Origin of the sequence: Sabulicella rubraurantiaca, from assembly GCF_017355885.1 — a bacterium.
In the GTDB taxonomy this organism is placed as follows: Bacteria; Pseudomonadota; Alphaproteobacteria; order Acetobacterales; family Acetobacteraceae; genus Roseococcus; species Roseococcus rubraurantiacus.
On the sequence record NZ_JAFEUU010000022.1, the window covers coordinates 1 to 55,978 of the forward strand.

Annotated in this window: 51 protein-coding genes and 6 pseudogenes; 24 read left to right on the plus strand and 33 right to left on the minus strand. The window is 64.9% G+C overall.

The features are described from left to right. On the plus strand, positions 1-284 hold a 284-nt coding region (locus JTJ31_RS22020; protein ID WP_207540906.1), incomplete at its 5' end, for a transposase. Positions 285-361: 77 nt separating this feature from the next. Here JTJ31_RS22020 and JTJ31_RS22025 read toward each other — a convergent pair. Next, complete coding sequence (locus tag JTJ31_RS22025) at positions 362-883, minus strand: hypothetical protein (protein WP_207540907.1); 522 nt, start codon at positions 881-883, stop codon at positions 362-364. Positions 884-1,210: 327 nt separating this feature from the next. After that, positions 1,211-1,684, minus strand: coding sequence for a hypothetical protein (locus tag JTJ31_RS22030; RefSeq protein ID WP_207540908.1), 474 nt, complete (start codon positions 1,682-1,684; stop codon positions 1,211-1,213). Between the two features lie 998 nt (positions 1,685-2,682). On the opposite strand from JTJ31_RS22030, the gene JTJ31_RS22035 reads away from it, so the two are divergent. Continuing rightward, positions 2,683-3,645 (plus strand): dienelactone hydrolase family protein, encoded by a 963-nt coding sequence (locus tag JTJ31_RS22035; RefSeq protein ID WP_207540909.1) that lies wholly within the window; start codon positions 2,683-2,685, stop codon positions 3,643-3,645. A 143-nt stretch (positions 3,646-3,788) separates the two neighbouring features. Here the strand turns inward: JTJ31_RS22035 and JTJ31_RS22040 are convergent, their stop codons facing one another. The 8 genes and pseudogenes from JTJ31_RS22040 to JTJ31_RS25440 form a co-directional block, all read right to left on the minus strand. Beyond that, positions 3,789-4,052 (minus strand): transposase, encoded by a 264-nt coding sequence (locus tag JTJ31_RS22040; protein WP_207540910.1) that lies wholly within the window; start codon positions 4,050-4,052, stop codon positions 3,789-3,791. 145 nt (positions 4,053-4,197) lie between these two features. Then, a pseudogene (locus JTJ31_RS25435) lies at positions 4,198-4,365 on the minus strand (transposase); the annotation flags it as partial. Positions 4,366-5,239: 874 nt separating this feature from the next. Next, complete coding sequence (locus JTJ31_RS22050; protein WP_207540911.1) at positions 5,240-6,442, minus strand: ABC transporter substrate-binding protein; 1,203 nt, start codon at positions 6,440-6,442, stop codon at positions 5,240-5,242. 17 nt (positions 6,443-6,459) lie between these two features. Further along, entirely contained in the window at positions 6,460-7,398 is a 939-nt protein-coding gene (locus JTJ31_RS22055) for a branched-chain amino acid ABC transporter permease (protein WP_207540912.1), read from the minus strand. Positions 7,399-7,507: 109 nt separating this feature from the next. Beyond that, complete coding sequence (locus JTJ31_RS22060) at positions 7,508-8,380, minus strand: branched-chain amino acid ABC transporter permease (RefSeq protein ID WP_207540913.1); 873 nt, start codon at positions 8,378-8,380, stop codon at positions 7,508-7,510. 4 nt (positions 8,381-8,384) lie between these two features. Next, positions 8,385-9,089 carry an ABC transporter ATP-binding protein gene (locus tag JTJ31_RS22065; RefSeq protein ID WP_207540914.1) on the minus strand — a complete coding sequence of 235 codons (705 nt, stop codon included), beginning with the start codon at positions 9,087-9,089 and terminating at the stop codon, positions 8,385-8,387. Then, the gene (locus JTJ31_RS22070; RefSeq protein WP_207540915.1) at positions 9,079-9,867 is read right to left on the minus strand and encodes an ABC transporter ATP-binding protein; all 789 of its coding nucleotides are present in this window, start codon (positions 9,865-9,867) and stop codon (positions 9,079-9,081) included. The genes JTJ31_RS22065 and JTJ31_RS22070 overlap by 11 nt, the downstream gene beginning before the upstream one ends. Before the next feature lie 379 nt (positions 9,868-10,246). After that, positions 10,247-10,885: pseudogene (locus JTJ31_RS25440) on the minus strand (IS5-like element ISMex42 family transposase). A 144-nt stretch (positions 10,886-11,029) separates the two neighbouring features. On the opposite strand from JTJ31_RS25440, the gene JTJ31_RS22075 reads away from it, so the two are divergent. The 4 genes from JTJ31_RS22075 (at position 11,030) to JTJ31_RS22090 (ending at position 15,581) form a co-directional block, all read left to right on the plus strand. Beyond that, entirely contained in the window at positions 11,030-12,262 is a 1,233-nt protein-coding gene (locus JTJ31_RS22075) for an MFS transporter (RefSeq protein WP_207540916.1), read from the plus strand. Positions 12,263-12,309: 47 nt separating this feature from the next. Next, positions 12,310-13,212, plus strand: coding sequence for a GNAT family N-acetyltransferase (locus JTJ31_RS22080; protein ID WP_207540917.1), 903 nt, complete (start codon positions 12,310-12,312; stop codon positions 13,210-13,212). A 161-nt stretch (positions 13,213-13,373) separates the two neighbouring features. Continuing rightward, complete coding sequence (locus tag JTJ31_RS25445) at positions 13,374-13,691, plus strand: transposase (protein ID WP_408015435.1); 318 nt, start codon at positions 13,374-13,376, stop codon at positions 13,689-13,691. A gap of 660 nt (positions 13,692-14,351) precedes the next feature. Beyond that, positions 14,352-15,581 (plus strand): NAD(P)/FAD-dependent oxidoreductase, encoded by a 1,230-nt coding sequence (locus JTJ31_RS22090; protein WP_207540918.1) that lies wholly within the window; start codon positions 14,352-14,354, stop codon positions 15,579-15,581. Between the two features lie 437 nt (positions 15,582-16,018). Here the strand turns inward: JTJ31_RS22090 and JTJ31_RS22095 are convergent, their stop codons facing one another. Next, positions 16,019-16,336, minus strand: a complete 318-nt coding sequence (locus tag JTJ31_RS22095; protein ID WP_207540919.1) for a hypothetical protein — start codon at positions 16,334-16,336, stop codon at positions 16,019-16,021. Between the two features lie 449 nt (positions 16,337-16,785). On the opposite strand from JTJ31_RS22095, the gene JTJ31_RS22100 reads away from it, so the two are divergent. Beyond that, positions 16,786-17,469: a hypothetical protein gene (locus JTJ31_RS22100; RefSeq protein ID WP_207540920.1), complete on the plus strand. Its 684-nt coding sequence runs from the start codon at positions 16,786-16,788 to the stop codon at positions 17,467-17,469. Positions 17,470-17,726: 257 nt separating this feature from the next. Beyond that, complete coding sequence (locus JTJ31_RS22105) at positions 17,727-17,975, plus strand: hypothetical protein (RefSeq protein WP_207540921.1); 249 nt, start codon at positions 17,727-17,729, stop codon at positions 17,973-17,975. Between the two features lie 190 nt (positions 17,976-18,165). On the opposite strand, the gene JTJ31_RS22110 is transcribed toward JTJ31_RS22105, so the two are convergent. Further along, entirely contained in the window at positions 18,166-18,552 is a 387-nt protein-coding gene (locus JTJ31_RS22110) for a response regulator (RefSeq protein WP_207540922.1), read from the minus strand. Between the two features lie 579 nt (positions 18,553-19,131). On the opposite strand from JTJ31_RS22110, the gene JTJ31_RS22115 reads away from it, so the two are divergent. Beyond that, positions 19,132-19,347 (plus strand): hypothetical protein, encoded by a 216-nt coding sequence (locus tag JTJ31_RS22115; protein WP_207540923.1) that lies wholly within the window; start codon positions 19,132-19,134, stop codon positions 19,345-19,347. A 541-nt stretch (positions 19,348-19,888) separates the two neighbouring features. Here the strand turns inward: JTJ31_RS22115 and JTJ31_RS22120 are convergent. From JTJ31_RS22120 to JTJ31_RS22135, 4 genes and pseudogenes are all read right to left on the minus strand, one after another. Then, positions 19,889-20,404 (minus strand): glycoside hydrolase family protein, encoded by a 516-nt coding sequence (locus JTJ31_RS22120; RefSeq protein ID WP_207540924.1) that lies wholly within the window; start codon positions 20,402-20,404, stop codon positions 19,889-19,891. Between the two features lie 186 nt (positions 20,405-20,590). Then, a pseudogene (locus tag JTJ31_RS22125) lies at positions 20,591-21,423 on the minus strand (IS5 family transposase). 66 nt (positions 21,424-21,489) lie between these two features. Beyond that, positions 21,490-21,645, minus strand: coding sequence for a hypothetical protein (locus JTJ31_RS22130; RefSeq protein ID WP_207540925.1), 156 nt, complete (start codon positions 21,643-21,645; stop codon positions 21,490-21,492). Between the two features lie 641 nt (positions 21,646-22,286). Continuing rightward, the gene (locus JTJ31_RS22135; protein WP_207540926.1) at positions 22,287-22,568 is read right to left on the minus strand and encodes a hypothetical protein; all 282 of its coding nucleotides are present in this window, start codon (positions 22,566-22,568) and stop codon (positions 22,287-22,289) included. Between the two features lie 750 nt (positions 22,569-23,318). Here JTJ31_RS22135 and JTJ31_RS22140 point away from each other — a divergent pair. After that, positions 23,319-23,918 (plus strand): TetR/AcrR family transcriptional regulator, encoded by a 600-nt coding sequence (locus JTJ31_RS22140; RefSeq protein ID WP_207540927.1) that lies wholly within the window; start codon positions 23,319-23,321, stop codon positions 23,916-23,918. A gap of 113 nt (positions 23,919-24,031) precedes the next feature. After that, on the plus strand, positions 24,032-24,673 hold the full coding sequence (locus tag JTJ31_RS22145) for a glutathione S-transferase family protein (protein ID WP_328805798.1): 642 nt from the start codon (positions 24,032-24,034) through the stop codon (positions 24,671-24,673). Between the two features lie 248 nt (positions 24,674-24,921). Here JTJ31_RS22145 and JTJ31_RS22150 read toward each other — a convergent pair whose 3' ends face one another. The 4 genes from JTJ31_RS22150 to JTJ31_RS22165 all read right to left on the minus strand — a co-directional run bounded on the left by JTJ31_RS22150 (position 24,922) and on the right by JTJ31_RS22165 (position 34,294). Continuing rightward, the gene (locus JTJ31_RS22150) at positions 24,922-26,952 is read right to left on the minus strand and encodes a response regulator (protein ID WP_207540928.1); all 2,031 of its coding nucleotides are present in this window, start codon (positions 26,950-26,952) and stop codon (positions 24,922-24,924) included. Next, the gene (locus tag JTJ31_RS22155) at positions 26,949-28,436 is read right to left on the minus strand and encodes an ATPase domain-containing protein (protein ID WP_207540929.1); all 1,488 of its coding nucleotides are present in this window, start codon (positions 28,434-28,436) and stop codon (positions 26,949-26,951) included. Before JTJ31_RS22155 ends, JTJ31_RS22150 begins: the two co-directional genes overlap by 4 nt. 432 nt (positions 28,437-28,868) lie before the next feature. Continuing rightward, positions 28,869-31,127 carry a hybrid sensor histidine kinase/response regulator gene (locus JTJ31_RS22160; protein ID WP_207540930.1) on the minus strand — a complete coding sequence of 753 codons (2,259 nt, stop codon included), beginning with the start codon at positions 31,125-31,127 and terminating at the stop codon, positions 28,869-28,871. 1,457 nt (positions 31,128-32,584) lie between these two features. After that, entirely contained in the window at positions 32,585-34,294 is a 1,710-nt protein-coding gene (locus JTJ31_RS22165; protein WP_207540931.1) for an AI-2E family transporter, read from the minus strand. Positions 34,295-34,516: 222 nt separating this feature from the next. Here JTJ31_RS22165 and JTJ31_RS22170 point away from each other — a divergent pair, with 222 nt between their 5' ends. Both JTJ31_RS22170 and JTJ31_RS22175 read left to right on the plus strand, forming a co-directional pair. Next, positions 34,517-37,405, plus strand: a complete 2,889-nt coding sequence (locus JTJ31_RS22170) for a response regulator (protein WP_207540932.1) — start codon at positions 34,517-34,519, stop codon at positions 37,403-37,405. Continuing rightward, positions 37,402-37,782: a response regulator gene (locus JTJ31_RS22175; protein ID WP_207540933.1), complete on the plus strand. Its 381-nt coding sequence runs from the start codon at positions 37,402-37,404 to the stop codon at positions 37,780-37,782. Before JTJ31_RS22170 ends, JTJ31_RS22175 begins: the two co-directional genes overlap by 4 nt. Before the next feature lie 257 nt (positions 37,783-38,039). Here JTJ31_RS22175 and JTJ31_RS22180 read toward each other — a convergent pair whose 3' ends face one another. Then, positions 38,040-38,798 (minus strand): SH3 domain-containing protein, encoded by a 759-nt coding sequence (locus JTJ31_RS22180; protein ID WP_207540934.1) that lies wholly within the window; start codon positions 38,796-38,798, stop codon positions 38,040-38,042. A gap of 431 nt (positions 38,799-39,229) precedes the next feature. Between JTJ31_RS22180 and JTJ31_RS22185 the strand changes: the two genes are divergently transcribed. Together JTJ31_RS22185 and JTJ31_RS22190 are read left to right on the plus strand one after the other, a co-directional pair. Then, positions 39,230-39,484 (plus strand): hypothetical protein, encoded by a 255-nt coding sequence (locus JTJ31_RS22185; RefSeq protein WP_207538871.1) that lies wholly within the window; start codon positions 39,230-39,232, stop codon positions 39,482-39,484. A gap of 412 nt (positions 39,485-39,896) precedes the next feature. After that, entirely contained in the window at positions 39,897-40,475 is a 579-nt protein-coding gene (locus JTJ31_RS22190) for a DUF2272 domain-containing protein (RefSeq protein WP_207540935.1), read from the plus strand. A 261-nt stretch (positions 40,476-40,736) separates the two neighbouring features. On the opposite strand, the gene JTJ31_RS22195 is transcribed toward JTJ31_RS22190, so the two are convergent. From JTJ31_RS22195 to JTJ31_RS24820, 3 genes are all read right to left on the minus strand, one after another. Continuing rightward, positions 40,737-41,237 carry an SET domain-containing protein gene (locus JTJ31_RS22195; RefSeq protein WP_328805799.1) on the minus strand — a complete coding sequence of 167 codons (501 nt, stop codon included), beginning with the start codon at positions 41,235-41,237 and terminating at the stop codon, positions 40,737-40,739. 242 nt (positions 41,238-41,479) lie between these two features. Further along, entirely contained in the window at positions 41,480-41,737 is a 258-nt protein-coding gene (tnpA, locus tag JTJ31_RS24815) for an IS200/IS605 family transposase (protein WP_236020537.1), read from the minus strand. A 9-nt stretch (positions 41,738-41,746) separates the two neighbouring features. Then, positions 41,747-42,181 (minus strand): hypothetical protein, encoded by a 435-nt coding sequence (locus JTJ31_RS24820; protein WP_236020538.1) that lies wholly within the window; start codon positions 42,179-42,181, stop codon positions 41,747-41,749. Between JTJ31_RS24820 and JTJ31_RS25450 the strand changes: the two genes are divergently transcribed. Continuing rightward, positions 42,093-42,356, plus strand: coding sequence for a hypothetical protein (locus JTJ31_RS25450; RefSeq protein ID WP_408015436.1), 264 nt, complete (start codon positions 42,093-42,095; stop codon positions 42,354-42,356). The two genes, JTJ31_RS24820 and JTJ31_RS25450, sit on opposite strands and share 89 nt — an antisense overlap. A 58-nt stretch (positions 42,357-42,414) precedes the next feature. Here JTJ31_RS25450 and JTJ31_RS22210 read toward each other — a convergent pair whose 3' ends face one another. The 5 genes from JTJ31_RS22210 to JTJ31_RS22230 all read right to left on the minus strand — a co-directional run bounded on the left by JTJ31_RS22210 (position 42,415) and on the right by JTJ31_RS22230 (position 44,947). After that, positions 42,415-42,642, minus strand: coding sequence for an HWE histidine kinase domain-containing protein (locus JTJ31_RS22210; RefSeq protein WP_207540938.1), 228 nt, complete (start codon positions 42,640-42,642; stop codon positions 42,415-42,417). Positions 42,643-42,830: 188 nt separating this feature from the next. Then, positions 42,831-43,694 (minus strand): oxygenase MpaB family protein, encoded by an 864-nt coding sequence (locus JTJ31_RS22215; RefSeq protein WP_207540939.1) that lies wholly within the window; start codon positions 43,692-43,694, stop codon positions 42,831-42,833. A gap of 218 nt (positions 43,695-43,912) precedes the next feature. Further along, complete coding sequence (locus tag JTJ31_RS22220) at positions 43,913-44,230, minus strand: hypothetical protein (protein WP_207540940.1); 318 nt, start codon at positions 44,228-44,230, stop codon at positions 43,913-43,915. Positions 44,231-44,426: 196 nt separating this feature from the next. Then, complete coding sequence (locus JTJ31_RS25455) at positions 44,427-44,717, minus strand: type II toxin-antitoxin system RelE/ParE family toxin (RefSeq protein WP_207540941.1); 291 nt, start codon at positions 44,715-44,717, stop codon at positions 44,427-44,429. Beyond that, on the minus strand, positions 44,714-44,947 hold the full coding sequence (locus JTJ31_RS22230; RefSeq protein ID WP_207540942.1) for a CopG family ribbon-helix-helix protein: 234 nt from the start codon (positions 44,945-44,947) through the stop codon (positions 44,714-44,716). Before JTJ31_RS22230 ends, JTJ31_RS25455 begins: the two co-directional genes overlap by 4 nt. A 239-nt stretch (positions 44,948-45,186) precedes the next feature. On the opposite strand from JTJ31_RS22230, the pseudogene JTJ31_RS22235 reads away from it, so the two are divergent. Together JTJ31_RS22235 and JTJ31_RS22240 are read left to right on the plus strand one after the other, a co-directional pair. Beyond that, a pseudogene (locus JTJ31_RS22235) lies at positions 45,187-45,978 on the plus strand (IS5 family transposase). Positions 45,979-46,100: 122 nt separating this feature from the next. After that, a complete protein-coding gene (locus JTJ31_RS22240; protein ID WP_207540943.1) occupies positions 46,101-46,511 on the plus strand; it encodes a hypothetical protein in 411 nt (136 codons plus the stop codon). A gap of 433 nt (positions 46,512-46,944) precedes the next feature. Here JTJ31_RS22240 and JTJ31_RS24830 read toward each other — a convergent pair whose 3' ends face one another. Both JTJ31_RS24830 and JTJ31_RS24835 read right to left on the minus strand, forming a co-directional pair. After that, complete coding sequence (locus tag JTJ31_RS24830; protein WP_236020547.1) at positions 46,945-47,343, minus strand: bleomycin resistance protein; 399 nt, start codon at positions 47,341-47,343, stop codon at positions 46,945-46,947. Beyond that, a pseudogene (locus tag JTJ31_RS24835) lies at positions 47,338-48,044 on the minus strand (IS5 family transposase); the annotation flags it as partial. The pseudogene JTJ31_RS24835 and the gene JTJ31_RS24830, both read right to left, overlap by 6 nt. Positions 48,045-48,184: 140 nt before the next feature. Between JTJ31_RS24835 and JTJ31_RS22250 the strand changes: the two are divergent. The 6 genes and pseudogenes from JTJ31_RS22250 to JTJ31_RS22275 all read left to right on the plus strand — a co-directional run bounded on the left by JTJ31_RS22250 (position 48,185) and on the right by JTJ31_RS22275 (position 52,331). Further along, positions 48,185-48,718, plus strand: a complete 534-nt coding sequence (locus tag JTJ31_RS22250; RefSeq protein WP_207540944.1) for a shikimate kinase — start codon at positions 48,185-48,187, stop codon at positions 48,716-48,718. A 69-nt stretch (positions 48,719-48,787) separates the two neighbouring features. Then, positions 48,788-49,323: pseudogene (locus JTJ31_RS22255) on the plus strand (IS5 family transposase). Positions 49,324-49,511: 188 nt separating this feature from the next. Continuing rightward, positions 49,512-50,615, plus strand: a complete 1,104-nt coding sequence (ald, locus tag JTJ31_RS22260; RefSeq protein WP_207540945.1) for an alanine dehydrogenase — start codon at positions 49,512-49,514, stop codon at positions 50,613-50,615. Positions 50,616-50,915: 300 nt separating this feature from the next. Continuing rightward, positions 50,916-51,332, plus strand: coding sequence for an SRPBCC family protein (locus tag JTJ31_RS22265; protein WP_207540946.1), 417 nt, complete (start codon positions 50,916-50,918; stop codon positions 51,330-51,332). Between the two features lie 67 nt (positions 51,333-51,399). Continuing rightward, positions 51,400-51,873, plus strand: coding sequence for a VOC family protein (locus JTJ31_RS22270; RefSeq protein ID WP_207540947.1), 474 nt, complete (start codon positions 51,400-51,402; stop codon positions 51,871-51,873). Positions 51,874-52,154: 281 nt separating this feature from the next. Next, positions 52,155-52,331: a hypothetical protein gene (locus JTJ31_RS22275; protein ID WP_207540948.1), complete on the plus strand. Its 177-nt coding sequence runs from the start codon at positions 52,155-52,157 to the stop codon at positions 52,329-52,331. A 211-nt stretch (positions 52,332-52,542) separates the two neighbouring features. Here JTJ31_RS22275 and JTJ31_RS22280 read toward each other — a convergent pair whose 3' ends face one another. After that, positions 52,543-55,242, minus strand: coding sequence for a PAS domain-containing protein (locus JTJ31_RS22280; RefSeq protein WP_207540949.1), 2,700 nt, complete (start codon positions 55,240-55,242; stop codon positions 52,543-52,545). Positions 55,243-55,749: 507 nt separating this feature from the next. Next, the coding region (locus JTJ31_RS22285) for a transposase (protein ID WP_207540950.1) at positions 55,750-55,978 on the minus strand (229 nt) is incomplete at its 5' end.

The following is a 55,978-nucleotide window of genomic DNA, read 5'->3' on the forward strand; positions in this document are numbered from 1 at the left end:
CTGGCAGGCACGCCGTGCTGCTGCTCGATCAGGCGGGCTGGCATCTGTCGGATCGGGTCCGGGTGCCGGCCAACATCAGCCTGCTGCCGCTGCCGCCGAAGTGCCCCGAGCTGAACGTCATGGAGAAAGTCTGGCAGTTCATGCGCGACAACTGGCTGTCCAACCGTATCTTCGCCGCCCACGACGACATCGTCGATCACTGCTGCCACGCCTGGAACAGGCTCATCGCCGAGCCCTGGCGCATCATGTCCATCGGCCTTCGAGACTGGGCCCATGGGTTCTGATCAACAGGACTTGGTATTACACGTCCTCGCACCGCCCTGGACGCAAAGAGCGAAGAAATACTGTCTGCCAAGGGCAATCAGCCTTTCATGGTCTTCAGATGCTCCACGGCTCTCCTCACGATCTCGAGGGAAGCCTTGGGGCGTTCGAGACCCAGTGGCTGTGTGCTGGCGCTGCTAGAAGCTCCTTCAAGATCGTCGATCTGGCTCAGAACCACGAAGGCGCTATGCACGATGACGTGGATGTTGGAGACGACCGCAGCGTCTCGGACCACGGCGAAATTGTAGGTCGCCAACGTCTCAACCGCCATTCTGGTGGCTGCAAGACCCGCGTTGGAACGGGCTTGGCCCTGGTGGCGTCCAGCGAGCCGTTCCACGGCGAGGTCCAACCCAGCCAGAATCCTGTCAGCCAGTTCAGATGCGTTACGGACGACCTCTTCGCGTTCTTTGCGCAGGCTTTTTTCCCCGCGCCTGCCTTGGCTGCTTGCAATCCACACTGCAGCCAAGATGGCGGCTGCAGATATAACTGCCTGGAACCAAGCGGCCCACGTCGTGCCCTGCACGTCGCTCAACCACGCTTGAACTTCCGGAAACTCCACCATGACTGATCGCTCCATGGCCTGTGCCGCGCCGATGGTCTGTGCGCTGCGAGAAGGCTGCAGGACCCGGGCGGATGTTGGCCCAGCCCTACATGAGAGCGCGGGCAGTAGGCAGGTGGGAGGCTAATGGCAGATCATCGTTCCCGCTCAATCGGATGCCGGGATAAAGTCCGGCAGCACAGCCTTCACCAGATCGCGGAACGTCGCAGCGACATCGTCGTCGCTGGGCACGCTCGAGAAAACTTACTGGAACTCGCCAGCTTCGGAGCTTGCAGCGTCAGGCCTCGGTGAAGCTAGCGCTGCTAGCGGCGGCTCTTCGCTTCCGCTCAATCAGAGGCCGGAGGAAAAATCAGGCAGCACAGCTCTCACGAAACCGCGGAGTGTTGCTGCGATATCCTCGTCGCTTGGCGAACTCGAAAAGAGGCGTTGGTAATCGCCCCCGTCATGCACTGCCTTGATCGAGCCATTGGCGAGTACGATGCAGCGAAGCGTCGCCAGCTTCCGCATGTTGAGCCCACGGTTTTGATGAAGGTAGAAAACAGCGCTGGTTCCAACCGCATCCTCATTGGTCCAGCGGCCAGTCTCGACGGTGCAGGCGCATCCTTTGGCCGGCGGTGTGAGCAGATATCCGGCTTCCGTCAGTTCTCGCCGGAGTTCGTGCACGGAGGAAGGAAGGGTCTCGAAGTTAAGACTCAAGATCCAAAGCGCGCTGGCTTTTATACGATGCGAGTTCGGTTCATCATCATCTTCCCAAATAGGGATGCTATTCTCGGCTGGCCCGAAATCTACAGTGACGTCACGCATCGTCTTCGTCCCTCCGTCGGACTTGGTCCTATGGAACGTCCCGAGCTGTTGTTTCGATGCGTGACGACAGCCGCGCCTTCTTGATCCTTCGCGAGATCCATGCCGGCCCGGCTGCGGCCGCTCTTGGCTCCTCGTCCATCGGTACCCATCCGGTTCATGCCAGTGGTCTTACCCGTCGTCGGTACGGCTCGAAGGGACGAGCTTGTGCTGCGCGGTCAGTCAGTGACCTATCCCGAGAACAACTACGCGGAGCGGCAGCGCTTGGCACGCGAGGCCGGGGAGCGCTTGGGGCTGCCACCGCCGTGGCTGACGAAGTCGAAGCGGCCTGATGGTCCCCGAAGATGATGAAGCCCCGCCTAGTCCTCGTTGGGATCTCACGAAGCCAAACGAGGTGAGTGGGAGGCTTCGCATCAGAAGTACCGATGCCTGCGAGCGTTGGGACGCCACCGCCACAACGGCCCGCGAAATTCGAAGCGGCGAGTGTAACGGGAGACGACTTCGGGGCGGACCCGGCGATACCACGAGCGGAACCAGCCATGGTGGACGATCAGCATTGAGGCGAGCGCATCTGACTTGAAGTGAAGGCACCACGCCTTCTTGGTCGATGGCTCGTACGATTAGGCCAGGTGAAGGTCGAGTTGGCAGTTATGCGTGCTGTCGGATCAGGCGCATGTCGGACGGGCTCGGCCCGCCCGACTGGTGTCTTGATCTCAGCCCGTCGGCCGACGTCGTTCATCAGAGCCGGACTCGATCACTCTTGCCAGAGGCCGACCCCATCGAGGCCGGCCCAGGCGCCCTTGATGACCCGAAGCGGCGTGCCTTCGCGTATCCGGCATCTGGCGAGGTCTTCAAGCGGCGAGTGGCCAAGGGTCACAGCTAGGGCGCGGCGACAACCTGTGCCGCCAGGCGAAGGACTAGGGCGTGTGGACAAAGCAGAGTGCTTTTTTCTTGACCTGATCGCCCCGGCCTGCCCGAGACTGGTCAGGGGAAGCGGAGCGATGCGGCGGTTCCTGGCGGTTCTCGGATTGGCCTGTCTGCCCTGGATGGCCGAGGCGCAAGTCGTCCCGCGCGTGGAGCTTCACCCCTTCGAAACCCGCACTCCGACCGACCAGCAGTTCCTCACCGGGGCGGCCGACACCTCGCGCGTGACCATCGCCGGTGAACTCCGCCTGCCCGTCGCAGGGACCGACCGCCTCCCTGCCGTGGTGCTCCTGCACGGTTCGGGCGGCATCAGCTCACATCTTCAAGCCTGGGTGCATGAGCTGAACGGCATGGGCATCGCGACCTTTGTCGTGGATAGCTTCGCGGGTCGGGAAATCACCAGCACGGTGGCCGACCAGGACCGCCTCAGCCGGTTGGCGATGGTCGTGGACGCCTACCGCGCCCTTGATCTCCTCGCGGCCCATCCGCGGATCGACCCGGCGCGGGTCGCGGTCATGGGCTTCTCCCGTGGCGGCGGGGCCGCGCACTGGGCCGCGATGGACCGCTTCCGGGAGATGCACGCCGCGCAGTCACGGGCGCGCTACGCCCTGCACATCGCCTTCTACCCAACGTGCAACCGGGACTTCCGGGACGCTCTTGCCACTGGCGCCCCGGTCCGGATCATCCACGGCACGGCGGACGACTTCATCCCGATCACCGAATGCCGCGACCTGATCGGCAGGCTGCGCGCGGCGGGGCGAGACGCTTCAATCCTGGAGATCCCCGAGGCGCACCACGTTTTCGATGCGCCGGCAGGGAACCTCAGCCGAGCACCGCAGGCGCAGACCACGCGCGGATGTCCGAACATTCGTGAGACCCCGGAGGGGAACCTCGTGAACAGCGCGACCGGGCGTCCCTTCACCTATGCTTCTGATCCCTGCGTGGAGCGCGGTACGACATTCGGGCGCGATGCCGCGGGGCTGGAAACCGCGCGTAGGACTGTGCGTGACATGCTGGTGGCAGCCGGTTTCGCGCGCTAGGCGCCCAAACACCTGATGCATAGGCGGCTACAGCCGAGCAGGGCAAAGCCGAGAAAGCTGCTTGCGGTGTGGTCGTAGCGGGTAGCGACCCGGCGGCAGTTTTTGAGGCGGTTGAACAAGCACTCGATGCGAGCGCGCAGGGCCTAGAGGCGTTTGCAGACCGAGTGCTGGACCTTGCTGCGGCGGCGTTTGGCCGGGATTTCCGGCCGCGTGCCCCGGTCGCGGGCATCCTGCCGCAGGCTGTCGCTATCGTAGCCCCGGTTGCCGAGCAGCACGCCAGGATCCCTGTCCCGCTCGGCCATGAGGGCGCCGTAGGCGGTCAGGTCGTGGGCCTCGCCGGGCGTCAGAACGACCGCAATGGGCAGGCCACGGCACTGGCGCGCAGGTGGAGCTTGGTCGAGAACCAACCACGTGAGCGGCCCAGGGTCTTTCTCTGCGTCCCCCCCTTGCTCCAGCGGAGCAGTGGTGTGCCCGGACGATGGTACTGTCGATCATCTGCAGCAGATCGGTCTCGTCGCCGCTGTCTGCGAGCGCCTGCAAGAGCACGTCCCACACACCGGAGATGGCCCAGCGGCGGAATTGCCGATGGACCGAATTCCAGTTGCCGAGTTCCTTTGGCAGGTCTCGCCATCGCGCGCTGGTTCGGGCAATCCAAAAGATGCCGTCCAGCGCGCGACGATGATCCTTCGGTGGACAGCCGCCCTGTGCCGACCACTCCAGGGGACCAGCTTCGAGTCACGCCAGCCCGTGCCGGGGAACCCCGCTTCGCCGATTTGTCCACGCGGCCCAGATCAACCGAATCCATGGAAGACGAAAATGCTCCAGAGTCTGGCGAGAAAGGGCACTGTCAGTGGCACGAGATCAAGGTCTGAGCCCGCGGCCTACCCGACTTGGTGCCAGCCGAAGCTGATTGCGACAAAGTCATTCGCATCCTGCGGCACCATCGGGATCATGGACGGCAAGAGCGGGCCCGCGCGATCTCGACTGCCCGCTTCGCAAGGGATGGAGGGATGGGGCGCCCTGCTCGGATTGATGCAGGATTGCCCGCTACTGATGCATCGCGTGATCGATCATGCGGCCCAGCAACATTCTCAGCGCGAGGTGATTTCGCGCTCCGTTGAGAAACCGATCCATCAGACGAATTACGCTGCCAGCCGCCAAAGGGCGCTCCGCGTGGCCTGCGACGGCGTCCGCTTGGGCGACCGCGTGGCGAGCATGGCCTGGAACACCTCCCGCCGCCTCGAGGATCCGGTCATCCACACGCCGCCGAGGCCGCCGCAATCGCCGTGCCGCACCCGCGGCGGGGAGCGCCCCCGCTCGTCGTGCCGAGATCCAATACTGCCCCGGCCAAGGAGGCGCTCCTCAGTTTCCTGGAGGGAACGGTCGCCAAAATGGTGGCTTCCCGACGACGTGGCGTTTGTGCGCGAATTGCCCCACACGGCGACGGGTAAGGTGGACAAGAAGGCGCTCCGCCTGCTCGTGCACGACCGGCCATCGGCAACAGCGGCGAAAACCTCGGGCCGGCCGGAAAGCTGCCCCCGGCCCGCCAGGGTGGCTCTGCCAAGCCCCTTGCTGGCCGGGCGCGGGCGCCACCCTAGACGTCGGACCCCTCGATCGCCTGCCCGAAGCGGACCCAGGATCGCCCGTCCCATCGCTGGAGGTGCATCCGGCGGATGACCTTGTAGTTGGAGGGCTGGCTCTGCACCTGTACCCCGGGCAGCAGAGTTGGCAATTCCATGGGCGCGATGTTGGTGGCTTGGCGCAGGACGTTCTCGCGCGAGAAATCTCCGCCGCACTGGCGGAGCACGTGGATCATGGTGGAGCCCACCCCGTACGCGTACAAGTAGTTGTTGTCCGTGAGATCGGCTTCGGGCAGGTATTGCCGCATGAAGCCGCGCCACTCCTTCATGCCGGCGTCGTCGGCCCAGGCGGGATCGGTTTGATCCTTCAAGTATGCGGACGTCATCAGGCCCGCGGCACGCCCCGGCCCGGCGGGCTGGATCACCGCGCCGGCCGAGATGGACACGTTGGTCATGAACATCATCGGACGCCAGCCAATGTCATGCACGCGGCGGATCGCCTGGGTGGCGAAGCGCGGAAGGATGCCGCACACAAGCACGTCGGCCCCTGTGGACTGAAGCTGCACGATCTGGCTGTCGATGGTCGGGTCCGTGGCCTCGTGTGACGCTGCGCGGACCACGGCATCGAAGCGCGCGCCGACCACGTCGCGGACGCCCGCGAGGTAGTCCCGTCCGAAGTCATCGTTCTGGTAGAGCACAGCGATCCGCGCGTCGGGCTTCTGCGCCAGCGCATGCTTCGTGTAGATCTGCGCCTCCGTCCGGAGGCTCGGCTGCCAGCCGATGGTGAAGGGGTACTCGCTCGGGTTGGCCCACTTGTCGGCGCCGCTGGCGAGGAACAGGTGCGGCACGCGGCGCTGGTTCATGTAACGGTGGACAGCGCTGTTGGTAGGCGTGCCGAGTTGGTTGAAGGTGAAGGCCACGCGGTCCTGCTCGACGAGGCGGCGCGTTTGCTCCAGCGTGCGCGGAGGTTGGTACGCGTCATCGTACACGATGAAGCTCACCCGCCGCCCTTCGACACCGCCATGGTCGTTGAGGCGCTTGAACAACGCCTCTAGGCCGCGCGAGATCACCGAATAGGCAGAGGCTGGCCCCGAGAGCGCGTTGGTGCTTCCAATTCGGATCTCGTTCGCGGTGACACCCGGCGCCTGCTGTGCGGGGGCGATCCGCGGGACTGCCAGTGTGCCGGCGGCAAGCAGGAAGCGACGGCTTGTGGTCATGGCGTTTCTCCTCGGTTCTAGGTGGTCCGGTCCTCCGCGCTCCAGCCGATCCGCTGCGCGGCGCGGCGGATCAGCCCCGCGATCCCATCGGGCATGCCGACCAGGAAGACGATCAGGATGACACCGTAGACGACCCCTGGCGTGGCGCGGCTAATGCTCTCGGCGATGCTGGGCACGAAGAGCACGAACAGGCCACCGAACACCGGGCCGAGGACGGACGCCACGCCGCCCACAACCATGCCGACGAAAAGCGTGATAGACAGCGGGAGGCCGAAGCTGTCGGGCGCCACGTACTCGATCGTCACAGCCGAGAGCGCGCCGGCGACGCCCGTGATCATGGCCGAGACAGCAAAAGCGCGCGTTTTAAGCGCGGCTATGTCCATGCCAGAGGCCTCCGCGGCGACCGGATGGTCGCGGATGGCCATGAGGGCCAGGCCGATGCGGCTGCAGACCAGGTTGGAGGTGAGCCAGAAGCAACATCCGGCCACGAGCACGGCCAAAAGATACATGTGCTGATCCGGGTCGAGCGGAAGCCAGGGCGGCGGCTCGGGCTTGGAAAGGAACAGCCCCTGTACGCCGCCGGTCCACGCCTCCAGCGAGCGGTGCTTGAGCAACTGCGGCACCGCAACCGCTAGGGAAAACGTGACGAGTGCCAAGTAGAGTCCGCCGAGTCGCAGCGCCGGTAGCCCGACTCCGTAGCCGACGATGCCACAGAGGGCGGCGGATGGGGGGAGGGTCGCCCAGAAGCTCCAGCCTGCATGCGACATCAGCGCCGCGGTGACGTAAGCGCCGATCGCGAAAAAGGCTCCGTGACCCAAGGAAATTTGGCCGCTGTAGCCAGTGACGATGTTCAGACCCAGAACCGCCAGCGCCATGATCACCGCGACGGTCAGTTGGAAGAGGTGGAAACCCTCAAGCAGCCAGAGCGGCGCCAGGATGGCGGCGAGGCTGGCCACCGGTGGCAGATAACGCCGCAGCCTTATCGCCGCTCCGCGCGCGGGCTGTGACGCATCCGCAGGGTTGGGCCGGATGGGGGGCTTGCCGCACACGCCCTCCATCGCGCCCTCACACTCTTGCGTGGACGATGCGGCCGAACAGCCCGGAGGGCCGCAGGACCAATACGCCGATTATGATCGCGAGCGCTACCGTCAGCTTCAGCTCGGTGCCGACAAGGTAGGGCCCGGCGAGGTTCTCCAGGACGCCGACGAGAAATCCGCCAGCAACCGCGCCGGCCGGATTGTCGATGCCGCCGAGGAGCGCGCCGGCAAAGGCGTAGAGGAGCACGCCGAGCATCATGTTTGGGTCGAGGAACACGATGGGCGCCACCATCATCCCCGCCACCGCGCCGATCATGGCCGCCAGTCCCCAGCCGAGCGCCAGCATCCGCCCCACCCGGATGCCCACCATCTTCGCCGAGGCGGGGTTGTAGGCCGCCCCACGCATCGCCAGCCCGAGCGAGGTTTGGGTGAAAAACAGGTAGACCAGCAGCAGCACGGCCAGCGTGACGCCGACGCTGCCCAGCTGATGCGCGGAGATCAGCCCTCCCAGCGCCGGCCCATGGCCTTCGAAGGGCGACGGGAACACCTTCGTGGTGTACCCGAACACCCAGCCCGTCAGGTTCCCAATGATGAGGAGCATGCCGATGTAGACCCCCACCTGGGTCAGGACCGGCGCGTGCTGCACTGGGCGCATGATCAGCCGCTCCACCAGCGTACCCATCACGAAGGAAACCGCGAGTGTCGCAGCGAAGGCCACCCAGTACGGAAGCCCTGCCTGGATCAGCGTGAGCGCAACGAATGTGGAAAGCGTCGCCATCTCGCCTTGAGCGAAGTTCACGTGGTGCGTCGCTCGGTAGATCATCACGATGGCCAGCGCGACGGAGGCGTAGATGCCGCCCGTCGCGACGCCGGCGGCAAGCTGGAGAAGGAAGGCGTCCACGTTCTCAGTACCCCAGGTAGGAGCGGCGGATGGCTTCGTCCTGCCGAATCTCGACGGCGGGCCCCGCCAGGACGATGCGCCCGGTTTCCAGCAGGTAGGCGCGTTCTGCGAGGTCCAAAGCGAGGGTAGCGTTCTGCTCCACCAGCAGGATGCCCACCCCGCTCTCCTCGCGCACCCTGCGCAGGATGCCGAAGATGTCCCGGACGATCAGCGGTGCCAGCCCGAAGGAAGGCTCGTCCAGCAGCAGGAGCCGCGGCCGCATCATCAGCGCGCGCGCGATGGCGAGCATCTGCTGCTCCCCGCCCGAGAGCGTGCCTGCCTGCTGCCGCCAGCGCTCCTTCAGGAGCGGGAACCATCCGCACATCCGCTCGAAGTCTTGCCGGACCTTTGGGTCACGCCGGGTGTGGGCGCCGAGGCGCAAGTTTTCCTCGACCGTAAGTTCCATGAAGGTGCCACGTCCCTCCGGCACGTGGGCGACGCCGCGGCGCGCAATGCTCTCGGTCGCTTCCTTGGACACGCGCTCGCCACCGAAGACGATTTCGCCTTCGGCGCGAACCATTCCACAGATGGCGCGCAGTGTCGTGGTCTTGCCGGCACCGTTTGCACCGAGCAGCGTGGCAACGTCGCCTTCCCCGACCTCGAAGTCGAGGCCGTGCAGAACGGCAGCGGTGCCGTAGCCGGCCTTGAGGCCCTTCACCTCAAGCAGCATGGACCGCCTCCGCGCACTGCCCGTCACCGAGGTAGGCGCGGAGGACCTCGGGCGAAGCGCGGACCTCGTCCGGCGGGCCATCTGCGATCTTCCGGCCGAAGTTGAGCGCGACCACCTTGTCGGAGACCCGCATCACCAGGCCCATATGATGTTCGACCAGCAGGATGGTGACGTCGAAGCCAGCGCGGACCTGCTCGAGCAGCTCAGCCAGCTCGTCCACTTCAGCATGGTTGAGGCCCCCGGCCGGCTCGTCCAGCAGCAGGAGTTTGGGCCGGCAGGCTAATGCCCGCGCCATCTCGACGCGCTTCTGGACACCGAAGGGAAGGTCAGCGACCCGCATGTCCGCCAGCGGGGCGAGCGAGAGCAAGCTGAGCAGTTCGCCGGTGCGCTCGGCAGCGGCGGCGCCCTCGGCGCGGGCGGACGGCAAGCTCAGGGCATTGGCCAAGAAGCCCGACCGCCCGCCGGAATGCGCCCCGGCGATGACGTTGCCGCGCACTGTCATCGAGCGAAACAGCGCTAAATTCTGGAAGGTGCGACCGATGCCCAACGTGGCCATCCGGTGCCGTGGCATCCTCGTTATCGTCTGGCCGGCGAAGCGCACCTCACCGCCACTTGGGCGGTAGATGCCGCTGACAACGTTGAAAAGCGTCGTCTTGCCAGCGCCGTTTGGGCCGATCAGCCCGCAGATCTGCCCGGCTTCGACGTCGAAAGAGACGCCCGCCACGGCGGTGACGCCGCCGAAGCGCATGACAACGTTTCGGGCCTCCAGAAGCGGCATTCTTCGGCACAGCTCCTAGCAAAGCCGGAGCGACCCCAAGCCCAGACGCCTCGTGTCCGCGCTCGAGGACCGCCGCACCTCAATTGTCCGCCAATAGCAGCCCGGAACGGCAACCCGCTGCAAGCGTGATTTTCGCGCCGGCAGTAAGACCCACTGCGGCATTTTCCCCGCAGGGCGTCGATTCAAGGCTGCAAAGCGAGAGGTCTTCTGAACACCAAGGAGCATCGGCGCCGACCCGACGAAGCGCGACCCCTCGGGCAGGCCCTCGACGCTGGCGGGGGCGACCATCTCCGCGCGGATAGTTCCGACGGAGGCTTCTCGGGGAAGGAATTTCCGTCGGCCTAGCATCCCGGAGAACTATGGTCCTTTAATGCCCAAGCTATTCGAGCGCGGCGGCGAGGCAGAGGACGCCGAGGAAGGGAGTCGGGATCCAGTACTATCGCGCGCCACCCATTCAGCTTGGCCCAGAGGTCTTCGAGGAGGCGACGAGTGGCGTAGGACCACTCAGAGCAAGCGACGGGCGCTTCATTGCGATTGGCCGGTAAGCGGGCCGGGCGCCGAGATGCCAGATGTGCTCGCGAAAGGCATGACTCAAGTAACCGCGATCCGCCACAACCCAGTGCGGAAAATGGGTAAGCGTGCGAGCAGTGACTTGCCGTGCAATAGTTCGCGAGTTCATGCGCCTGACCGGCATTAGTGCAAAAGCCACGGCGGGACCTGCGCGTCAGCGGTCATGCACGCCTTCGTGCGAAGCCGCCCCGCGAGCGGCCAAGCGCCTCGGCGCCGCGTGGATGACGCCCGACGCTTCGGCTCTCTTTTGCCGCGGCCGCCCCCACACGCCCAGCCGCGGCCACCGGATGAGGGTCGGCGCCGCCATCCACCACGGCCCCAGCTCGGCGGGGATAGCGTGCCGCCTCGCCTCGTTCTTTTGTCACCAAAGGATCGCCGCCATCGTGCGTCGTAGATGGCGCGGCGCCACCTTGGCCCGGGGGCGGCACGTCTCCGCCAGCGGCTCCAGCGCTGCTCATTGTTCGCCCGTCAACGCCGATGCCGCTCCCTAGAAAGGCGGCACGCCCGCCACCGCCCATCGTTCAGGTAGGGTTAAACTTCTGCGCCCCAGCATTCGGCGCACCCGGCACGGAGATTGCCCGTGGCTGCAAGCATGTCCGGCACGTCCGACGGCAGCCGCGACCATTGGATTGCCCTCGTCCTGATCATCAGCATCCGGGTGGCACTGACGATCCAAGTGCAGTGCGTGGGTGCGCTGGGCCCGCTGCTGCTGGCCGATCCTGGCCTTGGCCTCGGCTACGCTGGGCTCGGTGCGCTGATCGGTGCCTACATGCTGCCCGGCACTCTGGTCGCCTTGCCCTCGGGCTGGCTCATGGCTCGTCTCGGCGAGCGGCGCATGGTGTTCGCCGGCCTTGTGTTCCTCACCGTGGGCGGCCTCGCGCTCGCCGCGGCTCCGGGCTTTGGGACCGCCCTGACCACTCGCCTCGTCTCCGGTGCGGGCGCGGCACTGCTGAACGTGGTGCTCTCGGCGATGGTCATGGCCCGTTTTACAGGGCCAACATTGGCGCCTGCGATGGGCGTCTTCCTCGCGGCCAATCCGCTTGGCATCGGGATCGCGCTCGTGACATTGCCGATCCTTGCCGCCGTGGCGGGATCGTGGCGTGTGGCGGTGCTGGCCTCCGCCGCCGCGTGCGCTCTCGCGCTAGCCATCACGCCATTCATCCTGGCGAAGGATCGGCCAGCGCCCGCGTCACACGTCGAGACGCAGCCGGCGGGCGGGGCGCTCGGTGAGGCCTCGCTGCGGCCCGGTGAGTGGGGCCCCGTGCTGGCCTCCGGGATCGCCTGGGCCGCCTTGAACGTGGGCTATGTCATCTTGCTGAGTTTCGCCCCGGCACTGCTGGCCGGACGCGGCGCCTCCCCCGAGGCAGCCGGTGCGCTGGCAAGTCTCGCGGGGTGGGCAAGCATTCCCCTCGCGCCGCTTGGCGGCGCGCTCGCGGCGTGGACGGGACGGCCGCTGCTGGCTGTCGTCGGCTGTTTGGGCATCACGGTGATGGCCGTTCTTGCCTTGGCGGCAGGCGTGGGCCCGCAATCGGCAGCGCTTGTCGCCGCGGGCCTTGCGGTGAGCGTTGCTGCGACCGTGATCATGACCCTGCCCGCCAGGGCTCTTGCATCCGAGAGCCGAAGCTTCGGCATGGGGATCTACTGGACGATCTTCTACGTCGGAATGGCGGGACTGCCGCCGGCGGCAGGCTGGGTTGCTGACACCGCGCGCGGCGCGGCTGCGGCGCTCGGGACGGCCGCGGCCTTCTTTGGCGCTGCAATCCTGGCGGTTGCGGCCTACGGTGTTCTGATGGCGCGACGAAATTCTCGCGCAGGCGCGGGTTAGCCAGCAGGCGCTGTTTGTGACCGGGCTGTCCAGAGAAGAGGTGGCGCATGTCCATCACCTACCGTCCCGCAACCAACGAGGACCTCGAGCCGGCCACGCGGATCGTGCAGGATGCCTACAACGACCTGCGCGTGCGCCATGGCCTGCCGCCCAGCATCGCCCTGGGCCCGCCGCTGTTTCAGGCCTTCTCCCTGGCCGAGCCCTCGTCCAGCCTGTGGGTGGCCGAGGCAGAGGGCGCGCTCCAGGGTTTTGCTTTCTCCTGGATGCGGCAGAGCTTCTGGTTTCTCGCACAGCTCTTCGTTCGGCCCGGCACCCAGTCGCAGGGCATTGGGCAAGCCATGCTGTCCCGGACGCTGCGGCATGCCGAGGAGAACGGCGCCGAGAACCGGGCGCTGATCACCATGGCCTACAACACGGCATCGACGGCGCTTTACATCCGGAACGGCTTGTATCCGCGCGAGCCGCTGCTGCGGATGATTGCAGCTGCGCCACTTGTGGCGGCGCGGATCGGTCCATCCAAGATGGAGGTGGCGCCCATTGAGCCTTGGCCGCAGTCACGTGACTGGCTGAGCCGCATTGACGAGGAGGTGCTGGGTTTCAGGCGTGAATCACATCACGCCTTCTTGCTCGGCGGCTTCACGGCTCGCGCGCTGAGTGTTGCGCAGGCTGGCAGGCCCCTGGGCTATGCCTATGTTTCGCCGACCGGCCATATCGGACCGCTTGCGGTATTGCCCGAGGCCGACCCGTCGGACGCCCTCAGGGCGGTGGTGCGCGACACGCTCGAGCTTCAGCCGAAGCAGGTTTCGATGGTTGTGCCAGGCCGGGCCCAGCGAACGCTCGACACAGCGTTCGAACTTGGCTTTCGGATCGACGAACCCTTCGTGCTGCTCTCTGCCCGACCGTTCGGGGCATGGACCCACTACCAGCCCAGCAACCCGGGCATCATGTGACCGCACCGCTCTTGCTTGCGCCTCTGGCCGACGCAAGCGGCGGTCCGCTTAGGCGCACAAGGACCGTAAGACTGGCATTTCTGCTCAAGAACATTAAGGCCTGTTAGTCCCTAAATCTCGCTGCGGTCGGCGCGTTGGGCTTGCTTTTGCGTAGGCGAGCCATGCTGACCGATGACCGTTGGGCGGTGTTGGAGCCGCTGATCGAAGCCTGCCGGCTGCACGCCAAGGTTCCGCCGCTCCACCTGCGGCGGACCATTTTAGCGATCCTCTGGCGGTATGAGAACGGGGCGAAGTGGCGCGCCATCCCGCAGAACTCGGGCCTTGGTGGATGGCCGCCCATCCTTTCACCCGCTTGTCGCGCCTGGTGTGTGAGGGCAGTTGCTCGCCTTGGCACAGGAGCGCGGTTTGGTGCTTGGCATGGCCTTTCTCGACGGCACCGCGATCAGCGCGCATCAGAAGGCTGCGGGTGTGTCGGATAAATAGGCCCACCGGCGCCTCCGACCCACGCGGCAGCACCGAGGCACTCGGTCGCTCCCGCGGTGGCTTCGGCACGAAGGCGCGCGTGATCGCCGACGGCTCTGGCAGAGCAGTGGCCTTCGCGCTCACACCCGTTCAGGCGCACGAGTTACCGCAGGCCGTGCCGTTGCTGACGCGGGTGCCCGAGGTGCCGCTCTGGATCGTGGAGGATCGCGGCTACAGCAGTCGCGCTTTCCGCGAGCACGTCTGGGCCTTGGGGCGCGGCCCGCTGTGCGGGCCAAGCGCAACGGGGCGTCTATCTCGTGTTCCGACTGGGCCTATGCCAGCCGCCCCTTCGCGGAGAACCTATGGGCCCGGCTGAAAGCTGAAAAGAGTGAAGGGCCGTGGCCACCCGATACGAGAAGACCGCACGATCCTTCTTCGGCCTCCTCTGCCTCGTCGCCGCGCTCGGCTGGCTCAAGCGTTAACGGGGGCTCAGCTGCGGATGACTTGGCGTCAGTTCCCCTCCCACTTCGTATCGATCTTACACAGTAAGCCATCGGCGAGAGGGAGCGGCTTCATGCGTGCGGCGGATTCTGTTGTCGTTCGCATGCGGCGGGAGCAAGATAGTGCCCGGGCGTACCCACGCCTCGTGGGCGCCCCGCGAGCGCGAGAGGTGCGCTATGGCCGACCAACCAGACGTCGTAATCATTGGCGCTGGGATTGCCGGCGGGGCTCTTGCCACTGTGCTTGCTCGCAACGGCTTGGACGTGCTCGTGCTGGAGAAGACACAGGTTCACCGTGACCGCATCCGCGGCGAATGGCTAGCTCCTTGGGGCGTCGCCGAGGCCAGCGGGCTCGGCTTGCTTGACGTTCTGGAAGGCGCCGGCGCGCACTATACCACCCGGACAGCTCCTTACCGGGAAGGCTTGGACCCAGAGGCGGCACGGACCCGTTCCATCAATCTTGCCGCCTTGTTGCCGGACGTCAGCGGTGCGCTGAACGTGGGCCACCCGCGCCTGTGCGAAGAGCTCGACACTGCCGCCTGCAAGGCCGGGGCGACGCTGATGCGCGGAGCGTCTAGCATGTCGATTGAGCTTGGCGAGTGCCCACGGCTCGGCTTCAACCACGATGGGCGACGGCACGAAATATCGCCGCGGCTGATCATTGGCGCCGACGGACGAGGCTCGGAGGTGGCCCGCCAGAGCGGCCTGCATGCGGAGGCCGATCCGGTCCACCACATCATCGCGGGGCTGCTGGTTGAGGGCGCCGGGGCGTGGCCACAGGATGAGCAGACCTTGGGTGCCCATGGCAAAGCCACGCTCTCCGTCTTCCCTCAAGGCGGCGGCCGAGTGCGGCTCTACATCAACTACGCCATCGCCGAACGCAGGCGCTACGCTGGTGCTGAGGCGGCTCGCAACTTCTTGGCCGCTTACCGCGTGCCATCGCTGCCCTTCGGCGAGGCTCTGGCGGCAGCACGCCCGATCGGGCCGTGCCATGGTTACCCAAATGCCGACAGTTGGATTGATGAACCGGTCACGCGCGGCGTGGTGCTGATTGGGGATGCTGCCGGTCACAACGACCCCACCATCGGTCAAGGGCTCAGCATCACACTGCGCGATGTTCGTCTCGTCTCCGAGATCATTCTCAGTGGCGACAGGTCCGATAGAGCCTTCGCACCCTATGTCGAGGAGCGCCGTGAGCGAATGCGACGCCTTCGCTTCATCGGCCGGCTCGTTTCTACACTCCATGCCGAATTCTCGGAGGAGGCGCGCCAACGGCGTTCCCGCGCCTGGGACCGTACTGGAGCGGACCCAGCGACCGGGCTGCCCTTGATGTCGATGCTGAAGGGACCTGACGCCCTTCCAGCGCACGCCTTTGAGCAGGAAGCATGGAACCGCCTGCTCGCCTGAGGCTGACGCGGCCGGAAATGGTCAGCGTTGCGGGGAGTGCCTTCGCGACCCCAAACTTCCCAGTCCCCCTGCCTTAGTCGGGGCTGAGAGCAACGGCCAATGAATAGTGCTGCCCGGAGGGGGGGCCAGTCCACCCGAGGCAGCCGTGCGCTCCACCGAGCGCAAACAGACCCTGGTTCCACTCCTAGCGCCAACCCACTCGCGAGGCGGTCCCGGGGTACGTGCGCAGCGGCACCAACCCCATCGAGGCAGAGAGTGAAGTTCGCGATTCCTGCGGGGACGCTCGCATTCATTCACCAACTACCTCCCCGAGCGATGCTTCCTGGCAGCAGGACGCCTGGACGTGATGCTCAGCCGTGCGAGCGTCTAGTCCTCCGAAGCACGTTATCTTCGCTTGGCAACGCGGCTTTCTCAGCCGCCTGCAGATGCACGACGGATCAAGCGATCGGGCCTGCGAAGGCGGCGAAGTTGAAGTCCTGGATCGTGCCGATGCTGCCAGCCGTCACCGGCAGGTTGCTGCCGGCGCTGACGGCATCGACCGAGAAGGAGCCACCGGCACCTGTGACGCAGGGACCGACCACATTGGAGCAGAAGTCGATGGCCACGGCATCGGCGAGACGGACATTGGCGCCGCTGCCATCGACACCCTGGAAGATGCCCCCGAAGTCGATCGAGCCCGTCAGGGGCGCCGCGCTCACCGCGACAGGCGCCGCCAGAAGGGCAAAGCCCAGAACCGCTTGCTTCAGAATCTGCACAGTATTGTTTGTCCTCTTTGTGCGGGGCCAGGATGGCCTGCCAAAACACCCGACGTTACGGGTCAGCACACAAAGCAAGAGCCATGCCAGCAATTAATTTTTTCGCGATTTCAAAGCCTTAAGCCGTATAGCTGCCCCTCCTCTTATGAGTGCGCATAGTTACCGATGCAGGCGTCGGTTTCACATCAACAGAAAATATTTCCCGTTTTCTGAGCGAAACAAGCAAGCATACATCGAGCTTCGTCGGCTTTCTTTACAGTTTGCCGAACTCCTGTGATGGAAACCTCTGAGGAATCATGCCTTCGCATGCACTTAGCCACATGGCCCGGAAATTGCTTGTTATTTTCCGACGGGTCATCGCTCGTTGCGACACTTAGAGGGACACGTTTCCTGTTCCAACAAGGTTCGGAAGCATCAAAAGCATTACGGTCCTAGGAGGACCCACCAACATGAAGAAGCTTGCACTACTTGCGACGACCGCCGCGTTTGTTGGCCTGAGTGCCTTCGCCCAAGCGGCGCCGACGACGATTATTGCCTTCTCTCAGGATGCGACGGCCAACACCATTACCGCCTCCGCCAGCGGTGGCACTTCGACCACTGTGACCGGGACGAATGTCGCGGTGACGGTGTCGGCCTATGAGGACAGCACCCCGACCCCGTTCAGCGCGTTCCTGAACCTGAATGCGATCAGCACGGGTGCTGCGACACTTGCCGCTGGCGATGTCTTCCAGCCCTTCGCCGGCACCTTCAGCATCACCTCGGGCTTGGGCGGCGGCGGCACCAACTACCTGTCCGGCAGTTTCTCCGACATCGCCCTGGCCGGTTCGCGCATCGCAGGGCCGGCCGGAGGTTTCCAAGCTGGCCTGATCGCAAGCCAGCCCCCGGGCTCGGTCAACTTTACCTCTGACCGGGTCCCAGCCTCCAAGCTTCAGGATCCGTCCGCGATCGGCTTCACCTTCACGGCCCTTTCTGAGGCGCTTGGCATCTGCGGCTCGACGATCTGCGGCTTCACGGCGAGCGTCAGCGGCAATGCAAGCGCCTCGCAGGTGGCCGTGCCGGCTCCCGCGGGCCTTGCTTTCATGGGTATCGGCCTGCTTGGCCTCGCCGCGGTCCGCCGCAAGGTCGCGGCCTAAGCACACTTTGCTTCCTCAAACGGTGTGACTAGGTACGGCCCCGGCTCTTCCGAGCCGGGGCTGCTTCTGCTCCACAGGAACTTCTACCTCGGATGCGGTACCAAGAGTGCGGACACCGGGGCGCGCAGATCACGGTGCATGGCGACCCTCGCTCGGCCGGTGGGTGGAGCGGGATGGGCTGCTGCCGGTGATGCTGGAGGAGTAAGCTGCGCTTCGGCTATTGCGGGCGAAGTAGCAGCTCGGCTCTGAGGTGAGACATGCGCGACACCGTTCTGACCCCGCCCAATCCCCCATTCGGAGAGATGGCGGAGTTCACAGACGACACAGGGAACCACGTCTATTTCTCGCCGTTGCGCGGAGCGGGCGAAGCCCCCTCGCTGAACATTGACGCCCATGCGCTTGAGGATGGGACTCTAAGGGATAGCGTCCGCGTCTCCCTCACGATGGATCAGGCCCGCGCCCTGCGCGATTACCTCAACCGCCTGGACCTTTCCGGCCCAAATTAGCCCCCGCCCGAAGGCGGGGGCTCTAGGCTCAGGCGGCCTGACTGCGCCTCCCGATTGCAAACGCAGCCATAAAACTCAACCAACCAGCCAAAGCACCTTGAGCGAACGGCAGTGTGGCACAGCGAGGCCGTTACGAAACTTCAAATTGTGCTTTGCGTCATTCCTGCAGAAAAACTTCCTGACAGGCGCCTCAGGCGGCAATCCGCGACCCAAGCTGGTCTTGCAGGGCCTGGATGATATCGGCGGGCTCGCTCGGCTTCTCGCACAAGAGGGCGTCGCGAAAGGCGGGGGCGAGGGCGCTGCGGTCGTAGCCGGTGCAGAAGACAAGCGGTATGCCGCGACGCCTGAGGGTATCGGCCACGGGGTAGACGCTTTCCGTCCCCAGCTTCACGTCGAGCACGGCCGCGTCGATGCGCTCACAGCGCGTAATGAGTTGCTGCGCGGCGTGCAGCGTGGCGACAGGGCCCAGAACCTCGGCCCCGACCATCTCCAACTCTTCCGCCAAGTCGCGTGCCTTGAGGTACTCATCCTCGACGATGAGGATGCTTCGCCGCGTAAGCTTTCCAACATTGCACACAGTAATGCTCCCGGACCTTTCGTGATTATCAAGCGGGGCCCATAGTGATGCCCGCGGGCCGCGTGTGACTATCAAGCGGGATGCATGCTTGTGCACGTAAATTTTTGTTAGCTAAACCCTCCCATGCTGCGAGCGGTTAACGTTTTACTCAGGGCCACCTGACGAGACCTTCTGCCGCTTCGCGCTCCATCTCCGCCACGCGTGCTCGCAAGTGTGGCGGCAGGCGCACGGCAGCGGCGCCGTTAGTATCGGAAGGGCATCGCACTTCCCACCGGCCACGGCGCAGCCACGCAAGGCCAAAGGTCACTACGGCTGGCCCCAAGCGCACGTCCACCAGCACCAGGGGCGTTCCGCGGCCCTCCGGTCCTTACCGCACGCTCGCTACCGCCAGACCATCCTCGCCCCTCGCGCATGCGCGCATAGATGGGCGTGATTCTCGGGCGGGCCTCCTTTACGCCGTATCGTCCCGGCGCTGCGCTGCGCGCAGTTGGTCAGTCTCAGTCTGGGTGCGCAGAAAATGCGCTGCCGCAAGCGGGTCCGCCGCATGTCGGTTTCCCTGCCCCGATGTTAGGGAGGGGCATGCCAGACGACCTCGAGCTGATTGAACAGGTGGGGCCCGAAGGCGGCCCGCGGTACCGCTACTGGGGAGCCGAGATCTCCTGCAACAAGGTCAGCGCCGTGGGCCGGCTGCATATGGAGGGGCACCCCCTCGACGGGATCCGCTTCGGGGCGCCAACCACCATCACTTACTTGGTCAATCTCTGGTCACAGAGCAGCGGCTGCCGCACTGGCTGAAGGCGGTACCTAAGAAAGGGGGCTAAGGATTGGCTTCCTTCTTTCGTTCCATGACGACAGGCACCAACACTGAGGATCCTGGCAGCCGGATGCTGCCAGCGATTACGCCCTCATGCTGCCGACTTCCCTTCAGCACAATTCCCAGACCCGCAGCGGCCCTACCCAACAAACTTGGCTTGCCGTCAGCGTGGCGATGCGAGGAAGCCCGAGCAGTCAGGACATCCCCCTCAATTTCGTAGCGACCAGTCCAGGTGAAGCTGCCGTCGCCGCCATACAAGCGGCCACCATCCAATAAAAAAACCAATCGGCAAGTTAGTTGGGCTGAAGTCAGTCTCGAAAGACACGCCAAAATAGAGAGCCCAAACATCCTCGATATTACCGTACATAATGTATTCCTGGGCATAGAAAATTGAATTCGATTACTTCAGCGTATTAGAATAAGAGTAGCGCCGCGTAAACTGCGGATCATTAAAGTATTCATCGCTACGCTATTTTTATCTTCAAAGATTGGGCAACCTTACACGGCGTCGCACCGTGAACGTTACGGCAGCAGCGGCCAGTCATCCACATGATGGGTCTCGGCCCAAGCGCGGCGCTTCGCCTCGACCGGGTCCATGCCCAGCGCATAAGCCGCCTCGGCCCAGCGGCGCCGGCGCAGCCCGAGCTGGGGATGATCTTTCGAGTTTCGATAGGCCCGCATCTGGTGCGCGGCCTCGCGCCAGCGCTCCTCGCGCAGCAGCTGCAGGAGCGTCTTACCCCAGGCCGACATCCGGCCGAGGTTGTTATTCATCTGGATCCCGGCCGCCCACCAGCGCGGCGGCAGCCCGTCGGGGAAATCCAGCGCCAGGTCGGCCGCCGCGACGGAGAGGTCGCGCGCGGCCATCCTCTCGGCCTCAGCCTGGGTCACGGGCGGGGTGCTGGCGGTGACTGGCTTGCCCAGCAGGTCGCGTGTCGAGCCGATGCCGATCGTCCAGACACCGTGCGTCTTCAGGTCGAGGTAGGACTTGGAGCGGAATTCCTCGAAGGCCTCGGAGAGCGCTAGCTCTTCGGGCGGCACGCCGGCCTTGATCCGGGTCGCTCGCGGATCCGCGCCGAGTTGGGGCAGAGGAAGAGGCTTCGTGGCTTGGCGCGATCTCCGCCTATGCCAGGCGCCAGCCCTCGGCGGGCCCTTCCTCGAAGGTGCGGGTCGTCGGCAGAGGCTCCGATTGTAAGCTCGATCGGCCGCCATGTCGTCGAGCATGCGCTAGGGTGCGTGGACAAACCTCATCCAGAGGCGGATTGAGGACAGGGCGGCGAAGCCGACGAAGCTGTCGCTGGTCTGATCGTAGCGGGTGGCGACGCGGCGGCTGTTCTTCAGGCGGTTGATGAAGCACTCGATACGGCTGCGCAGCGCGTAGAGCGGGCGGCTGACGCTGTGCTGGACGTGGCGGTTCCGCTTGGTTGGGATCTCTGGCACGGCGACCACGGTCGCGCAGATCTTGCCGGATCAGGTCGCTGTCATAGCCTTTGTCGCCGAGCATGATGGCTGGGTCGCTGTCGCGCGCCGCCATCAGCGCATCGTAGTTCGAGCAGTCGGCTTCCTGCCCGGCGGTCACATGCAAGGCGATGGGCAATCCATACGCGTTGCCGCGGATGTGGAGCTTGCTCGTGAAGCCACCTCGCAGGGCACCCATCGCGGCTTGCCGCGATGGGACCCGTAGCGGCCAAGACCCTGTCGATGAGTCCCCCCCTTCCGCCGGCGGCGCAGTGATGCGCCCGGATGCTGGTGCTGTCGATCATCTGCAGGAGGTCGGCCTGCCCGCCGCCATCGGCCAAGGCCTCGAGCATCACGTCCCAGAGGCCCGAGGCAGTCCAGCGCCGAAACTGGCGGAACACCGAGTTCCAGTGGCCCAGCTCGGATGGCAGGTCACGCCACGGCGCGCCGGTGCGCGCGATCCAAAAGATGGCGTCGAGCACTCGCCAGTGGCTGCGCGCTGGCCGGCCGCCCAACGGACTGGCTGACACCACGAAAGGTTCGAAGAAGGACCATTCCTCATCCGTCAGCAGCCCACGGATCAACGCCGATCTCCATGCCAAAGATCAGCGTGGAATCACGTCCGCGGTCAGCTGGGAATCCCCCAGCCGCCAGTTTGTCCACGCGACCTAGAGGGCGCCGCAGCGCTGCAACTCGGCGACGGTGGCGGTCTGCAGCGCCGCTGGGAATTCGGTGAACCAGGGGTACGGCATGTCAGAAACGGCCGTCGTGCAGCCGGCCAGCAGCATCGTCGCGCTCAGCAGCGTGTGCATCAACCTCGGCATGGCGTCTTGTCTCCTCGGCTCAAGCCGCCCGATCGGCGGCCTCTCGGATCAAGGCGTCGTCGGCGGCATCGCGGCGCAGCCAAGCCAGGAAGCCGACGATCGCGATGGCGACCACGCCGGCGTCGGCCAGCTAGAGTGTCGCCGGCGAGGTCAGCATCGGGGTCATGGGGCCGGCCTCTCGAGCTTCTCGACCTTGGCGCCGAACTTCCCGATCTCACGGCGATCATCCCCGCGAGGGTCGCATCGGTCGGCGCCAGCTTCGCCAGGGCATCGGGTACGCGCGCCCGCACGGCCGCGACCCCTGCAACGATGATGGCGGGCCTCGCCGCCTCGACGCGGGGTCGGCCGCCAAGTTCGCGGCGATCTCGCCGGCGACACGCCCGACTGCATTGGTGACACGCTCGCCGAGCATGTTGGCCAGCCAGATATTTAGGGCCACGCACCCCGATCGTGCCGAGCACGGTCAGGACGGCAGGCGCCAATGCCCAGGCAGCCTGGATCACGGCATCCATTGCAAGGACCTTTCCTGCTTCTATCGAAATCGGCACCTCGCCCGCCGCGCTATAGGGTCGTCGCGACCAAGCAATTGGCCCCCACACCCGGGGGCGCTTGGCCGTGCTGCCAACAAGATGGGTTCGTGGCTAGCGCACTCCTTCACCACTGCGTCCTTGCCCCCGCTCCCACTTCCTCACGGCGGGTGTCTTTTTTGCACTTAATTCCCGCTGGGCTTCGCTATTCCGCAGGCCAGATTGGTTCTTCAAGACCGAACTGCGCGTGAAGCGCGGTGACGCGCTGGCGCAGGTCATTCCGGCCGTGCTGAAGCCGGTGAGGCCGGTCCTGCTCGGCGCGTAGTGGGTATGGATCTCCTCGAGTTCCGTGTCGAGATGGTCGCCGCGCTTCGAGAGCCGCTTCAGCTCATTCACCAGGCGGTCGAAAATGCGCTGTGCGCTGGCGTCGAGCTGCTCGTCCGCCTAGCATTTCTGCTTCATGGCACCCTTTCCCCTCCCTCGGGGTTCAGCGTGCCCAAAAAAATTTGCGCTCCGGTCGGACCAGTTTCCGGGGTGAAGACCAGTTGGCATTCGGCACCGGGTCGGTCAGCACGAGGCCCAGGAATCGCCTGGACGACAGCCGGTCCTTGACGAGGTACTCGCGACGGCCGTCCCCGCGCGCGTGCCGCCCGTTCCAACTCCACGCGGAACATCGCGACATTCACCAACCCGGCGATCCGCTCGAGGTTATCGCCCTTCGCTGACAACTTCCGCCGTCGCTGAACGTCGAAGAACCCTGGCTGTCGAACCATCGCCCCACCTCGCGCCGCTCCGCATCAGTGAATTAGGCAGCGATCATCCTGACCGGGGTTTCTGGAGATGAATGGTCGCGTCCGCGCAGTTCGTGGACCAGCCAGGGCGTCATGGGACCTGTCTCCACCTGCCGTGCCTACCACAGAGGGTCTCTGGGATGCCACTGGCGGCACCTTCGACGCCTTCTCCCCAGACACTCTGCCGCATGCGGCTATCACCCGGGCTAAGCAGAAGACGCTCCTAAAATTATTTCCCTCCCCTGACACCTGTCCTGGTCCCACCAGCGCAGCCTTGATCGAAAGGCCAGGCTTCACTTGCGCTTCTCACCGAGATGTTATATAGCGGCCGCTATAAAACTGAGGTAAACTGTCCATGGCTCGGCCCCGTCTCTTTGACGAAGACGCTGCGCTCGACGCGGCGACCGACCTGTTCTGGGAGCGTGGCTACGCGGCGACGTCCGTTCGCGACCTCTGCTCAGTGACAGGGCTCGGGCCGCCCAGCCTCTACAATGCCTTTGGCGATAAGCAGGCGCTCTTTGCTCGGTGCTTGGATCGGTATCTCGACGCCAACCCGCTAGCGCGGGTTCGGCGCGCTGAGACTGCCTCCCCCCCGCGCGTGGCCCTGGAGCGCTTCCTCACCGCGGTGGCCGAAAGGTCCATTCTGGATAACCGAGGCTGCCTGCTTGTGAACACGGCCCTCGAGGTCGCGCCGCATGAGCCTGCCATCGGATCCGTCGTGGCGGAGCGTCTGGCCGAGATCGAGGTGTTTTTCTGCCGTTGTGTCGAAGCTGGCCAGCGGGAGGGCAGCATCAGTTGTGAGCGTACGCCGGAGGACTTCGCGCGCCTCCTGCTCGCGGTGGTGATGGGCATGCGCGTGCTGGCCCGCGCGCGTCCGGATGCTGCCCTGCTGCGAGGTGCGGTCGAGCAGGCCATCTCGCTGCTTGGGGCGCCTTCGTCGGAGGCAAAGCCATGACGAGCTTGATGACCCTCGTGCGCAGCACCGCACGCAACACAACGTCCGATCCGAAGGCAAATGGAGTTAAGGTCAGACAGCTTTACGAGCTTTGTGGGACGGATCCAGCACGGGTGTTCAGCCCCTATTGCTGGCGCATTCGCATGGCGCTCGCCCACAAAGGACTGGAATTCGAGAGCATTCCTTGGCGCTGCACCGAAACAGAGCATCTTGCCTTCGCCAACTACTCGCTGGTCCCGGTGCTGGTGGATGGAGAGCAGGTGGTCGCCGATTCCTGGACCATCGCTCGCTATCTGGACCAAACCTATCCGCAGCCCTTGCTGTTCCAGAATGATCCGCAGGCGTATCGCGCCGTCGTGAGCTGGAACGACAGCATCGTGCAGGCGGGGCTTGCGCGTCTCATCGTGTCGGACATCCCGCCGCTCCTCGGCGAGGCGGACCGCGCCTACTTCATCGAGAGCCAGGAACAGGAGTTCGGGCAGCCACTGCACGAAGTGACCGCTGACAGAGAGGAGCGGCTGCCAAGGTTCCGTGCCTCCCTGGAACCCCTCCGCATCGCCCTGGAGTCCTCGCCCTTCCTTGGCGGCGCCAGACCCGACTACGCGGACTACGTCGTCTTCGGTTCCTTCATGTGGGCCCGCAGCGTGAGCCCCCTGCGGATCCTGGAGACGGGGGACCCGATCCACGCTTGGCGCGAGAGTATGCTCGACCTGCACAAGGGCATGGCCCGCCGTGCTCCCTCCTTCGGTGCGTGAAAGAATGGATGCGGTGCATCCTGCGGCAAGTCGTGTTTCAAGATTCAAACTACTACCTCCCGTAGTCCTTGAGGAAGTGGGAGCAGGCCGCTTATCCACCACAAAGGAGAGGTCCTGATGCTCGCTTACACACCTCGTCCGACCCTTCGCCTCTTGACCGGCTTCGAACTCATCAGCGCGAGTCCGCTCGAGTAGGTCAAGGACCCGTTCGCTGCCCCGCAAACGAGGCGCAACTACCCTGTATGTTATCAGCGCCGCAGCCACGTTACGTTGCTGCTTCTGCCAAAAACGCGTTCCAGCGCTACAGCGAGGTCGCTTTGACGGAACGGCTTTGCAAGCTGCGGCAGTCCGATATTAAGGTCGCCTCCCGCATAACCGGTGATAACGAGAATCGGGATGTCGGGGTGACGCTCCCGTATCTTGCGAGAAAGTTCCGCGCCGTTCATGCGGGGCATGATGTAGTCCGTTACGACAGCATCGACCTCGAGGCCTGCGCGCAGGCGATCCAGCGCCTGAAAGCCCCCCTCTGCCTCATGGACCGTATGGCCCATGTCGCGGAGCATCGCTGCCGTCCCTGCGCGCACCAACTCCTCGTCATCCACCAGGAGGAGCACCGCCGGTCTCATCGAGGCAAGCGGCTTGCTGTCTGAGAGCAGCATGGGCTCAGCGGTGGCATTCGCGAGCGGGAGGAAAAGATCGGCCCGCGTCCCTTCTCCAAGCGCGCTGGTCAACACGAATGCACCGCCAAGCTGGCCCATCAGGCCATGCACCATGGACAGGCCGAGGCCAGTGCCCTTGCCGACGCCTTTGGTCGAGTAGAAGGGCTCGACGGCATGGGCCAGTGTCTCCTTGTCCATTCCGGTGCCCATGTCGATAACCGAAAGCCGCACATAGGCGCCGGGGCTGAGCCTTGGCGCTTCGCCTGGGCCGACGACCACCGGCTCGGCAGCGATAGTCAGCACCCCGCCCTCCGGCATGGCATCGCGGGCATTCACGCTGAGGTTTAGGAGCGCCAACTCCAGCTGGTTCGGGTCGACCAGCACCGAAGGCATATCCTTCGCCAGCAACACGCGTAGCTGGGTCCCGGGTCCGATCGAACTCGCCACGAGATCGCGCATACCCTCCACCAGCGTCGCCACATCCACCGGGCGCGTCTCAAGGGCTTGGCGCCGTGCGAAGCCGAGCAGCCGGCTGACGAGAACGCGTGCGCGCTCGGCTGACTGGAGCGCGCCGTCAATGAGGCGGATCATGCGCGGGTCGCGGTCTGCGTGACGCCTGGCAAGGAGGTCGAGCGCGCCGGTGATCGGGGTCAGCAGGTTGTTGATGTCGTGCGCGACACCCCCGGTCAGCTGCCCGATGACCTCGAGCTTCTGTGCCTCGTGGAGCTGGGCCGTGGCGGCTGCGCGTTCGGCGACAGCTTCTGTGACCTTCTGCTCAAGGTTGACATTGAGATCGCATAGTGCGGCCTCGGCATGTTTTCGCGCCGTTGCGTCCTTGAAAATCACGGCGACCTGCCGGCGGCTCGGAGGTTCCACCCGGAACGCTGCGAGTTCCAGATGACGCCCCGTTTCGGCGAGTTCCCGCTCGAACCGAACCGCCTCGCCGGAGATGAGGATGCGGCGATAGATGTCAGCCCACGCATCGGCCTCTTCCCGCGACACGATCTCCCGCAGCCGCTTGCCGACGATATCCGGTATCCCGGTATTGGAGCTGTAAGCCGGATTTGCCTGGACATGCACGTAGTCGGAGAGCAGCCCATACGGCCCGTCCAGGAACTCGATGACACAAAAGCCCTCGTCCATGGTCTCGAAGAGCGTTCGGTACCGCTCCTCGCTCTCTCGGAGCGCGATCAGGCGCGCGCGTGCCTCGTACTGGCGGCGACGTGCGCGCAGAGCAGAGCGGGCAAGGCTGACCAGCGTAGTGGGATGGAAGGGCCGCTCAAGGAAAGTCACGTTCCCAAGGAGTTCAAGGTGGCGCGCCGCCGCTGGGTTGCGTTCAAAGCCTGCGCCCCAGTTCGTCAGAAGCACGAACGGAAGGTCGGACCATTCCTCCTGGTCATTGAGCCAAGCTGCCAGCCCGTGCAGGTCGGCTGTTGCGATCGCTTCCTCCGTCATCAAAGCGAAGGCCGCGCCTTGATTAAGTTCCCGGATAAGCGCTGTCAGCGAAGTGCATGGCGTGGCGCTGATGCCTGCCTCTCCCAAGATGGCGGTCGCAATCTGAGTGTCCCGTCCCCTTGGCGCGAGAACCAGAGCGCGCTCAGAGACGGTCGTCCGCTTCACTTGCCTGCGTCCTTCAGAAGGCCATCCTTGCCAACCAGTTCCGGAACGCCACGCAGGATGCCTTGGAAATTGGTCAGAGGAGAACCAAGGGTCACACCGTCCCCCGTGATCCGGTACTCACGGATCGTGTCCTCATGGGCGCCGGTGCGCTTCTTCACGACCGAAATCGCGCGGCGGACCCGGCCCAGGGCCTCGAAGTAGCGAAGGAGGATCACGGTGTCTGCCAAGTAGGTGATGTCGACTGGCGCTCTCATGTCGCCGACCAGCCCATGCTGCGCGACGGTCAGGAAGGTGGTGGCGCCTTGCCGGTTCAGGTACTGCAGAAGCTCGTGCATATGCAGGATCAGAGCCTGCTCGCCCGGCATGGCGGCCTGGTAGCCATTGAGGCTATCGAGCAAGACGGTTCTCGCTCCGATTTCCTCGACGCAGTGCCGCACGCGAGAGGAGAACTCGCCCGGCGACAGTTCAGCGGCATCGACTTGTTCGAGGACGAGGCTCCCCGAATCACGCATGCGCTGCAAGTCGATGCCAAGGCCCTGCGCCCGCTCGAGGAGGAGGCCCAGTTCTTCGTCAAAGACGAACATCGCAGCGCGTTCGCCGCGCGCGATCGCATTCTGGATGAAGGTAAGGGAGAGAACGGATTTTCCAGTGCCGGCTGGCCCGAGGATCAGCACACTTGAGCCACGCTCGACGCCTCCCCCAAGGAGGTCGTTGAATTCCGGCAGATGCGTCGTCAGCAGGTCGCGCTTGAAGTCGGCCCTGTGCTCGGACGAGACGAGACGTGGAAAGACGCGCACACCGCCCGTCTTGATGGTGAAATCATGGAACCCGCCCCGGAAGCGGCGGCCGCGGTACTTGATGACACGAAGGCGACGTCGTTCGGCGCCGTACTCGGGGGCCAGTTCCTCCAGTCTTACCACGCCATGCGCAACGGAATGGACTGTCTTGTCGAGCGCGTCGGTCGTGAGGTCATCGAGCATGAGAACCGTTGCGCCGCTTTTGGCGAAGTAATGCTTCAAAGCCAGGATCTGCCGGCGGTAGCGGAGGGAACTCTGTGCCAGCAGGCGGATCTCCGATAGGCTGTCCAGCACCACGCGGCTGGGTTTTGCCATTTCGAAGGCCTCGAAGATGCGCTTGGTCGTCTCGCCCAGTTCGAGATCCGACGAATAGAGCAGGCTTTGCTGCTGCTCCTCATCGAGTAGGCTCTCCGGCGGGACCAGCTCGTACACATTGATGCCGTCGAGCGACCAGCCGTGCGAGGTCGCGGTCGCGCGAAGCTCATCGTCGGTCTCGGACAGGGTGATGTACAAGCAGCGTTCGTCAGCCGCGGCGCCGGCGAGGAGGAACTGCAGCGCGATGGTGGTCTTCCCGGTGCCAGGGCTGCCTTCGAGCAGGTAGCTCCGGCCGCGCTCCAAGCCGCCACCGAGTATGTCGTCCAGTCCTGCAACCTCTGTCCTGGCTTCCTGTGGCCCGGGGGTATCCATGGCATTCTCCTTGGGCGCTTTGATGAGAAGTTTACCGCGAACTGCAAGGTCGGAGGGAGGGTGCTGCGGCCAAACAAATTAAGGGGAGCCGCCAATCTACGAGAGGCCTGCTAGGCAAGACAGCCGACTGCGACTGTCTCCTCGCCAACTGCCGCTTGGCTGGTGGCCTGACGGATCTAGCCCCAGCCAGAGCTCACCACTACCTGGGACCTAGCGCACGAAGGCTTCTCGACCGCCTGCGCATGCCCCAGCGCAGGGTTCGGCCTTCCTGAGCTTCCCCGCGGACGAGGCTGAGCCTCTCGGCGGGCGAGCGTACCCTGGCGGGGCTGCACCACAGATGGATGTGCCAGACCCAACAGATCTCCAGCAGCTCCGTCAGGACGGCGGGGTCGCACCGCTGCCCAGGCGTTTGGCTCGAGGCACCGAAGACGATCACTCCGTTGGCCCGCTTTGCTTGCTCGCGGCTGCATTTTCTGCCTCCAGAAGCATGGCCGCGCGGTCGGCCAGTGCGCCCACATCGACCGGCTTACGCACGAGCGAAAAGGCGCCACTGAGGGCGCCAGTCAACGCGAGTTCCGCCGTGTCCGTCGCGAAGCCAGTCAGCAGGATGGCCGGAAGACCTGGCCGGCGGTGCTGGGCGCCTCGGATGAGGGTTAGACCGTCAATCTCCGGCATGGACAGGTCAGACACGAGGAGATCCACCTCCTCTCCGGCATCGAGCAAGTCCAGTGCGTCGGTCGCCCTTTCTACTGTCCGAACAGTGAAGCCAGTCGCCCTCAGCCCCTCTGCGGTGATCTCGCGAACGACCGCCTCATCGTCCACGATCAGGAGGCGCCCTCGCGTCCCACGGGTCGCGCCAGGCCGGTCCGCAGCGGGATGCTCTGTCTTCTGCAATTCCTCGTCGGCGACCGGAAGCCAGATCGACACCGTCGTCCCCCGTCCGACCTCGCTCTCCACGGCGAGCGCGCCCCCTGATTGCTCTGCGAAGCCGCGGGCCATGGCGAGACCTAGCCCTGTCCCCTTACCTCTTGGCTTCGTCGTGAAGAAGGGCTCGGACGCACGGGCCAGCACGGCTGGCGACATGCCCATGCCGGCATCACGCACAGACAGCCGCACATAGGCGCCCGGTCGGAGCTGCAGCGGCCGTACCGCGCCTTCCCTGGCAATCAACGCCGCCTCGGCAGACAGGGCGATCGTTCCCTGACCACGAAGGGCGTCCCGCGCGTTTGTAGCGAGGTTTACTAAAACCGTTTCCAGCTGCCCCTTGTCAGCGAGCACCGGTGGAAGGCCGGCCTCGACTGTCAGTTCTACCCCGATCCCGCCGCCCAGGGTGTGCGCAAGCACCTCCTGCATGCCCTCAAGCAGTTCCCTGGCATCCAGCGACTCGGCACGAAGATCGGCACGCCGAGAAAAGGCGAGGAGACGGCGCGTCACGGCCGCGCCTCGCCCGGCGGCCTCGCGCACCATCCCCGCGATCCGGCGTACGCGCGGCGGGTGGTCGGCCGCGTCCTCGATCAGCTTCGCGCCGCCCCCCACGGCCTGGAGGACGTTATTGAAGTCGTGTGCGATGCCTCCTGCGAGCTGACCCAGCGCCTCCATTCGTTGCGCTTGGGCCAGCCGCGCCTGCGCCTCCTCACGTGCTGCAACCTCCTGGCGTACGCGAGTCTCGAGAGCCTCGTTCAAGCTACGCAGCGACCTTTCGCTCGCCCGCAGCGCAAGCTCGGCCTCGGCGAAGCCTCGTCGCAATATCTCGAGTTCCGCGATGCCCGCGGGCGGAATCCCCGCGGCCGTGGGTGCCTGCCGGCCTGCAGCTAGCGCCTCGGCGTGACGGCTGAGTTGCTGAACGGGACGGAGGATACGCCGCGCGACGAATGTTGCCGCAAGCCCGCCAAGAACGACGGCGAGTGTACCGCTCGCGAGAAGCACGAAGAGCGGCCAGCGCCAGATCACGTCGAAGTAGGCTGCGGGCTCGCCGACAACGACGGTCCATCCCTCCGTGGACGGCACAGCTGCGAAACCGAAGACACGCTCCACCCCCTCAAGGTCGACGGCGCGATAGACGCCCCCCTCTAGGTCCCTGAAGCGCTGGACGTTCTCCGCGCGCACGGGGCGTCCGACGAGGCGCTCATGCGCCTCGTCGGAGCGTGCGACGAGGATGGCACGGGCATCAGTTACCGCCGCAAAGGCGCCCTCCGCCATGACCTGTCCCGCGAGCAGATCGCGGAACCGCTCGGCGCCCACGGCGGCGACAGTGATGCCTGCCACCCGCCCCGCCCCATCCATCAGGGGCAGAGCAACCGACACCACCGGTCGGCCGGAAAGTGAGCCGGTCACGAGATCCCCAATTGCGGCCTGCCCCGAGGCGAACGCTCGCTGGACCGCCGTGGAGGAGGCTGCAGTCGGCATAGGGACGCCAAGCGGCCGGAGGGAGCTGAGTACCTGGCTTCCGTCTGGGGAGAGGACCGCAACGGTTGCCTCATACTGCTGGCCGATTCGAACCGCCTGGGCGTGGAGAGCCGCGGGGTCGTGCGGCCGGAGCGGATTGTCCCCAAGAGCGGGCGAGGTCGCGAAAGCCGAAAGCGCACCCACAATGCCGCGGAAGTCACGTTCAATCGCTAGGGAGAGGGCACGCGCTGTGGAAAGGAGCCGCGCCTCGGCCGCGTCCTGACGGCTCTCGATGACGCTCCACACGGCTACTCCGCCTGCGACAAGGGGAGGTGCGAGGGCAAGGGCCACAAGACCCATGAGGAACGCCGAGAGTTTCGGGGTACGGGCCGCACGACGCTGGCCGCCTCTCGCGCCAGGCGGACGTTCAGCGTCCAAAGCGGGCTCCGCCCGACCGCTTGGCGCTCTTACCCCATGCTCCCGACACTTGCCTCCTCCCGTCCGAATCTCGCTCGCCTCGCGGCGTTCCTGCACAAAGTCAGTCCTGATCAGGAAAAGTGGGCTCAGCCCTGTCCTAGCGATGTTACTGAGGCTGCCGTCGCAGCTTACCACTTGCGTGAGGGTGCCATGCAAGCCGCTTTCCTTCTTGGAATACTCGAGTCGCGAGGGACAACCGCCGCACCACGTTGCTCACCAGCTTTGAACCATGCGGACCTCCAAAGCGGTACCAACTCCCACACAAAAAGGCTTTGGCCACGCCAGCTTCGGTCGGTTCAGCTCCCAAGAACAACCTGATCAATTCCAGCAGGCCAAAATCGTCCAAGCAACTCAGAGCCCTCGCCCCTACGCTTCGCCATGAGGTTGCAGGATACGTCCAGCCAATAGGCCTCTTGTAGCTGCCTTCCGCCCAATGCGGTCCGTCTATCCAGGCTCGCAGGATCCGAGTCCGTCGTCAGCGACTTGGCCACGCCGCATCGAGCGCGGGAGCGCGAGAGCCGACCAGGGATGATACTATGGAGGTTAAGGTTAAAAACCTCTTGAGGTGCTCCTCCGTCCACGAAGAGCCTTCCTGTCGAGGACGCAAATCGTGCCAAGCACCTAGCCATCCAAATCGAGAAGAGGAACGCCTGCGTAGGCAGCGCTCCGTACTCGCGTGCGGTTGGATTGCCTTTAACCAAAGGGTGATTCTTGGCGTCCTTGACGACAAAAGCCTCACCCAGAGGCGTAGCATGGCGGCAAAGGGAATAAGCCGCGGGGTTTCCCGCTCGGTCGCGAAGCCTACTGGAACGGACCCAGAATGGCTCTTGAGGAACTGCCAGTCACGGTCTACCAGCGACACAAGGGCCATGGCGCGTCGAGCACCTCCCAGGCAAGCCGTGTCAATTGGTCGAACCCCTCTTCTGCTGGCGTTTCCAGCAGCCTTGCCGCCTGGAGCGCTGCGAGCTGGATCGGGCTTTCATCCGGATCATTGTAGATAGGCTTTGATCCATTCGCTTCAGCGGCGAGGTGAACCCCAATGCTGAAGGATCTTTTGACGCCTTACCTAGTGAGAATGCAGAGCAGATTGCTCCGTCGATTAGAGCAGATCAGGCCTGCGGACGTACCGGGTCCTCAGAACTGGGGAGCGACTGTGACCAGCTGCGCTCTTGGTGTTTCCAACGCCGACTCTTTCGCCTTGCCGGCATCCTCGCACCTCCGTCTCTAGGCGGATCAGCTCTCGTTTGCGCCTTTCGTCCTGCCCAGCCTCCAAGGTGATTGGGCCTTCATAGCTCCGCAGCACGGGTCGCTGCGCGGGAGGAATAAGCCTCGACTTGAGCCAGAGCTTCGCCAAGCGATGTGACAATCACGTCCGCAGGCCCATCTGCTCGCAACGCGGTGAGCATCGCGCTCTCCGGCGCTGCATTCCAGATCCCTACCGCCACCCGTGCTTCAGGAAGATGCCTCGCGAGTCGCCGCAGTGACGTCCGCACGCCAGAGACAGAGTTTCCCTCCTCCAGAACCGAGAGGCAGACGAGACGCACACGCACGGGGTCCAACTGACCGATATTGGCGGCGTCCAGCGCACCGGGCCCGAGTGCCACCGCGCCGAAGCCATCGCGGCGCAGGACCAGCGCAGCGAAGCGGGCTGCCACGTCATCCAGCGGGCCGCGCGCCGGAACGCAGAGTACCGCGCCTGCCGCGGCCCAGTCGGCAGGACGCTCGAGCGTGGCCTCCTCTTGAAGGCTTTCCGCCAGTTCATCGATCAACGTTCCCGTCGCGATACGGAGCTTCTCCAAGCGGTCACTCTCCAGGATCTCGCGGCTCCAATCAGTGGCTGCCAGTGCCAGGGCGCGCAGTGCCACGCTATCGGCGAAGCCCAGCAGTTTTGCGTCCTCTGGCTCCATTGCTGCGTGCGCTTGCACGACCAGCCTGTCCACGTCGCCTTCGAGAGCGCGCTGGTAAAATGTTTCCTCTGCCGCTAGCGCCGGACGGTCGCCGAGCATGACGTCCAGAAACTCGAGCTGCGGCACGTGTCGTCCCAGCACCACCAGCCCCACCGTCAGCGGAGTGGCAATCAGCAGGCCGATGGGCCCCCAGAGGAGCGTCCAGAAGGAGGCGGAAAGAATTACCGAAATCGGTGACAGGCCAGTCCGCCTGCCCAGCACGACCGGCTCAGCCACCTGGCCCATAAACACTTCGCCAAGCAGGATGAGGGCCAGGACTGAGATGGCCAGCTCCCAGCCGGGCTCGATCGCTAGTGCAAGCACAACCGGGGGAAGGATGGCGATGGGTGTTCCGATGAAAGGAACGAAGCGCATCAGTCCGACCAAAAGCCCCCACAGAAGCGCTGCGGGCAGACCCAACAGCCAGAGCCCTGCGGCTACAGCGACACCGAAGCCGGCCGCTAGAACAACCTGTGCGAGAAACAACCTCGAAAGCCGGTCGGCTGCGTCGTTCATGGCGGCCATGGTGCGTGGCAGATCCCGCGCGCCAGCCAAGCGGATCACTCGGTCACGCAGATCGTCCGAAAAGAGGAGGATGAACACGGTGAACAGTGCGACCAGCCCAGCTGTTGCAAGCGGGGCCAATACGGGACCAAGTACCGTCCCCGCGAGCTGCAAGGAGGTGCTCGTCGGGCGCGCGGGCTCGGCATCCACCACCACTGGAACCGGTTCGGAAGCCGTGCCTCGCAGCATCGCCTCGGCATTGCGAAGAGATTCGCTCAGTCCGGAAAGGACGCCCAGCTTCTGCCGGAGTGGCCCAACGTAGCGGGGCGCCTCACTCGCGATGAGCGCCCCCTCATGGCCGATGAGTGCGCCGATCCCAAGCAGCAGGAGGAAGCCGAGCAGCGCGGCCAGCACCACCGACGCTCCCCTTGGAATGCCGATACGTCGTCCCAGACGCGCGAGGGGCGCGAGGACAAAGGCCAGCAGCCCTGCTAGCACCAGGGGCACCAGGACGTCCTGAGCCAGATATAGCGCGGCGATTACCATAGCCCCGATTGCCATTGTCGCAGCAATGCGGAGCGGGTCGGACGAACCTGCGGGAAGCCGGGCGGGGTGGAGCATCAGGCGGAAGGCCTTTGAGGGGCGTGGCGTTCGCCTTCAACCTTCGGAAGCCTCGCGGGTTTGCCATTTGCCAGCGCATGCGCCGGCTCCATGGGGACCCACATGCCCACAGCTGAAGCCGCCCGGCGCCCCTCCCCCCTGCAGCCCGTGCTCGCAGCCTTGTTGATTGTCGTTGCGGCTGCGTGCGGCACAGCCTCCTATGTGATGGGAGCGCGTGACCGCGCGACGGTCGCAGCTGGCAATGCGCTGGCGTTTGGGCTGGAGGCGACGCTTTCGGCGCTGAAGGACGTCGAGACCGGGCAACGTGGCTACCTCTTGGTGGGAGACGACGAGTATCTTGGCCCGTTCCATGCAGGGCTGCGTGATCTTGAGGCGCGGCTGGGAGAGTTGTCTGCTCTGCGTGAAGCCGCTGGCGAGTCCCATGACCAAGGGCTGGAAAGATTGATCCGCCAGCGCGTGGAGATCGCGATCCGCCTGGTCGACCGCAAGCGTTCTGGTGTCGAGGACAATGTCCGAGTTCTGACCGAGATCGGTGAGGGCAAAACCCTTATGGACGCGATCCGAGCCGAGGTCGCTGCTCAACAGGAGCATACTCGCAGCCGCGTCACAGAACTCACCGAGACGGGCGACCGTCGCGCGACGTGGCTGATGGCCGCGACCTTGGCAACGACGCTGGGCGGCGCGCTGCTGCTCGCCTTCTACGCCCTTGGGCGCCGCAGAGCGGAGCGCGCGGCGAATGCGCTGCTGGATAGCGTGATGGCCAATGCCCCTATGGGACTAGCCTTCCTCGACGCGCAGCTGCACGCCTCAGGCGCAAACCAAGCAATGGAGGAGCTTGGCCAATCTGCCATCGGCGAGAAAGTGGGCGGGGGCCGCCCGCTGCCCGCCCAGCTGCGAAAATTGTTGGAGCCCAGGCTGCGAGATGTCATGGGAGGGCGCACTCGAACGGCTGAGGTTGAGATGGACCTTCCGCCTGTGGCGCTGGGGCAGGCGTCCAGTCACCTTCGCGCAACGCTGTTCCCCCTGCGCAGCGACCGGGCGGCTGGCGCTGGGTTGGTGCTGGAGGACGTTTCTCGACGCAAGCGTGCGGAAGCCCGGCTCCGCCGCTCCGAGGTTCGCTTCCGGACCCTAACGGAATCCATGCCTCAGCTTGCCTGGATCGCAGATGCGGATGGAGCGATTAGCTGGAGCAACGCCCGCTGGCGTGAGTTCACTGGGCTGGCCGACGCCAAGGCGCTGGGCTGGGACTGGCTGGAGCTGCTCGACCCGGCTGAGCGGGGTCCGGTCGAGGGCCGGCTTCGCGAGGCCTTCGCCAGCGGCGAAGCATGGGAGCAAAGCTTTGCGCTCCGCCGCCATGACGGACATCTGCGCTACTTTCTCACGCGCGCTGTGCCGCTGCCTGACGAGGACGGCACGGCTGTCACCTGGTTTGGCACTTGCACGGACGTGACCGACCTGAGGGAGGCACAGGAAGCTGCCAAAGCTGCTCAGGAAGCAGCAGAGGAGGCCAACCGCGCGAAAAGCACCTTCATTGCGAATATGAGCCACGAACTCCGCACCCCGCTTTCCGCAGTGATCGGCTACAGCGAGATGCTGGAGGAGGAGGCCGAGGAGTTAGAAGGCGGTGAATCCCTGGTGGAAGATCTGCGCAAGATCGGTACCAACGCGCGGCACCTCCTGTCTCTCATCAACGACGTGCTCGACCTTTCCAAGATCGAAGCTGGTAAGATGGAGGTCGCGCCGGAGGATATCGACGTGACGCAACTGGTGGAGGAAGTGACCGCCACCGTTACCGCGCTTCTCCGGAAGAATGGCAATGAGCTGGAGGTTCAAATGCGTCCCGGCCTTGGCCGGATGCATTCGGACCCAGTCAAGATCCGGCAGTCTCTCATCAACCTGCTCAGCAATGCTGGGAAATTCACGCAAAATGGGCGCGTGACGCTGGAGGTTGAGGAGGCCACGGCCAAGGAAGGTACGCGCGAGGTGATGTTCCGCGTCTCGGACACCGGCATCGGCATGACGGAGGAGCAGAAATCCCGGCTTTTCCGCCGTTTCACGCAGGCCGACAGTTCGACGACGCGCAGGTTTGGCGGCACGGGGCTCGGGCTCTCCATCACCAAGGCGTTCTGCGAAACGCTAGGTGGAAATATCGTCGTTACCTCGCGTGTCGGAGAGGGAACGACCTTCACCATTCGGTTGCCCGCCGACCTGAGCCAGATGCCTCATCGCGAGGTCGAGGTGCCACCAGTGGAGCATGTAGGCGCTGGGCTGGTGCTCGTCGTGGATGACGACGCCGCCTCGCGTGAGTTGCTTGCCCGCTTCGTGACGCGCGAGGGCTTCGCCGTTCGATGCGCCCGCGATGGGGAAGAGGGCCTGTCCATGGCGCGCAGCCTGCGCCCGACTGCGATCATTGCGGATGTGATGATGCCGCGCATGGATGGCTGGGCCATGCTTTCGGCTCTGAAGAATGACCCAGAGACCGCCGACATTCCAGTTGTGATGGCCAGCATCCTGCCGGAGAGGGCGTTGGCTGTTTCTCTGGGTGCCGCCGATTTTCTTCCCAAGCCGGTCCCCTGGCTGCGTCTGAAAGCAGTGCTGGATGGATGGCGCACGCCAGGCCTCGCATTGGTCGTTGAGACTGACGAGGCCATGCGGGCCGAACTGCGCACCCGACTTGGCGAGGCTGGGTGGGCCTCCGAGGAAGCCTCGGGCAAGGAAGCCGCGCTCCGGCGCCTCGCCGAGGCACCGGAGATCGGCCTAGTGCTCGTGGCCGTGCCGGGGCCTGATGGTGACGGCCTCGCCTTGCTGGATGAACTGCGGCGCCATGGGCAGTCCCCTCAGGTCATCGCTCTGACGGGCGGCGAGGTCGCAGCGGAGGATCTGGAGGCGCTCAAGGGCCAGGTGCGCCGCGTCCTGCCTGCCGACGAGGAGCCACCTGAAAGCCTTTTGGCCGAGTTGCGCAGGCTTCATCCGCGCCCCTCGAACGCGGCGTCGGGACCAGCGTTGGTGGCAGCAGGCAGGGAGACCAACCAGTGACCAAGATCCTGCTGGTGGAAGACCACGAGGAGCTGTGGGATCTGATGTCCCGCCGGCTGAAGCGGCGCGGCTTCGAGGTCGTGCTGGCGCATGATGGACAGGCGGGGCTCGACCAAGCCGGGGCAGAGCAGCCGGACGTGATATTGCTCGACATGAACCTGCCAGTGATGGACGGCTGGACCGTGGCGCGAAACTTGCGAGCCAACGCCCAGACAGCGCGAATTCCCATCATTGCGCTGACCGCGCATGCCATGGCGGGCGACAAAGACAAGATTCTTGCTGCGGGTTGTGATGAATATCATCCAAAGCCCGTAGACTTCCCGGTGTTGCTCGAGCAGATCGACGCAGTGCTGCTGGCTGCCGAAGAAAAGCCATAGCGCTAACGCTCGAATTTTTCCCTATGACGAAAATCGTCACGGCTGCGGAAGCGAACTCAATAGCAGCGCGGAAGTGGTCCAAACTTTCCACGAAGGTGAGCTTCTCTCGCCACCTCCTCAACCGCCCATTAAGTCCAGTTTGCGTCTACCGAACTCGCTTTGCCACGGACAGTAGGTTCGTGGCTGGAGAAGGGACACATAGGCAGGTCCATAAGCGGTGCGAACGGGGCCGCCTTCTGAAGCACCAGAATGCTCAATCAGCGGTCCGTCCGATCCAGTTCCGTCCGCTCCAGCACGGAGGAATGAATCCAACCCCACGCGGTTCCGTTCTGGCCGACCTGATACCATCCGCCGGGTGCCTCGCCGAAGACCTGCAACGTGCTCGAGCGCGGAACGACCCGCAGGACCTGGCCGCCTTGTGGCGAGGAGCGGAGGTTTGCGCCATTGCGGGCCGACGTCACCACGCTTCGCACCGAAGACGCAGCCGCAGCCGCTGCTGTGGGCGCGGCTGTGGACGCCGGTGAGACGGAAGCGGGCGCGTTGCTGGCCATGGCCGGTGGGGCTTCTGGCGCAGCTTGCGTCGGAAGGGGTGGCAGTGGCCGTGCCGCCGTGCGTCCGACAGGTGGACCACCGCCCTCGAAGCATCGATCGACCATCTCCGTGAACACACGGGTCGCCTCGGGTCCGCTAGCCCCCAGCACGAAGCTGGTGACCTGTGGCGCCCCGGCCTCCGCGTTCACGACCGCAACCCACGGCAGCAATGGCTCGCTTGCACTGCCGGAAACGCGTCCGCAGACGGCGAAGGTGTTCGGGATGGCCTGGGCGAAGGCCTGTACGCCACGCGGCTGCTGTCCACCCGTTGCGCGCAGTCGTTCCCGCAGGCGGGCTTCCGCGGCCTCGTGGGCGGCCTGCAGGCGTGGATCGGCGGCTGCTCCCCTTTGCTGGGGCGGGTCCTCCCGGCACGCCAGAAGCGTCACGGCGGCGAGGGTCAGAACGAGGCCACAGGGCGGGCGCATGTTTGATGAACGCCGTAGCCGCGCCCAAGAATGCACCCATGGGACGGCCGCCTGGGTCGGCTCAGCCCCCAGCCGGGAAACTGCATGGCGCATTGCCCACCACCTAAACATTTCTTCGAATGCAAATGGCTCAGCCCCCGTCCGCGACAGGGCCCTTCCGCCGAGCCCCTGCCTGGCAGGAGGCATTCCTGCGCGAGGTATAACCCGGCGACAGGCCGGCAGAGGAGAAAAGCCAGACCGCAAATCAGTCGTTGTTTTCTCCCGGAGGCCTCCCTAACCTTCCCTCTATAGCCACTCCGGCTCAGGAATGGAGCGGTCGCAGCGGATCGCATGCTTTTCCTGGCTGTGGCTTGTGCCCACCCCCCCAGGGCAGGAGACAACCAGAAGTGCAGAAGACCTCGACCAGGGTCCGTTCCTTGCACGAGACCCCGATGGGACGAACGCCAGAACTGCGACGCGTTGCCCGGACGCGCATGATCTGCGGCGGCAGGATGGTCGCCGAGGAACGCAGTCAAGCTTGCGTCGTCCTGGACCTCTCCGCGACGGGCGCCCGCATCCACCTCCTCCACCCGGAAGCGGCACCGTCGACGGCCGTGCTCCATCTGCCCGGCGGAGTGGTGCGCAAGGCAGCCCGACGCTGGCAGCGCGACGACATCGCAGGCTACGAGTTCTGCGAACCGGCCTAGACGCCGCGTAATCCACGCGGCGTCGCGCAACGCACCCTTGCCGCTGCAAGCTGATCCGCTTCGCCTCACAGGTGTGGCCGGTCTAAGCCTCGATAACTTCGGCGCTATGGAAGCACCGTTGGATCTCGCTGACACGCAATCAAGCTTCCGCAGCCGCACACAAACCTGCATCGCGGGGACCGCGCCTAAGCCCTGCTCCGTGAGTGCCTACGTGTCCTCGCCTTCATGGGTTCAATCAGTATTGCGCCATTCTGGCTCTGGGCTCTACGCGGCGAGGAGCATGTTGGAGACGACGCTGACACGTGGCCCCTGATCTTGGTTCGTTCCATGCGTGACCGTCGTAGGCACAGGTGGCAGCTTGATGACAGAGTAAGCTTCTGTGCGATTCTCGTGCGACAAAGCGGTGACGAGCATGCCCTTCGCAGACGACTTGGTTTGGGTGACGGTGGCTGAGTTTGAAAAATATGGACGGATGACCGAAGATGAGGATGTTTTTTCGGACCGAATTGGACAATATTGGGCCATACGAGGCAAGCCATATACTGGAAAAGATTCTGGGCTCGATTGGTCGGGCGCCTTCATTTCTATGATGGTTCGGCTAGCCGATCCAGATGCCGATTTTCAATTCAGTGGCTCAAGCTCTTTTCATGCTGAGCCCTCCGCCCAAACCACACAAAATGAAGAAGGAGGTTGGTTTCGTGGCTATCGGCCAGCCGAAATCACGATTGAGCCCGGCGATCTCCTCTTTATGAACGAAGAGGGCCAGCCGCAGCTATTGTATGAGGATGCGGCGGCAGAGCGCCATGACTTTCCATACCGTGAAAGCCACGGCGACATCGTTGTGGCTGTAGATCCCACAGGCATTCACACCATAGGCGGAAATGTTAAAGACAGGATTGGGCAAAAGCGTTTCATTTTTGATGAAAACAAAGATCTGGTCAATGTAGCCGATCAGAATCAGAAAGTCTTTGTGGTCGTTCGGCGTATCTGAAATCTCACTCCTGGAAACACACGCGCACAAGGCCATTAGTGCTTGTCGCGACGAAAGCGACCCGAGAGGAGTAGCAGCGCCTTCGGTAGTCGTTCCGGCTAGTGACGTCCGACGAGACCTTTATCATTTGGGGTGCTCGAGTTGGGGTGGGTTGAATGTCTGATGGCATGAGCGAGCCTGTGGCAAAGCGACTAATGCACTTGGAGTGACAAAGCAGATCTACAGCAGCTGGCGGTCTGGCCGCGCGCGGCCAGAGGAAAATCAAGCGTTAGTCTGCTTATCCGAAGCCACCGCTGGGCTAGCGGCAGAACTCTGTGAAGCTTCTCGCGGCATCTCGCCGCTCCAAGAGCCGCCAGCCGCGAGCGGAGGCACCGCATCCGGCCAGCCCAAGAATGGGCGCTCACAGAACGCGTGATAATCGGATGTGATCTCAGTTCCTGGCGGCAGATCGACCGTGGCGAAGGTGTGGTTACGGGTGTCGTAGGTATTTGGGTCGCTCGAGTGATTAATGAATCGAGCGTTGTCGACACAAACGAGCCAGCGGCCCGGCTCGCCAAGAGGCTCGTATCCATATCGCTCTACAAAGGCTCTGAGAATCGGGTCTTCAGGAAGCCCTTCTAGCAACAGGTCAAGGCCAGGATCGAACTGCCAGATCACCTCCCCCGCGGCAACAAAACATTCGGTGAAAAGGCCGTTGCCGGCGCCGGGGATCTGACTTGCTGCCACTCTCGTGGGAATTCGCATCATGCGATGGATCTTCACCTGCAAAGGAGTTCCGCCGATGAACGTGCCATAAGCTTCGCCGTCACAAGCGAAACGACCGGCGGCAGGGGAACTGGTCCGCTCTTCTGCGTCAGTCCGTCACTCCCAGCGTCCTCCCTTCCCGTCCGCAGCAGTGGGGCGACCACCGCCGCAAGCTCTCCGGATCCCACCGCTTCGCGGCATTCCCCTCCCTCCAACCTCCGGGTTGGAGGGAGGGGAGTGCCGCACCGCCCCGCGGGCGGTCATAGTTCCGGGCGCTCCTGTTGCTCGATATAGCGGCGAATGATCTCCAACGGGGCGCCGCCGCAGGAGATGACGCAATAAGACCGGCTCCAGAGTACGGGCTGGTGGGGGAACCGCCGCACCTCCTCGGGAAACTCCGAGCGCAGCCTGCGGCTTGTGCCGGTCTTGAGGGCGTTCACAAAGTCGGCCAGCGCGTGCTTGGGGGGCAGGGTGAACAGCAGATGGACATGCTCTGGCTCGCCGTTTGTCTCGATCAAGCGCCCGCCTCATGCCTCGACCCGCTCACGAGCCAGCACGTCGAAGCGGTCGAGCATCGGTCGCGTGAGCGCCTTCCGCCGAAACCTGGTCACAAGAACCAAATGGGAGTGCAGGGCGAAAGCGCAGTGATGGAGGGCGTCTAGCTCTTGCTGTGCCATGACGACCAATCCAATTGCGCTGATCGCGACCGAAGAGTTGAACGTCAAGAACATGACCGCCACGGCCCGCGGCACAGCCGACGCGCCGGGACGGAACGTGCGGGCCAAGGCCGGGCTCAACCGTGAAATCCTCGACACCGCGCCAGCGGCCTTTCTGGCGCTTCTCCGATACAAGGCGACGGAAGCCGGGTCGGAGATGATCGAGGTGCCGACGCGCACCCTCAAGCCGAGCCAGAGGTGTCCGGCGTGTTTGCGTGTCGAAAAGAAGACGCTGAGCCAGCGCATGCATTGCTGCCGTTGCGGGCATGTGGAGCCGCGCGATGCGGCCTCAGGCCGCGTTGCCCTGAACTGGGTGCTGGGGCAGATGCAATCGGGGCGGGAACCGACCCTGCGAGAGAGAGCGGGGGTTGCCCCGCCTGCTCACGAAACTCCATCCATTCCGCAGGATTGGATGGGGTAGTTCATTGCTCGTGCTGCTGCTCCAGGGCCACAAGGGCGTAGGAGAAGAGCTGCCCAGCTTATCTCCGGCCGTGAGGTCGCTCGGCAGCTCGCCAGGGGGCGAGCGCGGCCCGTACCACCTCGGCGAGGTCGGTGGGCTGCCAGTCGGCGCGGGCGATCAGGTCGTGCGCCCGTGCCAGGGCGCCGAGGCGCGCACTGAACTCGGGACCAAAGCGGGAGGGGCCGTCGGCCGTGGCGCGCAGCGTCAGGGCGACCAGGGAATGCACCACGGCGAGCACGTTCTTCACGCGGTGGGCCAGGAAGCTGGCGGTAAGCGGCTCCGCTCTCGACCTCCTCCGCTCTCCTGCCTGCGTTGCTGCCCGCGCTCGTCAACTGCGCACCGGCTCAGTACCCTGCCAGCGCAGGGACCCTCCCCCGCGGCCGGATCGCTGACCAAGGGCTCCAACCTCGGCGGCCACGGCCATCGGAACTCTTCTCAGCGAAACGCCCAACGAAGAGCTTGCGCCACACCGAGCGTTCCGGCGCGCACGAGGGGGCGGGCGAGGAGCGGATTGGGCAACCCGTGCATGCGCCGCGCCCAATCGGGCAGGAGGTCGATGGCCGCTTGGTTGCCCAACGCCTGCACGCGCCCAGCCAGAGGATCGGTCGCGGCCGCCTTCAACACCAATCCGCGGACTTCGCGCGTGCGGGCGTCAGTTCGCAAGTGCGGCCGGTAGTCCATGAACAGGCGGCGCGCCGCCGCCCGGTCGGACGGCACGGGTGCCGCGCCCAGCGCGCGTCCCACCTGCGCCATCTCCGCGAAATAGCGGTCCTGGTCCACCGGAGACATCCCTGGTTCGGCGTAGCGGCGCCAGGCGTTCAGGAAGCTCACCGCCTCGGTGACATGAACCCAGGCCAGCAACGCCGGGTCGTTCGCGGCGTAGGCCGTGCCGTCCGGCAGGGTGCCACCGACCCGGTCATGGATGCGGCGGACACGGGCGATCACTGCCTCGGCCTCCTCGCGCCCGCCATAGGTGGTCAGTGCAATGAAGCGCGCGGTGCGGCGCAGGCGGCCCTGCATGTCGGTTCTGAAATCCGAATGATCCCAGACGCCGGCCAGCACCGCCGGGTGCAGCATCTGGAGCAGCAGGGAGGAAATGCCGCCGACCATCATCGAGGTGACATCGCCATGGACCCGCCACGCCACAGCGTTGGGGCCGAACAGGCCGTCGAGGCGGCGCGCCACCGGCGCCTCGCCCCGCGCGCGATCGTTGAACAGGGCGACGACGCGGCGGGTGATGGCATCCTTGATGGAGCGCGCCGGGTCCGGCCGTGTCGCGGGCGGCATGGTCAGTCTCATGTCGGATCATATGGTGGCGATGCACGCGCAGGCCAGCCGCGGCCCGCGCTGCTTTGCGACGCACGATGTCTGTGCAGGCCTTCGCGACCGCTCTCAGCACCGCCACTGCAGCGACCGCCCGGCCCCTCTCACACCTCGGTCTTCAGGTCTCCGCTAGCACATGCTCTCGTCGGCGGTCATCCCGGTGCCAGCAGTCCTAGGACGGGCGGAAGGGCGGGTCAGCCGTGCGGACGTGCCTGACCACTTTCGGGATACCAGCTGGTGAACTTTGCCGCGCCGACACGGGCGAGGATGATGGCCACGATGCCGGCGCGTTGCGGCATGGCAGGAACGGTGAGGAAGGCGAGTTCGGCCAGCACCGTCACGCCGAAGGCGAGCGCCCAAACGCCTGTAATCACGGAGTTCGTGCGGATGAACTCCGGCCGCCTGCGGACCTCGGGCGGCACCTGCTCGGTGGCGTATTGCAGCGTGAAGGGCCGTCCTGCCACCATGGACGCGAGCACGATCAGCAGTAGCCAGCGTCCACGAGGAGCCACACACCGATCACCGACCATTCAGCGCCGGTCAGGATCGTGTAGAGCGCGAAGGGCGCCGAGGAGGGGCGAAGGTGCCGGCCTCGAGGATCTTCACGCCGCCAGGGCGCAACAGGTCGCGCAGGATCAGGGCGGCGGAGACGGCAGCCCGGCGGCGAGCGCCCTGGCCTCAATGCCTCTTCCGGCCTTCCTGGGGCATTTATGAGCCGTCCCCAGGCGGCCAAGCGCGTGCGCCATGCAGCACGGCGAGCACCTGGATTTCGCGGCCGATGACTCGGTAAGGCACGACGAATGGGGTGCCAGGGATGACCAGCTCGCGGGCGCTTGCGACGCGACCTGTTCGGCCGCGCTCGGGAAACTGGCGCAAGCCGTCGATCGCTTCACGGAGTCGCTTGGCGACCTCAGCAGCGGCTCTTGGATTGTCGAGCGCGATGTAATCCCGCGCCGCATTGAGATCAGCAGCAGCTTGGCGTGCGTATCGGACAATCACCGCCAGCGAGCATAAGCAGCATTGATGTCCTCATCCGTGGCGAACTCGCCGGCCTCAGCCTGACGCAGCCCCTCCTCGATATGGGCGATCTGCCAGCGATGGACGGCCAGATAAGCGTCCACGGCCTCGTTGATGAGGTAGCTGCGGTCGCGATCTGTCACCTGCGCCAGCGCGTCGAGCGCTGCCCGCTTCTCTGCATCCATCCGCACCGTAATAGCGTCGCGTGCCATGCCAGCCAATAATGTCTTCCAAGACACCTGTATTCTATCGTATTACAACGCGATACGCAACCAGTCCATCTCTTCCCTGCCATTTCTGCGCTAAGGCCGAAAAACGGCCACTGCGGGCCACCATCGGCGAACGGCTTGATCGCTTCCGCCCAAGCGAATGCCGCAACCACCTCGAATACTCAGGCTATGCGTCCGACTCAAAACCGGGGACAAAACCGGGTTCTGGGTGTTGAGGGGCAATGGCAGCGCCTCTTGTTCCCGACGATCTCTGGACGGCGATCTCGCCCTTGTTGCCGTCCGCGCCACCGAAGTCGAAGGGCGGACGTCCGCGCGTGCCGGACCGGGTGGCGCTGGCGGGCATCCTGTTCGTGCTGCGAACCGGGATCCAGTGGCGCGACGTGCCCGCCGAGATGGGCTGCAGCGGCAAGACCTGCTGGCGCCGGCTGGTCGAGTGGCACGCGGCCCGGGTCTGGCGGGCCCTGCATCGGACGCTGTTGCGGCGATTGCGCCACGCCGACCGGCTGGACTGGAGCCGGGCTTCGCTCGACAGCGCCTCCCTGTGCGCCAAAGGGGGGGCGCGGAGACCGGCCCCAATCCGACGGACCGCGGCAAATCGGGCACAAAGCGGCACCTGGTCGTCGATGGCGAGGGCACGCCGCTCGGCCTGACGCTGAGCGGAGCCAACCGGCACGACAGCCGCATGATGGCACCCACCTTGGACGCTGTGCCGCCCATCGCGGGCGCCCGCGCCGCCGTCCGAGCAAGCTCTACGCCGATAAGGGGTATGACCACCGCCGCTGCCGCCGCGAGTGCCGGGTCCGTGGCATCGTCCCGCACATCGCGAGGCGTGGCATCGCAGCAGCGAGTGGCTGGGCCGTCACCGCTGGACGGTCGAGCGGACCCTCGCATGGCTCGCCCAGTTCCGTCGCCTGGCCGTCCGTCATGAGCGCCGCGCCGACGTGCACCTCGCCCTGACCACACTCGGCATCGCCGTCATCTGCATGCGTCAGGTCAGACGGTTTTGTCTCTGACTTTCAAAGGCGGACCCGAGGCTCTTTTTCGGACAATGGCCGGCACCCTCGGAGTGGCCAGGACAACCATGACAGTCTCCGGACGCTTCAAGCTTGGTTGCCAACATGAAAGGGGCGCAAGCATGTCCGACAAATCCGCAGACCCTGCGAACTCTCGGCGACACCACGATAGAACGCCTGGCTCGCCTGCCGACCGCAGCGCCAAGACCGCGGTACCCGACACCTTTCCCGCGAGCGATCCGGTGGCGGCCACCCCCGCCGTCGGGACACGTGCGGCCGATATGACCGAGATGATGGACGCTTCGGATAAGTCGAACGTGGCCGACCCGACCATGGTGAGTGCGCGTTTCCAAGACCATGTCACGGCCAAGCTGGCCGTTGAGAAGTTGGTGCGCGACCTTCCGCTGGACCAACGCTGCGCCACGCTTTCGGAAGAGGGAGGCAAGACAACGCTGGAGATCACCCTCTCAAAGTCCGACAAGGATCGGGCGGTGGAGATGTTGCGCGGCAGCGGTGGTGACCTTTCGCTGTGACGTGAAGAGCCGGCCATGAGGAGCCGGGTGGCACGCAGCGGCAACGTGCAAGCTTGGCTGAAGGCTGCCGGGGTCGACCGCCAGCCCTCACCGAAGCCAAGTTCCGTGCGCGCTTGAGCCAGTCTGGTGCAGCGGTTCATCCGCGTGCGCGAGACGAGGGTCCCGGCCGAATTGCCCACCCGGTCTGCGGCTTGGCGAAGATGGTCACGCGCGCCGTGAAAGAACTCCCTCAAGACGACAGCGCCAGCACCGGCCACCCAGATCGGGCCGGCTGCTGGCGGATGGAAGGTGCATCGCTGCGCGCCGGCCGTGCCGTTTGCACCGGTGACCGACGCACCTGACGCAAGCGGCCGGACCTAGAGGGTGTTATGGACCTAACTGGCGGTTGTGGCCGCCGTTAAGGTCAAGCGCCGCTTTGACTGAAAAGGAGATGTTACTCCGGTTGCCGCTGCCCAAGGTTCTCGGCAAGGCGCACGAGATACCCATCAGGATCTTGGACAAGGCATTCCCGCTGGCCGCATTCCACCGGTCCAGTTCGATACCAAACCTCGCTCGGCTCCTCGAAGAGAGGCCACCGGGCTGCATCGAGTCCAGTCAAGATCGGAGCCAAACGGTCAACCATGATCTGGAAGTTCACTCCACGTCCGTAGGGGCGTTCTAGTACACCGGTGTCCCAGCGGCCGTTGCGTTGGCACAGCATGATCTGTGCGCCGCCTTGTGCGAGGTAGGCGAAGCGTGCGGCTGGTCGATCATAGGCTACCGTGAAACCGAGAAGGTCACACCAGAAGCGCAGGCTTGCATCGAGGTCTTGAACCGCCAGTTCCGGGGTCAGAGCTGTCTTCTCGTAGCGGGTCGCCACCGCGCGCCATTCTTTGAGCCGGGCCCAGAGGTTCTCCACGAGGCGCCGGCTGGCGTAGGCCCAGTCGGGGCAGGCGACGGGCGCCTCGTTGCGCTTAGCCGGGACGGCGGGCCGGGCACCGGAGTTCCAGATGTGCTGGCGGAAAGCGTGGCTGCTGTATCCGCGGTCGGCCACCACCCTGAGCGGCACATCGGGCAGGCGCGCAAGCAGCGGCACAGCGTGAGGCAGCTCATGAGCCTGCCCGGGCGCGAGCGCAAAGGCCACCGCCCGGCCCGCGCCATCGGCGATCACGCACGCCTTCGTGCCGAAACCACCGCGCGAGCGCCCAAGGGCTTGCGCCGTACCACTCGGCCCCGCCGCCTCCGCGGCTTTTTGTTCGGCGCGCCCGCGGCCTTCTAGTGAGCGCGGATGGCGGTGCCATCGAGAAACGCCATGCCGAGCGCCACGCCGTGTGCTTGTGCCAGCCGTAGAAGCCGCTCTCACACCCCGAGGCGCGACCCCAAATGAAGGTCTGGGCGGCCATCCAGGACCTAACTCGGAGGGAATGGCGCGCCACTTGGCCCCGTTCTCGTGCCGCCAGAGGATCGCCGCAGATAACTTGGCGGTACCTTGGCGTGCGGCCGGCAGGCTTCGATCAGCGGTTCCAAAACCGCCCAGCGTTCGTCGGAAAGCATCCGCTCGCCTCCGCAAAGCAAGCCCAACGCCGCGACGCGCCCCAGGTTCAGGCGCTAACGGGCCCTTGGTCCTGAGCCCATAAATGAAGTATCGCTGAGGTGGCGGAATGCTTACGGCTGAGGAGGTAGGCTGCCGTATCATGCGCTTGCTCTTCATCTATGGTCCTGTGGCGTCGGGTAAGCTGACCATCGCGCGGCTGGTCGCCCAGCGTGCTGGCCTGTCACTGTTTCATAATCATCTGATCGTCGACGCCGTCGCAGCCGTATTTCCGTTCGGCTCCCAGGAGTTCGTCCGGTTGCGAGAGCACTTCTGGATTGAAACATTTTCAGCAGCCGCCAAGGTGGGGCAATCCCTAGTCTTTACCTTTGCTCCGGAACCTACAGTGGCCGCCGACTTCCCGGCTCGTGTGTCTCACTTGGTTGAAGCGCTTGGCGGAGAGGTGATCTTTGTGGCGTTAGACCTGGCGTCGGACGAGCAGGAACGCCGGCTCGTTGACCCTTCTCGTATGGCGCTCGGCAAGCTTCGGTCCCCGCAAATCCTTCGAGACCTCCGAAATTCTATGGCCGCCTGCATGCAGGAAATGCCGCAGCCTGCCATACGTATCGACACTGGAGCAACTACACCAGAACAGGCGGCCGACGCGATCCTTCAGATGATGAAAAGGCTCAAATGAACGACCTCTGCAGGAGCGTTTGCCGGTTAGCAGCTTTTACACTGCATCGGAATGTGATTCCACGCCGGCATGAGCCGATATGACCTGGCCGACTTCGAGTGGCGCGTGATCGAGCCGCTGCTGCCCAACAAGCCCCGAGGCGCGACGCGCGTAAGCGATCGCCGCGTGCTGAACGGCATCTTCTGGGTGCTGCGCTCTGGTGCGCCTTGGCGGGACCTGCCGGAGCGCTATGGCCGCGCACCACCTGCTACAACCGCTTCAACCGATGGCGGCAGGCGGGTGTGCGGGACCGGCTGATGGACGCCATTACCGCCGCGCACGATGGCGACACTCAAATGATCGACAGCACTTCCATCCGAGTGCACCAGCAGGCTGCGACGGCAAAGGGGGGGGTGCAGATCACTGTCTCGGTCGATCACGCGGCGGGCTCACGACCAAAATCCATGTTTTACCGCGAGCGCAACCTGATAGAGCGGTTTTTCCCCAAGCCGAAGCACTTCCGCCGCGTCGCCACCCGCTACGATAAGCTCGCCGCCAAATTCCTCGCGATGGTCCAGCTCGCCTCAATACGCCTGTGGCTTCGCGCTTATGAGTCTACGGCCTAGTTCGAGCCGGAGGAGAAGCATTTACACGACGCCTCCCCTGGCTGTGCTATGACTCATCTGGCGGTTGCAGAGACACCTAGTGGGAGTGGTACGACTTTGCTGGAGAACGTCACCGACAAGCAGTACGCGGCCAAGCCCGCGCAGCCCGTTCCGGAAGCAAAGCTGTAAAGCGTCAGGAGAAGAAGATCGTGCTCATCGGTGTCCCGAAAGAGGTGAAGGTCCACGAGTACCGGGTTGGCTTGGTCCCCGCCTCTGTTCGGGAATTGACCACAAGCGGGCATGCCGTCATGGTTGGAGCCGGCGCCGGTGCCGCTATCGGCTTCACTGACCGCATGTATGAGGAAGCGGGAGCGCAGGTCATCGACGATGTTGCGCGCATCTTCGCCGAAGCAGAAATGATTGTTAAGGTGAAGGAACCTCAGCCTGCAGAATGGGCGCGGCTTCGTGAGGGGCAAGTTCTCTTCACTTATCTCCATCTCGCTCCTGATCGCGAACAGACCACAGGTCTCATGTCGTCCGGAGCGACCGCGATCGCCTATGAAACGGTGACGAATCCGCAGGGGGGGCTGCCACTGCTGGCGCCAATGAGCGAAGTCGCAGGCCGGATGGCGGTCCAAGTCGGTGCGCGGTGCCTCGAGAAGGAAGCGGGCGGCGCAGGCGTGTTGCTTTCGGGCGTGCCCGGAGTGCAGCCCGGTCGTGTGACCATCATCGGCGGTGGCGTCGTCGGATCGAATGCAGCACGGATCGCGCAAGGTATGCGTGCACAGGTCACGGTGCTTGATCGCAGCCTTCGCGCACTGGAGGCACTGGACATCGAGTTTAAAGGCACCGTTGAGACGATTTTTGCCACGAGTGACGCCGTGGAAAGGGCAGTACTCCAGGCGGATCTCGTGATCGGCGCAGTGCTGGTGCCGGGCGCCGCGGCCCCCAAGCTTGTCTCGCATGCAACCGTCACCAAGATGCGGCAAGGCAGCGTGCTTGTTGACGTCGCAATCGACCAGGGAGGATGCTTCGAGACGTCCCGCCCGACCACGCACGCTGACCCGACCTATGTGGTCGACGGCGTCGTCCACTACTGCGTGACGAACATGCCCGGAGCGGTGGCGCGCACTTCCGCTGTGGCGCTGAACAACGCGACCCTGCCCTTCGTGGCCGAGATCGCCGCAAAAGGTTGGAGGCAGGCGGCGGCTGAGAATCGGCACATCGCGGCGGGCGTCAACGTGCATGCGGGCAAGATCACGCATCGGGCAGTGGCCGAAGCTATGGGCCTGCCCTTGGCCTCGCTCCACTGATGAGGCCGCGATGGTCTCACCGTTCGCAGTTCCCATACAATGGGACCAGCACAGCTCGGCTCGGATTACTGCAAGATTGTAGGGGTGGCGGGGCTGAGCGGCGGGTGGCGTCGGTGGCCCCATCCGGTCCGCGCAGACCGGTCTGCGCGAAGCCTCGCCCTGCACACCCAGGCCGCGTTGGAGAGGGCGTTCGTCCTGAAAAGGCGAGGGGCGAAGTCGCAAATGCCCTTGACAGCAGCGGCCACCTGCGTCGCCACATTGAGCTTCTGTTCCGCCAACCGTGCAGCACGGAGGAGCCTTATGCAAATCACGGTTGAGACCAATGTCGGCGCACCGATCGCCGAAGTATGGCGTGCCTACACGACGCCTGAGGACATCTGTGCCTGGAACGCGGCCTCGGATGACTGGCACACCACGCACGCGTCGGTCGATTTGCGCGAGGGTGGCACGTTCTCGTCGCGGATGGAGGCGAAGGATGCCAGCATGGGCTTCAACTTCGCCGGGACCTATACGAAGATCGTTCCGCACGAACTGATCGAGTACACTTTCGGCGACCGCATGGCCCGCGTGGAGTTCGCGCAGGCACCGGCGGGTGTCAGGGTGCGCGTGACCTTCGACGCTGAAGCGACTCATTCGGAAGAACAGCAGCGTGACGGCTGGCAGGCGATCCTTGACCGTTTTGCGCGGCACGTTGAGACGTCGCGGCCCGCGGCATGAGCCTGGCGCGGCCGCGCGAAGGGCGAGCTGAGTGGAACGATCTTCTTAGGAGTGGAAGAAAGACACCATGCCGAAGAACACGATCTGCCTCTGGTACGACAAGGACGCCGAGGCTGCTGCCCGTTTCTACGCGGAAACCTTCCCCGGCAGCAACGTCAAGGCCGTGCATCGTGCCCCAAGCGACTACCCCTGGGGCAAGGCAGGCGACGTGCTGACGGTGGAGTTCACGGTGGCCGGCATCCCGTGTCTCGGCTTGAACGGGGGGCCTGCGTTCAGGCACAACGAAGCCTTCTCCTTCCAGATATCTACCGAGGATCAGGGGGAAACCGACCGCTACTGGAACGCCATCGTTGGCAACGGCGGGGAGGAAAGCGCCTGCGGGTGGTGCAAGGACCGGTGGGGCATCTCGTGGCAGATCACGCCGCGCGTCCTGACCGAGGCGATGGCGGCTGGCGGCGATGAAGCGAAGCGGGCTTTCGAGGCGATGATGACGATGCGGAAGATCGACGTCGCCGCGATCGAGGTGGCACGCTGCGGGTGACCCAACCGGCGTGCGCCTTCTTTTGCGCGCTCCCGGTCACCCCTCTTCAGCGTTTGGGGACGGAACGTGTAACATTCACGCGATCGAGAAGCGCGCCAAGCAGTCCAACACGCAATTCACCAATTCCCCTGGATAGGTGGCCCCGGGCTGACCTCCTGGATATGCGCAGGCAGCATCTATCGAGGCGATAGATGTAATCGCCTTCAGCGATGGAGAGGGATCGCTATTCTGGCTTCACGCCCCGAGCCGGGCACGCCACTCGAAGCCAAGGAGCAGATCCTATGTCCTCCATCATCACGTCCTCCTTTCCCGCCGGCCACGCCCTGGAGGACGGCCAGCTCGGCATCCTCTCGGGCGGCCTGAGCGTGATGGGCGCGGTCGGCATCGGGCTCGACGTCATCGCGGGCGGCGCCCTGATCGTGGCGACAGGCGGGAGCATGTCGGACTTCTTGCGCTGATGATAGAGTAGGGGAATGCCAGACGGGTTCGGGGAGACCAACGTCAGCGGCTTTTCCGAACAGACGATCACCGCTGCGGCCAAAATATGTCTGGCTGTTTCGCGGGCGCTGGGGAGAACACCTGAAGGGGAGCGCCTTCCTCTGCGTCCAGGCCGGCAGTCTCGGCCGCTCCCCTTACCACAGCCGTCCTCCACAACGCGCCGCTCAGCATCTACAGGATCAAGCTTGCAATGCGCTCAGCCAGCTCTGCGTTACGGAATGGCTTGGTCAAGCGCGGGAGGTCGGGGGTAACCCCCTCGGCCTCGGCATAGCCCGACACGATCAGCACCGGTAAGTCCGCCTGCGACGCTCGAAGCTTGCGGGCCAGGTCTACCCCGCTCATTCCCGGCATTAGATGATCGGTGACCAGCAGAGCTGGCCTTATACCGCCCTCAACGAGGCGACACGCCTCCTCGGCCGAGCCAGCCTCGATCACTTCAAAGCCGAGGTCTATCAGCATGTCAGCCGTACTCATGCGCACAAGGTCCTCGTCGTCGACAAGCAGCGCCAGACCTCGACCCTTCTGGATTTGGGGTGAGGACGCGTCGGCTTCGCTTGCCTCCAACGGCGCCGCGCTGACCGGAAGCCAAAGCCCGATCGTTGTGCCGCGGCCAAGCGCGCTGTCGATGGTTAGCCCGCCGCCGAGTTGGGCGGTGAGGCCGTGCACCATCGACAAACCAAGACCCGTGCCCTTGCCGACGCCCTTGGTCGAGAAGAACGGCTCCACGGCTCGCTTGACCGTTGTCTCGTCCATGCCGACGCCGGTGTCGGTGACGCACAGCACGACATATCGCCCGCGCTGGAGCTTCGCCCGATGCTCGCCGCGCACGCCTTCGCGCTTGGCCTCAATCGTTAGCATGCCTCCGTTTGGCATGGCATCGCGTGCATTCACGGCGAGGTTGAGGAGCGCCATCTCGAGCTGGTTCTGATCGGCGGTTACCGGCGGCAGGTCGGGTCCAAGTTCGACCCGCACGTCTATCTGAGGCCCGAGCGTCGAGCTGATCAGCGCGGCCATGCCCTCAACCACTGCCCGCAGGTCGACCGGCGTCGGCTGGAGCGGCTGGCGCCGCGCGAAAGCGAGCAGGCGTTGGACCAGCGTCTTTGCTCGCTCGGCTGATTGAAGCGCGCCGTCGATGAGCCGGCGCTCGCGCTCGCTGCCCACGCCGCGGCGCATCAGCATATCGAGCGAGCCGATGATGGGTGTCAGCAGGTTGTTGAAGTCGTGAGCGACGCCACCCGTGAGCTGGCCCATCGCCTCCAACTTCTGCGACTGGCGCAGCTGTTCCTCGGCGGCAAGCTGGGCAGTCAGGTCGCGGCTGGCGCCGATCAGGCGATGGATGCGGCCCTCCGCGTCGCGCACCGGCACCAGCACCGTGTCCCAGTAGGTCGGTCCGCCGTGCAACTCGAACGTCTCGCGGTACTGGTAGACCTCGCCCGATTGAAGCACGCGGCGATAATGGCCGGTGACCTGCGCCGCGAGCACTGGAGGCAAGATCTCGTCGAGGCGCTTGCCACGCACGTCGGCGAGCGACAGCCCGATGCTCGCTTGGTGCGCCGGATTGAGATCCTCGACCGTGAAGCCGCCGTCTTCGAGCACGTTTACCACGAACAGCGCCTCGGCCGTGTTCTCGAAGTAGGCGCGGTAGAGCGCGTCCGCTTCCTGGCGCGCCGCCTCGGCCGCCGCTAGGCGCCGCTGCTCCTCGATGCGCGCGGTCACGTCGTAGGCGAACTGATATGCCGCCACCGGCTCGCTGTCGGCGCCCCGCAGTACATCGTACTTCATCTCGTAAAAGCGGCGCGCAAGGCTGCGATCGCCGAACTCGCCTACCTCGGTGAACGCCTCGCCGGCGAGCGCGCGGGCCCACACCGCTTTCACGGCGGCCCGGTGCTCGGACTTTCCGGCAAGCACGCCGAGCATCGAGTCACCGACTTTCGGGCGCACGCCGAAGATGCGCTCAAACTCGTCGGCTGCCGCCTTGTTGATCGCGAGCCATCGGAACTCCCGGTCGGCCACCTGCACGAAGGCGTCGGTGCCTTCGACGATGTCGGCCAGCAGCTTGCGCTCGGCGAGCGCCTCGGCGACGCGGCGCTCCAGCATCTCGTTCACCTCGCGCAGGCGCGCCTCGCTCGTGCGCAGCGCTTCCTCGGCTAGCTTCGTCGCAGTAACGTCGCGGGAGACTGACAGGAGCTTCTCCGGCCTTCCGTCCGGGCCATTGATCGCGCTGACGATCACGTCCCACCAACGGGGCGATCCCTTTATGGTCGTGGCGAAACCTTGGAAACGGCCCGTGCCTCCGCGCCCCGCTTCGGCGAGGGCCGCGACCGCCTTCTCGTGCTCCTCACCCCGCCAAAAGTCGGGCCACCATGCGCCGCGGACCGCGCTGAAGTCGTCCACCTCCATGACGCACATGCCGCCTTCGCTCATGAACTCGAGACGACCGCCGAGATCGAGCACTTTGATGCAGTCGGCGGACGCCTGGAGGATGCGTCGGTTGAACTCCTCGCTTTTGCGCAGCGCGCGCTCTGCCAGAACGCGCCCGGTCGTTTCCGAGACGATACAGAGGACGCCACCGACTGACCCGTCCGCCTCAGGCACCGCCGAATAGGAGATGTCGAAGTAGACCGTCTCACCTTTTCCGCCGTGACGCTCGATATAGAAGGGCCGATCCTTCGCCGAGAAGGTCTCGCCGGTGTCACGCACCCCGCGCAACAGCGGCTCCAGGTCGTCCCAGAGTTCAGCCCAGTTTTCGCGCGCCGGCTGGCCGAGCGCGCGCGGGTGCTTGTCTCCGATCGTCGGCGCGTAGGCGTCGTTGTAGAGCGCGGCGTATTCCGAGCCCCAGAACAGCACGATCTGTGCCTCGGCGCGGAGCATCAGGGCAACCACGTTCCGTAAACTCGGCGACCACGCATCGGGCGGACCCAGGGGCGAACCCGACCAATCGCGGGTACGCATAATGTGACCCGTGTCTCCGCCGCCTGCGGGGACCGCAGGAGTGTCCAGTTTCGGCTTCGGCTCTACCGGCGTCTCCAAGGATCAGCTCTGTTGTTCGTTGCGATGAAGTCGCTGAAGCAAGATTGTTATTCAACAAGTAGCAGAACCCCTCAGCCCGGTCACTCCACTCGGCATCGGTCCAGAAGGGGAACGCTTTCCCCTGCGCCGAGCCTGTCGCCTCGTCCGACCCCTTCTGCGGGGACGGCGCTGGGTGCGTCGGGTGGGCATGGTGCCAAGCCCAGCAAAGCAAGCATGAAGAGAACAAGCGCTGCCGTCTCCCTGTTCCAAAATGCCGCTACCGTTCAGGATCGGGCGGGTCAGAGCAGCGAAGTAATGGAACAGGGGCCCTTGATGTTCTTGATTTTTTTAACACTCTCAAATCCCGCTTCATAAAGTGCGTGCGATGCGGCGCAGAAGCACGGCCGCGGCGGCGATTGTGAAGAACGCGGCGGCCGAACTCGCGGTGGCTTCGTGGCCACGGGCGAGACGCCGGCAGCGGCTGGTCCAGCCGAAGGTGCGCTCGATCACCCAGCGACGGGGCTGAACCGCGAAGCCTTGTGCATCCGGAGCACGGCCGACCAGCTGGACCGTGACGGGCGTCGCGGTGGCGACGCGC

What these genes read in the sequence shown, in the direction of transcription:
- JTJ31_RS22025 (WP_207540907.1), bottom strand. Translation starts at nt 883, where the DNA reads ATGGTGGAGTTTCCGGAAGTTCAAGCGTGGTTGAGCGACGTGCAGGGC.
- JTJ31_RS22030 (WP_207540908.1), bottom strand. Translation starts at nt 1,684, where the DNA reads ATGCGTGACGTCACTGTAGATTTCGGGCCAGCCGAGAATAGCATCCCT.
- JTJ31_RS22035 (WP_207540909.1), top strand. Translation starts at nt 2,683, where the DNA reads ATGCGGCGGTTCCTGGCGGTTCTCGGATTGGCCTGTCTGCCCTGGATG.
- JTJ31_RS22050 (WP_207540911.1), bottom strand. Translation starts at nt 6,442, where the DNA reads ATGACCACAAGCCGTCGCTTCCTGCTTGCCGCCGGCACACTGGCAGTC.
- JTJ31_RS22065 (WP_207540914.1), bottom strand. Translation starts at nt 9,089, where the DNA reads ATGCTGCTTGAGGTGAAGGGCCTCAAGGCCGGCTACGGCACCGCTGCC.
- JTJ31_RS22070 (WP_207540915.1), bottom strand. Translation starts at nt 9,867, where the DNA reads ATGCCGCTTCTGGAGGCCCGAAACGTTGTCATGCGCTTCGGCGGCGTC.
- JTJ31_RS22075 (WP_207540916.1), top strand. Translation starts at nt 11,030, where the DNA reads ATGTCCGGCACGTCCGACGGCAGCCGCGACCATTGGATTGCCCTCGTC.
- JTJ31_RS22080 (WP_207540917.1), top strand. Translation starts at nt 12,310, where the DNA reads ATGTCCATCACCTACCGTCCCGCAACCAACGAGGACCTCGAGCCGGCC.
- JTJ31_RS25445 (WP_408015435.1), top strand. Translation starts at nt 13,374, where the DNA reads ATGCTGACCGATGACCGTTGGGCGGTGTTGGAGCCGCTGATCGAAGCC.
- JTJ31_RS22090 (WP_207540918.1), top strand. Translation starts at nt 14,352, where the DNA reads ATGGCCGACCAACCAGACGTCGTAATCATTGGCGCTGGGATTGCCGGC.
- JTJ31_RS22100 (WP_207540920.1), top strand. Translation starts at nt 16,786, where the DNA reads ATGAAGAAGCTTGCACTACTTGCGACGACCGCCGCGTTTGTTGGCCTG.
- JTJ31_RS22105 (WP_207540921.1), top strand. Translation starts at nt 17,727, where the DNA reads ATGCGCGACACCGTTCTGACCCCGCCCAATCCCCCATTCGGAGAGATG.
- JTJ31_RS22115 (WP_207540923.1), top strand. Translation starts at nt 19,132, where the DNA reads ATGCCAGACGACCTCGAGCTGATTGAACAGGTGGGGCCCGAAGGCGGC.
- JTJ31_RS22130 (WP_207540925.1), bottom strand. Translation starts at nt 21,645, where the DNA reads ATGCCGAGGTTGATGCACACGCTGCTGAGCGCGACGATGCTGCTGGCC.
- JTJ31_RS22140 (WP_207540927.1), top strand. Translation starts at nt 23,319, where the DNA reads ATGGCTCGGCCCCGTCTCTTTGACGAAGACGCTGCGCTCGACGCGGCG.
- JTJ31_RS22155 (WP_207540929.1), bottom strand. Translation starts at nt 28,436, where the DNA reads ATGGATACCCCCGGGCCACAGGAAGCCAGGACAGAGGTTGCAGGACTG.
- JTJ31_RS22165 (WP_207540931.1), bottom strand. Translation starts at nt 34,294, where the DNA reads ATGGTAATCGCCGCGCTATATCTGGCTCAGGACGTCCTGGTGCCCCTG.
- JTJ31_RS22180 (WP_207540934.1), bottom strand. Translation starts at nt 38,798, where the DNA reads ATGCGCCCGCCCTGTGGCCTCGTTCTGACCCTCGCCGCCGTGACGCTT.
- JTJ31_RS22185 (WP_207538871.1), top strand. Translation starts at nt 39,230, where the DNA reads ATGGGACGAACGCCAGAACTGCGACGCGTTGCCCGGACGCGCATGATC.
- JTJ31_RS22190 (WP_207540935.1), top strand. Translation starts at nt 39,897, where the DNA reads ATGCCCTTCGCAGACGACTTGGTTTGGGTGACGGTGGCTGAGTTTGAA.
- JTJ31_RS25450 (WP_408015436.1), top strand. Translation starts at nt 42,093, where the DNA reads ATGATCGAGGTGCCGACGCGCACCCTCAAGCCGAGCCAGAGGTGTCCG.
- JTJ31_RS24820 (WP_236020538.1), bottom strand. Translation starts at nt 42,181, where the DNA reads ATGCGCTGGCTCAGCGTCTTCTTTTCGACACGCAAACACGCCGGACAC.
- JTJ31_RS22215 (WP_207540939.1), bottom strand. Translation starts at nt 43,694, where the DNA reads ATGAGACTGACCATGCCGCCCGCGACACGGCCGGACCCGGCGCGCTCC.
- JTJ31_RS22230 (WP_207540942.1), bottom strand. Translation starts at nt 44,947, where the DNA reads ATGGCACGCGACGCTATTACGGTGCGGATGGATGCAGAGAAGCGGGCA.
- JTJ31_RS22240 (WP_207540943.1), top strand. Translation starts at nt 46,101, where the DNA reads ATGTCCGACAAATCCGCAGACCCTGCGAACTCTCGGCGACACCACGAT.
- JTJ31_RS22250 (WP_207540944.1), top strand. Translation starts at nt 48,185, where the DNA reads ATGCGCTTGCTCTTCATCTATGGTCCTGTGGCGTCGGGTAAGCTGACC.
- JTJ31_RS22265 (WP_207540946.1), top strand. Translation starts at nt 50,916, where the DNA reads ATGCAAATCACGGTTGAGACCAATGTCGGCGCACCGATCGCCGAAGTA.
- JTJ31_RS22270 (WP_207540947.1), top strand. Translation starts at nt 51,400, where the DNA reads ATGCCGAAGAACACGATCTGCCTCTGGTACGACAAGGACGCCGAGGCT.
- JTJ31_RS22275 (WP_207540948.1), top strand. Translation starts at nt 52,155, where the DNA reads ATGTCCTCCATCATCACGTCCTCCTTTCCCGCCGGCCACGCCCTGGAG.
- JTJ31_RS22280 (WP_207540949.1), bottom strand. Translation starts at nt 55,242, where the DNA reads ATGCTCCGCGCCGAGGCACAGATCGTGCTGTTCTGGGGCTCGGAATAC.